This window comes from Suilimivivens aceti, assembly GCF_025567405.1.
Lineage (GTDB): Bacteria > Bacillota > Clostridia > Lachnospirales > Lachnospiraceae > Suilimivivens > Suilimivivens aceti.
The window spans coordinates 57,672-115,342 of the sequence record NZ_JAOQKJ010000002.1 but is presented as its reverse complement, the minus strand read 5'-3'; the positions used below and the strand labels follow the sequence as shown (position 1 = coordinate 115,342).

Here is a 57,671-nt window from a genome sequence, read left to right as displayed (position 1 = left end):
GTCGGCATTTTGCCATCATGCCCTTTTACTCCCGTTTTGCTGATCTGGATCTCCATGGATTTTGTATCTATCTGCATATATTTCGATATAACTTTTGCAATATCTGTTTTTATCATTTCCATCATTTCCGGTGAGCAGTTTACTCTGTCGGAGATCAGAAGAATCTTAAGCCTGTCTTTTGCAATTTCTCTGGATTTTTTCCGTGAAAAAAAATGTTTGAATCCCATATCAGCCACCTCCTAGTTCTTCCGAAATATTCCTGACACTCTGGTCCAGAAGGAAAAGCTTTTTTCAAATTCAAGAAAAGGCATTTCCTTTCCGGTTACCCTGTAGCATATGTTCTGATATGCTCTTCCTGCCAGTGTATTATTTCCAACCAGTGGTTCTCCCTGATTTGTGGCGATCACCACATTTTCATCATCTGGTACAATACCGATCAGTGGAACTGAAAGAATATCGATCACATCGGATGCACTCATCATTTCTCCGCGCTTTACCATATCCGGACGTAGTCTGTTGATCACCAGATCTATCTGTTTGAAGTCATTGGCCTCCAAAAGACCAATAATACGATCTGCATCGCGGATCGCAGATACCTCAGGTGTTGTTACCACAAGCGCCCTGTCAGCACCGGCAATGGCGTTCTTAAATCCCTGTTCAATCCCTGCCGGACAGTCCAGGATGATATAATCAAACTGCTCCCGGAGCTGATTGATCATACGGACCATCTGTTCCGGAGTTACTGCTGTTTTATCCTTTGTCTGGGCTGATGGCATCAGATAAAGACTTGGATGACGTTTGTCCTTGATCAATGCCTGCTTGATACGGCATTTATTTTCTACCACATCTACAAGGTTATAAACAATCCGGTTTTCCAGCCCCATGACTACATCCAGATTGCGCAGACCGATATCGGTATCGATCAGAACCACCCTTTTCCCCATTGCTGCAAGACCCGTTCCTACGTTTGCGGAAGTAGTGGTCTTTCCTACCCCGCCTTTCCCTGATGTGACGACAATTACTTCACTCATAGTTTATCCTCCTCAAACTGTTGTGAATCAATTTCGTCCCCTGAGGCATATCCTGTTTAAAGTGGCATGTCACTCAGTAATTCTTTGGTAAGGGAATCCATAACGATTTTTTTGTTTTTTACGTATGCGATTTTCGGCTGTACCTTTGGCTTAATGCCCCATTTTGATTTCTCTTTGGCATGATATTTGAAATCACCGATTTTTAATTTTTCCGGCGACATTTCAAGCGCTGCTACATAATGGCCATCACTGCCATTTCCTCCGGCATAGGCCTCTCCATATAGCCCGCCAAGAACGATAATATCCCGTGCGGATATAATGGCTGATCCGGGATAAACATCTCCTAGAATCACTATGCTGTATTCTGTTTCCAGTACTTCACCATTTTTTAATGTGCCTTTATAAAACTGGCCGGCACTGTTCCCATTTCCGTCTTCTGAAAAGTCTGTTTCAGAAATAGCTTTTATAAACATCCTGTCAGTATCTTCATCATCACTTACGAGACACAGGATATGAATATCAGAATTCTCTGATATGATATTTAAAAGGGTATTTTCTTCCTCTTCCGTCAGCTTCCGGCCCTTGATGGACAGAGCCATTTTTGCATCCTTGAAAAAATCTCTGGATTCCCGGAAACGTATTGCAGTTTCCTGCAGGATCTCTTCAAATGTGTCTGCTTCGGAAAGATGAAGCACAATACCATTTGGAAAACTTTTTATAATGACAGATTGTTTCAATGAATATAGCCGCCTTTCTGTTTTAGTCAGTCTGTGCTGTACTTGCTCCAAGCTCAGATGCTGTATCTGTGATCAGATCATCTTCATCTACCAGATCGAAATAATAACTGATCACATCCTTGGTCGTTCTTGCCGCATAATCAGAAGAATATCCATAAGCAATTCTGGTTGCTACTGCAATTTCAGGATTATCATATGGTGCATAACATACAAACAATGCATGGTTTGCCCTGTTTTTATTCTCTTCTGCGGTACCTGTCTTGCCCGCTACCTGAACCTTCAGATCAGAATAATAGGATTTTGCTTCCACTACCTGACGCATACCAGTATGAATGGCATTCCACTCACCACTGCTCAGTTCTACCTGATTACGCATCTGAGGCTCTTTTTCCATGAGAAGATTTCCACTTCTGTCAGTTACTTTATCGATCAGTGTCAGATCATAGCAGGTACCACTATTTGCTACTGTTGTAACATATCTTGCCAGACTGACCGTTGTATAGTTATTGGTACCCTGGCCAATGGCAGAACGGACAGCATCGGTATTTGATACCTGTGGTGCGTATTCTTCAATCTCTACACCGGAGGTTTCTGTAAGTCCATACATATCTGCATATTTCTGAAGCTTTTCAAGACCGGCTTCTGAAGAATAGACTCCATCCACCATACCAAGCCTGTATGCCATTTCATAAAAGAATACATTACAGGAATTTTTGATTGCTCCCGTCACATTCAACGCTCCATGGCTGCCTCTTCCGTAGATCCAGCAGCGGGGAGGTGGATCGATTTCATTAAACTGTCCATTACATACAAACGTCGTAGTTGTATTGATGATCCCTTCTTTGAAGCCGGCAGTTGCAGATACCATTTTAAAGGTGGAACCAGGTGCAGTTCTCTGCTGGGTTGCATAATTCAGCATCGGTGATGAAAGATCACTTCTCAACTGTGCAAAGTATTCTGCATCTACACCATTTGCCATCTTATTGTTGTCATATCCCGGGTAGGAAACCAGTGCAAGCACATCACCGGTATTGACATCCGTAATGACCATGGAGGCATTACAGGGATCCAGTGCAAGCTGAGCCGGTGTAATATCCAGGTTTTTGATCCGGTCCATCATAAAGGTATAGGAAGAAACAGCGCTGCTGATCAGTTTGTTCTGCTCTTCTTCTGAAATATCGATCAGGTTCTGCTCCAGCAGGATCATGCAGATCTGTCTGCCTGATATCACATCATCCTTGATCATATATTTGTAAATGCTCTTGGTAAAATCCAGGTTATTTTCCAGTTGTCCGAAAAGATAATCTACCAGTTTCCTATAAATTTCCTCCGTATCGGAATACTGGCTGTCAAGAGAAAGCTTCGTTACATCCACCCAGTTCTGTGCGATACAGTAATTCAGGTATTCATTCAGGCTGATCACCTCATCGGTTGTCCATGCAATATAAGTCTGATCTTCCGGATCCACCTTCTCCTTGTCGAGCACACCATTATTGTAAAGCATCCTGACAATATAGCTTTCGTAAACCTGATATTCCTTTTTCAAGTTTTCATAGGTTGTTTTCGTGTTAAAGAGTTCTTCCCTGAGAGTGGCAAATACATCTTCCTTTCTGGCAAGAAAGCTGTCATATACCGCCTTTTCATTTTCGGCTGCAGTTGTTTCTTCAAAATGAGAAAGATTAATAATATTGTTATTGATCAGTGCAAAATATACATCATAAATAGGAATCTTTATCTTACTGCTCGTAACATTTTCCGTATTGAATTCTTTAGTGTTGATAATATTGGAATACAGAATACCTGCAAGCTTCTCTTCCAGGATCTTGTAGCAGGCAATCTGCAGATCCTTATCAAGTGTCAGATAGATATCATTTCCGGCAGCCGGTTCCACATAGTTGCTTGTTTCAATTACTTTACCAACATTGTTGACAAATACCGTTTCACTTCCTTTTTTGCCCTGCAGCCAGGATTCCATGGATTTTTCAATGCCAAGCTTTCCAACCGTATCATTCAGGTCATAAGCATTGTTCTTAGTCTGAAGCTCCTTAAGTTCCTCCTGGTCTACTTTGCCGGTATAGCCGATGATCGGTGCAAAGTAAATGCTATCTACATATTTGCGTACAGTATCCTCTACAATGGAAACACCCTCCAGTTCATTACAGTTTTCCATGATCACTGCTACTGTTTCTTCGCTTACATCCGTTGCTACTGTGGTTGCAATATATTTCTGGTAGGAATTGGTATTCATATCATAGCGGATGGTCAGGATCTTCAGAACCTCCTCCTTGGTATAGCCATTACCGGGGATAAAGGTATCCTTAGTATCTTCAGAGGTATACTCTCCAATCCTGAAACGGCTCCAGCCGCACAGATATTCCACCACTTCTTCTGCTGTAGCAGTCCGTTCCTGCTCCTTCAGATCATCAATAGAAAGACAGCCATACACATCTGCCAGAAAACGCAGAAGCTGTGTATCCTCTACTGTAAATGCATATCTGCCATTATCATCCAGATCAATCTTAAAATCCCGTACAGTCGTGTCACCATTTTTTTCAAGCATCTGGATCAGCGTAGCAATCGTACTGTTCAGATTATAATTTTTCATCTTGCTGTTTTCATAGACATCTTCTATCGTCACAGAATGTGCCAGTTCATTGTACGCAAGAAGGTTCCCATTCCTGTCATAAATACAGCCACGGCTTCCGGAAATGGTTCTTTCCTTCATGATCTTTGTTTCAAAAGAATCAAGATATTCTTCTCCGTGTACTATCTGCAGATCAAAAATACGTTCAATGATAACCACCGCAATCAGAATCATTGCGATTGTCAGCACAAACGTACGGGATGTTATGGTATTGATCAAATTTTCCTTAAAATCCTCAAACAAATTTCCGCGCACTCCTTTGTTCTCTGCTTTCCAGCCTTTTATTGATCCAGAGGATCAGCGGATATAACAGCAGGGTTACCACGATGGTATAAACAGCCTCAGGCAGAATAATGTGAAGCAGGTAATATCCGAAATGAAATTTTCCTCTCATAAGGAAAAACAGAAGATAGCAAAGCAATCCATATGCCAGATCACTGCATAGGATCAGGGCAAGGGGAAGCTTGATATCCTCCGGATAAAAAATCCTGTTGAATTTGCCATTTAAATAACCAATATACATATAGATCAATGCATACAGTCCAATAAAGCTTCCAAAGAAAATATCTGCCAGAAGTCCGCAGAAAAAACCAAATAAAAGACCTGATTTTTCTCCACGCATAAATCCAAAGGAAGCAGTCAGGACAATCATAAGATTTGGCACAATCCCTCCAAAAGAGATTGCCGGAAAAACTGTGCTCTGCAGTACAAAGCAGAATATTGTCAGAAAAAATGAAACCAGAAATCTAAGCATGGATCAGTCTCCTTCCGCAACAGTCTGCTTTGTCTGTGTGATCACAAGAACCTCTTCCAGATGCTCAAAGTCCACTGCCGGTGTCAACACTCCTGATTTGGTCAGATTATTGGAATCCACATTAATGGCCGATATGTAACCGATCAGAATCCCTGGCAGATATTTGTCACTGACATTGGAGGTGACGATCTTATCCCCCTCTACCACTCTGTCAGCACTGTCAACCAGCTTTTCAAAGCTGATCAGACCATCTGCGTACAGCTCCAGGTCTCCTGTTACGATAAGATTATCGGATGTGGAAAGTACCATGCCGCTGACGTTGGAATTATCGGAAATGATCGCCATTACCTTTGCCCAGTCAGGTCCTGCATCTATGATCCTTCCGACCAGCCCACTTCCGGCTATGACATTCATATCCACGGACAGTCCATCATTCGTTCCTTTGTTGATGGTAAAAGAATGGAACCAGTTGCCAGAATCCTTGGCAATGATCCTTGCTCCGATCTTCTGATATTCATCATACTGGGAATCCAGCTCATAGAGCTGTCTTAAATTGGTCAGCTCGTACCGATCCTGCTGAAGGCTGATATTTTCCATGGTAAGCTCGTCCACTTTCTGCTTCAGCTCCTCATTTTCCTGAATCAGCGACCGGATCTCGACCAATTCTTCTGATCTTGTTGAAAGCCATGAGCCTGCCTTACTGATCCCGTCCTGCATGGGAACGATCAGAAAGCCTCCCACAGCACTTAACGGGGTACTCAGAAAACCGGTATAAAAAGTCAGAATGATCAGTGCGGTACATACAATTGTTAAAATAAAAAGGAGATATTTACTCGGTAATGTAAATTTTTCTCCTTTTCTCTTTACGACAGGACTCATTTACTCATTCCTTCAATAGCATAAGCTACGGACTTGTAATTATCTTCCTTGATGATTTTGGCAAGTCCAAGTGCAACACTGGTAACCGGATTCTCAGAGAGATTTACCTTTAGACCGGTTCCCTTGTGGATCAGTTCAGCCAGATGACTGACCTGGGAAGCCCCGCCAGTCAGATAAATACCATGACGGTAGATATCAGCAGCCAGTTCCGGAGGTGTTCTCTCCAGAATGACTTTTATACTGTCAATGATCGTATAAAACAGTTCCATCAGACATTCATCAATCATAGAGGTAGGAAGTTCTCTTTCTACAGGAAGTCCGGTTACAATATCACGGCCGTAAACAACTGCACCTCTTCCCTCTTTTTCAAGCTCTTTCAGCGAAATCTTGACATTTTCTGCTGTTTTTCCACCTATGATCAGGCTGAATTCCTTGCGCACCGCACTGCGGATCGCATCATCAAATTTAAGCCCGCCAATCTTGATCAGCTTGCTGAGCACAATCCCCCCAAGGGACAGAATGGAAATTTCTGTGGTATCATACCCTACGTTAACAGTCAGTACCCCCTGGGAATTCTTAACATCAATATCCATCCCAAGACCGTCAGCAACTGCCTTTTCCACAACAAGGATCTTCCTTGCCTTCACACCGGATTCCTTAATCAGATCATAAAAAGCCCTTTTCTCTACCTCTGTGATGTCAAAGGGGACTGCAATATAATAATCTGCAGGACGTACATTGCCTCTTGACAGGTCATTGATGAAATATTTGACAAGAAGCTCCATGTTCTTGATATCAGCGATTACACCATTGGACAACGGATAGGAAATATGAATGTTGGCCGGTGCTTTCTCGTACATTTCAAAGGCGGAATCTCCATAGGCAAACAGCGTGCTCTTGTTTTCGATGGCGATCATATTTTTTTCAACAAGGATTGTATCATCCGCCCTGTTATAAATTTTAATATTGCTTGTACCAAGATCGATACCAAAAATATTTGAAGACAAAATAAATACTCCTTTCTATAATAAGCCGCATTTCTTAAAGCTTGTATAAGCATTACTCCCTATAACGATATGATCTGTCAGCGGAATGCCAAGCAGTTCTCCGGCTTCTTTTATCTTTTCTGTAATACAGACATCCTGTCTGCTTGGTGTTGCATCCCCACTCGGATGATTATGAAGCAGCATAACAGACGATGCTTTATTTTGAAATGCCAGTACGAAAATTTCTCTTGCAGAAAGCAGGGAATAATTCACGGTTCCAATGGAAAGCACATCCTTTTCAAGCAGATTAAGTCTGGAATCCAGTGATAATAACAGTACCTTTTCTCTTTCCTCGTGCCGCAGCTCTTCCATAAAATAACGGGCTACTGTATCCGGTGAATCAAAGGAAAGTGTTGAGGCAGCCTGTTCTTTTGCCATGCGTTTCGACAGCTCTGCAAGGCTTTTCAGCTTCACTGCCTTGACTTCACCAATTCCCGGGATCTTCAGCAGTTCCCTTAAGGGTATATGGTGCAGTGCATTTAATCCCTTTTCCCTTCCCCTGGCAAGCGAAAGTACCTTTTCTGCCAGCTCTAGTGCAGAACAGTTTCTGGTGCCTGTCCGCAGGATAACGGCAAGCAGCTCTGCTTCTGTCAGTGCTTCAGCCCCGAAACGCATAAATTTCTCATAGGGCTGTTCCTGACTCATTGTTTCTGTGATAGCTTCCATATTTTCCTTTCTGCCCTTCTCTCATCACAGATACCTCCCGGCATCTGACTATGCAGAAAGTAATGTTTTACATATTTCAAAGGAAGCGGTAAATAATAATTCCAATAATAATCCCAAGAATACTGGCTACAGTGATCTTAATAGAAAGTCCAAATGTCAGGCACAGGATACCAAAATCCAGGACGACCGGACTGGAAAGCCCAAACGTCTGCCCATAGTTTAACCACTGTACCGGTAAAAGACTTCCTATAAAGCCACCTATTACAATTCCTGCCAGGATCAGCAGAAAGCAGGCCCAGTTATTCTTACGCATAAATCGTTACCCCCGGCTTCTCTTTTGCTTGTTCACAATGTCATTATTTTAGCATAGAAAAAAATCAATGTATACCGCTTTCGTGGAAATTTTATGATTTACAGATGTAATTTATTCCCCTGTTCCATCAAAATTCGAAGGGATCATTCCCTGTTCGACAAGACTCTGCAGGCTTTTCATGATACCGAATTTTCCATGCTGCCAGGTCAGTCCCCCCTGGAAGTAAACAGTATAGGGTGGTTTGATCGGGCCGTCTGCGGAAAGCTCAATAGAGGAACCGGAAACAAAGGCACCTGCAGCCATGATCACCGGGCTGTCATAGCCTGGCATATCCCACGGTTCCGGTGTTACATGCCCATCTACAGGTGCTGCCTGCTGGATTCCCCGGCAGAAAGCAATCACACCCTCCGGCTTCCCAAAGGTTATTGCCTGAATGATATCATACCGGGGCTCGGTACCATTCGGCACAACAGAAAATCCAAGCTTTTCATAAATGTTTGCAGCAAAAATGGCATTCTTCATGGCATTTGCCGTAACAGAGGGTGCCAGAAAGAGTCCCTGGTAAAAGGATGGAAGTGCCTGCAGGGAAGCTCCTACTTCTCTGCCAAGTCCAGGTGTTGTCAGACGGCAGGCTGCATTCTCGATACATTCTTTTTTGCCGGCAAGGTAGCCACCGATCGGAGCGAGACCGCCGCCCGGATTCTTGATCAGGGAACCGACTACCAGATCTGCTCCCACATCAGAAGGTTCTATGGTTTCCGTGAATTCTCCATAGCAGTTATCTACCATGCAGATAATATCAGAACGGATTTCTTTAATGAACCTGATCAGATCTCCGATTCTTTCGACTGACAGGGTAGGCCTTGTCTGATATCCCTTGGAGCGCTGGATTGTAACCAGCTTCGTACAAGGCTTTATGGCCTTTCTGATATTCTCATAATCAAAAGAACCATCAGGCAGCAGATCCACCTGGCTGTAGCTGATACCGTATTCCTTTAAGGATCCCCTTGAAGGACGGATTCCGATCACCTCTTCCAGAGTGTCATATGGTTTTCCAACAGGAGAAAGCAGTTCATCCCCTGGGCGGAGGTTACTTAAAAGTGCCAGTGCCAGTGCATGTGTTCCACAGGTAATCTGGGGTCGCACCAGTGCATCTTCTGTATGGAAAATATCTGCATATACCTTTTCCAGGGTATCCCTTCCAAGATCATTATATCCATAACCGGTCGTACCAAGAAGGCAGGCCTCACTCACCTTCTGGTTCTGCATGGCTGCAATGACCTTGATCTGATTATACTCTGATATCCGGTCAATCTCCTGAAAACGTCCAGAAAGAGCTTCCCAGATCTTTTCTCCATATTCGTATACTTTCCGGCTGATGCCAAGCTGTCTGTACATCATTTCTGCTGCACTCATTTTATAATTTCCTTCTTTCTTAAGTTTTCCAGTATGCAGGAAAGAACGGCATCCTCATCATAAGCAAACGCCTGCTTATCAATCCAGATCACATCCTTTTCCCTGCGGAACCAGGTAAGCTGCCGTTTGGCAAAATGTCTGGTTTCCTTCTTGATCTTTTCTACTGCTTCCAAAAGGCTGCATCTGCCATCCAGATATTCCAGTATTTCTTTATATCCAAGCCCCTGCATGGATACCATGGAGGCATTGCAGCCCCGTTCCTTCAGGGTTCTCACCTCGTCGACCAGCCCTTTAGAAAGCATCTGGTCAACCCTGCTCTCAATCCTTTCATAAAGCTTTTTTCTGTCATCCGTCAGGACAAAATAGCAGGAGTTATAGGCTGACGTCTTCTGCCGCTGTTCCTTATTATGGGTCGAAATAGGCTTACCGCTGTTCTCATAAAACTCCAGGGCACGTATCACCCTTTTCCTGTTATTTTCATGGATCTCTTCTGCGGACTTTGGATCTACCTTACGCAGCAGCTCGTGGAGATAATGGTTCCCCTTTTCTTCTCCGAGCTGCCAGAGTTTATCGCGGTAGGCAGTATCTGTTTCTTCTTCTGTAAAATCGATCTGATATAAAAGAGCCTGGATATAAAAGCCAGTTCCTCCGACCACAACAGGAATATGTCCTCGTTCATAAATCTGTTCCATGGCTTCCAGTGCAAGCTTTTCAAAAAGACAGACATTGAATTCTTCCTCCGGCTCCAGTATATCAATCAGATGATGGGGAATTCCACCCATTTCTTCCGGCTTTATTTTGGCAGAGCCTATATCCATCTGTCGGTAGACCTGCATAGAATCAGCGGAGATGATCTCTCCGCCGATTTCTGAAGCAAGTTTAATGGAAAGTGCTGTTTTACCAACAGCGGTCGGTCCGGTCAGAATGACCAATGGTTTCGTTTCTGTCACGTCACGATCCTCTTAAATTTCTTTTCAATTTCATATTTGCTCATGGTAATGATCGTTGGTCTGCCATGTGGACAATGATAAGGGTTTTCCAGCGTCAGCAGTTCATCGATCAGTGTTTCCATTTCTTTTCTGTCCATGGAATTATTTCCCTTTACTGCAGACTTGCAGGCCATGGATGCCAGCTTCTGAAGGATCACATCTGGTTCTCCCCTAGCAGGCACTTCAGAAAGCTCATCCAGAACCTGGAAGAACAGTTCCTTTTCATCACAGCCATAAAGGTCTGTCGGCACACTTCTGATGGCATAGGCACCAGTTCCGAATTCTTCGGCTTCAAAACCCATCTTTTCAAAGTATTCCCGGTATTGTCTGAACACAATTTCTTCTTTGCCGGAAAGATTTAAGATGACCGGAGGACTTAAAAGCTGGGAAGCTGCCTGCTTTTCCTTAAGCTGCTTTACCAGCCGTTCGTATTTTACTTTTTCGTGAGCCGCATGCTGGTCAATGATCAGGAGCTTATCCCGGTATTCCATCAGCCAGTAGGTATCAAAGATCTGTCCGAGGATCTTATATTCATCCCTAGCCTCTCTTGTCAGGATCTTTTCTTCGAACAGATTCATCTGTACTGGTTTTTCTACAAAAATATGGTCAGCAGCCTTGATTACATTGGATCGGATTTCACTATTGACTAAAGGAGTCCCGATTTTATGTGCAGCTGCACCTAGTACTGTACTGGTCAATTTGCGATCCGTCCAGTCAACCGGAGCACCTTGCCCTGTTTCTGGACCTGTAAGGTAAGTCTTTTTTTCCTCCTGCACCAGATTTTCAATCCGTCTGGTTTCGAAGGGCTCCGGTGTCTTTGCCTTCTGCGGTGCTTCTTCTTTTTCCTCTGTTAGAAGAACCTTTGGTATCATCTCCAGCTCGTGCAGTCTTTTCTTTATATTCTCCGAAAGAAAGGCAAACATTTCATTCCCGCGCTGGATCCTGATCTGCATTTTGGAGGGATGCACATTCACATCAATCTCCTTTGGATCTATGGAAATGTGCAGCACGGCAAAAGGAAACTTATGCTGCATCACATACTGTCTGTAGCCTTCTTCCAGTGCCTTGGACAACAGATCATCCCTTACAAATCTTCCATTCACAAAGAACAGCTCATAGGCTCTGCTGGAACGGTTGATCTCCGGCTTTCCAATGTAGCCGCTGATATGGCAGAGATCTCCTTCTTCTTCAAACGGGATCACACTATCTGCCATTTCCCTTCCATAGATCCGGTAGATCACTTCCTTCAGATCCCCATTTCCGGAAGTATGGAATCTGACAGCACCGCCATTTACAAATTTAAAGGAAATATCCGGTCTGGACATCGCAATGTGCTCCATCAGATCTGATACATAGCCGCCTTCTGTTTTGGGCTGCTTCATAAATTTCCGTCTCGCCGGTGTATTATAAAACAGATTATGCACAAGGAATGTTGTTCCTTTCGGAGCCCCGATCTCTTCCACGTCCTCTTCCATGCCGCCTGCAATGGCATACCGGATGCCGGTCAGTTCTTTCTCTGTTTTGGTGATTGCTTCTACCTGTGCCACTGCAGCGATACTGGAAAGTGCTTCGCCGCGGAAGCCAAGACTTTCTACGAAGCTTAAGTCATCTATGGTACTGATCTTGCTGGTAGCATGACGGAGAAACGCCCGTTTAATCTGCGATTTATCAATGCCGCAGCCATTATCCGTTACCCGGATCAGGGACAGTCCGCCGTCTTTGATCTCGACAGTAACTGCGTCTGCTCCGGCATCTATGGCATTCTCTACAAGCTCCTTTACCACACTGGCAGGCCGCTCAACAACTTCTCCTGCCGCAATCTGATCAATTGTGCTCTGACTTAAAAGATGAATTTCAGGCATACAGACCTCCCTTCTTTACAGCTGCCATCTGTTGTTCAGTTTATTCTGTAATTTATACAACGTATTCAGTGCATCCAGAGGCGTTAAGGTGGAAATATCAATTTCCTTCAGCTCCTTTATCACATCCTCATCCTTCACGGTATCAAACAGGGACATCTGGGACAGATCCACTTCATCATACTTGACGGGTTTATGTCTGCTCTCCTTCTGATCCACAGTGATGCTTTGCACTTTTTCCAGAATATCATTGTCAGAAAGCTGTCTTGCAATCTCTTTTGCCCTGTCAATGACCATATCCGGAACACCTGCCAGTTTGGCTACCTGGATACCGTAGCTTCTGTCAGCACCACCCTTTATGATCTTGCGCAGGAATACAATGTCATCTCCTTTTTCCTTAACAGCAATACAATAGTTGGTGACATTATTCATCTTGCCCTCCAGCTCTGTCAGCTCATGATAATGGGTAGCAAACAGTGTTTTGGCTCCAAGAAGCTTTTTATTGCTGATATGTTCGATCACTGCCCATGCAATGGATAGTCCGTCAAAGGTAGAAGTTCCCCTTCCAATCTCATCCAGTACAAGCAGGCTGTCTTTTGTTGCATTGCGAAGAATATTCGCAACCTCGTTCATCTCTACCATAAAGGTACTCTGCCCGCTTGCAAGATCGTCTGAAGCCCCGACTCTTGTAAATATCCTGTCCACGATACCGATATTAGCACTGTCAGCCGGTACAAAGCAGCCAATCTGCGCCATTAGGACGATCAGTGCTGTCTGACGCATATAGGTAGATTTACCGGCCATATTGGGACCGGTGATCACAGCTACACAATTCTTGTGATTGTCAAGGAAGGTATCATTGGCGATAAACATATCACCGTCTGTCATCTGTTCCACAACCGGATGTCGTCCTGCCCGGATCTGGATCACACCTTTTTCATTGATAGTGGGCCTGACATAATGATTCCGCTCAGCCACAAAGGAAAATGACGCATATACATCCAGCATGGCGATCGCCTTGGCTGTTTTCTGGATTCTCAGGATCTCTCCTGCTATGGTATCCCTGACACGGCAGAACAGATCGTATTCCATGGCCGTCAGTTTATCTTCTGCATTCAGGATAGTATCTTCCAGCTCTTTCAGCCTCTGATTGGTATAACGCTCGGCACTAGCCAGTGTCTGCTTCCTGATGTAATCTGCAGGCACCAGATTCTGATAGGAATTGGTCACTTCAAAATAATAGCCAAATACCTTGTTGTATTTGATCTTCAGATTTTTGATCCCTGTCCGGTTCCGGTCTTCTTCCTCAAGCTGCGCCAGCCAGTTTTTCCCCTCTGTTTTGGCATGACGCAGGGTATCTACATTTTCATCAAAGCCTTCTTTGATAATATCACCTTCCCTGATGGAAATGGGCGGCTCCTCAATGATCGCGCTGTCGATCAGATTACAGATATCCGTCAGCGGATCAATGTCTTGACCAATCTCCGGCAGAAGACCTGTTTCAAAATCATTCAGGATTGTCTTGATATGCGGCAGCATCTTCAGGGAATTGCCAAAGGCGATAAGATCCCTGGGGTTTGCTGTTTTAAAGCTAACCTTTCCAAGCAGACGCTCAAGATCATAGACTGGATTTAAATATTCACGGATCTCATCCCTGAGCATGGGCTTCTTTGAAAGTGCTTCTACTGTATCCAGTCTTTTCTCAATGGAAGCCTTATCGATCAGAGGCTGTTCCACGTACTGACGCATACATCTGGCTCCCATGGCTGTTTTTGTCTTATCAAGCACCCAGAGAAGAGAGCCTCTCTTCTGTTTTTCCCGTAAGGTCTCTGTAAGCTCCAGATTCCTTCTGGTAGCACTGTCAAGAAGCATATAACGGCTTGTCAGATACGGATATAAATGAGTAAAATGGGAAAGATCGTTCTTCTGTGTATCATAAAGATATTGCATCAGCGCCCCGGCTGCGATCAGCCCGGACGGAAAATCCTCGACCCCCATCCCCTTCAGCGTACTGACATGAAAATGCTTCATCATGCATTTCTTGCAGCGGTCTTCGTCATAATAATGGGAATCCAGTGTATTACAGATAATACCAAGTCTTCCTTTCAGATCATCAATATTGACCCCACTGACAAGAAACGCATCATTACAGATAATCTCACTTGGTACGTATTTATTGATCTCATCCAGAAGCTTCCGGTTGTCCTCCACCTCTGTCAGGTAATAATCACCCGTTGTCACATCAGCTACGGAAATTCCACTTTTGCCCTGAAAATAGGCTATACTCATGAGATAATTATTCTTACCTGCATCCATAGCCTGAATATCCATATTGGTACCGGGTGTAACGATCCTTACCACTTCACGCTTTACAATTCCTTTGGCAAGCTTCGGATCCTCTACCTGTTCACAGATTGCCACCTTGTAGCCCTTCTGGATCAGCTTGTTCAGATATCCTTCTACCGCATGGTAGGGAATCCCGCACATGGGTGCTCTCTCTTCCTGTCCGCAGCTTTTGCCGGTCAGGGTAATTTCCAGCTCTCTGGATGCTGTCAGGGCATCCTCATAAAACATTTCATAAAAGTCACCCAGTCTGTAAAAAAGGATGCAGTCCTGATAATCCTTTTTTGTTTCCAGGTACTGTTTCATCATAGGTGTTACTTCAGCCATTTGTTCACCATCCGATTTCTATACTCGTTCTCCCAGATAATAAAATCCGTGACATTCCTTCAGGCAGACTGGTACGATCTGTCCGATCAGATCTTTTTCTCCTTTGAAATGCACGATCATATTGTTTGACAGTCTTCCTGTCAGAAGCTCCGGATCCTGGTCATTCACATCCTCCACAAGAGCAGAATGTGTCTGTCCCTGCAGAAGTGCCGCCCGTTTCTTTGCAGTCTGCTGTACGGTTTCCAGTACTCTTGCAAAATTTTCCTTTACTTCCTCTTCCGGCACCTGTTCCATTGCTGCAGCAGGTGTTCCTGACCTCTTAGAATAAATAAAGGTAAACGCATTGTCATATTGTACTTTATTGATCACATCAATTGTTTCATCCACATCTGCCCTGGTTTCCCCCGGGAAACCCACGATAATATCTGTGGTGATCGCCATATCCGGTATCTCCCTCCGGATCTTTTCTACCAGTGCCAGATACTGTTCTTTGGTATACCGGCGGTTCATCTTCGTCAGGATCTCTGTAGAGCCTGACTGCAGAGGCAGATGCAGATGCCTGCAGATCTTTTTCGATTCCTTCATCACTTGAATCAGTTCATCTGAAAGATCCTTTGGATGGGAAGTCATGAATCTGATTCTCTCAATGCCGTCGATTTTTTCCACCTCCCGAAGAAGCTGCGCGAAGGTAATGGGCATATCCAGATTCTTTCCATAGGAATTGACATTCTGTCCAAGGAGCATGATCTCCTTCACCCCATCCCCGGAAAGCTTCTCAATTTCCCTGATGATATCCTTCGGGTTCCTGCTTCTTTCCCTGCCTCTTACATAAGGTACGATACAGTAGCTGCAGAAATTATTGCATCCAAACATGATATTAATTCCGGATTTGAAAGGATATTTTCTTTCTACCGGAAGATCTTCCACGATCTGGTCAGTATCCTTCCAGATATCCACGATCATGCCATCTGACTCAAACATGGCTGTCAGAAGCTCTGCAAATTTATAGATATTGTGGGTTCCAAAGATCAGATCCACAAAGCGGTAGCTTTTCCTGATCTTTTCAATCACTGCCGGTTCCTGCATCATGCAGCCGCACAGAGCGATCTTCATATGAGGATTTTTCTTTTTCAGTCCATTCAGATAACCAAGTCTTCCATAGACTCTCTGATTGGCATTGTCCCTGACGGTACAGGTATTGTAAATAACGAAATCAGCCTCTTCCCTCTCTACCAGTTCATAGCCCACCTTTTCCAGGATACCGGAAAGCTTCTCGGAATCTCTGGCATTCATCTGGCACCCGAAGGTAACTACACAGCAGGTCGGCTTTCTGCCAAGCTTTTCTGAAAGCTCCTGCACATAACCGGCTGCCTTTTCCATGAAGGCGATCTGTCTTTCTGTTTCCCTGGCACCATCTATCTTTTCTGTTATCTGTGTAATTGTTTTCTGTTCTGTCATGTCAGTCTCTCATTCTGTATTTATTATTTTTCAGACCTCTGGAAGCTGCCTTGTTATTTTCTTTCAAGGAACAGCTTCCTGGAAATAAAATTGTATACCATAACAATACCGGTTGCCACCACAGAACTGATGGATACCATCAGGCCATCTGTAATCATATCCTGCAGGAAAGCGCTGTGATCATAGATCACGTCAATGCAGAGATACATCACGATCTCATTGATCAGAAGCCCAAAAGCAGACAGGATCAGAAATATAGTGAATTCCTTCTTCTTGTCCATTTCCTTTTTATCAGTAAATACAAACTTGATACTGAGGATATAATTGACGATTGCTGAAACTACAAATCCAAGGAACTTGGATACCAGATAATGGATACCAAACCAGTTATAAAATCCACTGGTGATTCCAAAATCGATCAGGAAGCAAATAAATCCCACTACGCCAAATTTCAGGATCTGTTCTATCAGTTTTTTCATTGTTTTTCAAAATTTCCTTTCTTTTCATTTCCTGCTGGATGATCTGTGACATGCTTTAGCTGTTCACAACAAAATGCCATGTTAAAAGGCACACAGGCTATTATAACATGACATTTTATATTTGAGACATATTATTTTTGCATTTATTTGATGCTTTTTCTTATTTTCAGTTTGAAGAATTCTCACAGCCGCAGGATGACTGGCTCTGGAATGAGATAAAGTTCCTGGTTGTATCACTGCAGGAAGAAGATTCTCTCCGCTCCGCTTCACAGCCACAGGAAGATCTTCTGCCAGAAGAACAACTGCTACCATTACCGTTTCCGTTACTGTTGTTTCCACTTCCCTGACAAGGTCTGTTTCCGGTTTTAGATGGACACTGGTTATTCTGGAAGCAGCAAAGTAATAATAAAATAATAAGACAATCCATATTTTTCCGCTCCTTTATTTTATACTGTATCCTATGCAGTAAAGGAGCAAAGAGTGAGCCATCAGCGTTTCTTATGAAAAATTTCTTTGCGGATATAGGAAAAAGTTTCCTTTTCTCCCTTCTGTGCCAGCATGATGAGCAGCTTTTCAAGAAGGGCTTTGGTTTCAGGGTGCATCATTGCATTTGCCTTTCCCTTACTGAAATAGGCAAGGGGATCTCCGTCCGTATAACTGCTTCCGTGATAGGTCTTGCAGGCTGCGATCCGGTCCATAAGCATTTCCACAACATATTTATCAGGCATTCTGGCTGGTGTCATACCTCCCTTGATATCAGAAGCACTGTAATCGATCCAATATTCATAATGATGCTTGTTTCGTCCCTTATGGTGCAGCCATGCACTGGAATAGCCGACAGCTTCTCTCTCTGCATTATTGGGACTTCTGTCACCCTGATAATATCTGGCTCCCACCAGAAATTCTGCCGGACTGTATTTGGACATATCATGAAGAAGCCCCTGCCCGTAAAGGCCGACTTTAAAGCATCCCTGCATGACCAGTATCTTATGATGGGTTATGGTTTTAAAGTGGGAAAAGGCTTTCATACATTCTCCTTCTGACTGACATACACAGCAATGCTTCTTCCGGGTATCACAATCTTATTTTCCGCTTTTTCCCCAGAAGAATCTTCTTTTTCTGCAGCCTCATTTTTTCCCACAGAGTCATCAGAAACCGGTCTCATAATTTCTTCAGACCAGAGAACCGGGACAAATTTTTCACCCTTTGGCAGCTTTGGAAGTGCCAGCTCATGCTCTATCCAGTGCATATTATACGCAATATAGATAGATGGTTCATCCTGTTTTTCAGCATAATTTCCACAAAGCATAATACCGATCATACGGCTGATATAGGACAGATCCGGTCTCCAGGCTTCTGTCCCGTGGTAAGAAATATCCGGGTAGCCGCAACCAAGCGTATCAAGTATTTTTAATTCCTTCTGGCTGTGCAGAATGGAGTGTTCCTTTCGGAAACGTATCAGTGCCTTCGTAAAGCCAAGGATCTCATCCTGAAGCTTTCCGGTCTTCCACTTTATATAGCCGGTATCATTGTCCTGACAGTAAGCATTGTTATTTCCATATCTGGTATTGCCAAATTCATCTCCACTGAACAGATATGGTACCCCCTGGGAAAGAAATAAAAAGGCAAGCGCATTTTTTATCTGCTTCTTTCGAAGCTCCAGAACCGATTTCTTACGACACTCTCCTTCAAAGCCGCAGTTCCAGGAATAGTTATGGTCAGTACCATCACGGTTGTATTCTCCATTTGCTTCATTGTGCTTCCGGTCATAGGAAACCATGTCATACAGGGAAAATCCGTCATAATCTGCCAGATAATTAACAACAGCACAGTCTCTTGGATTATTCCGCTGGTCAAAGATCACCTGTCCGACCAGATTCTCATCCCCCTTCAGGAATCTGCGCATATCATTCCTGTAATTACCGTTATCAGCTGCAAGATTTCGGTAATAAGGTATCTTATCACCATAGATCTCTTCTAACGGGAAATAACTGCTTCTGATCTTGGTTTCCTGCAGAACTGGTTCTTTGGCAATGATCAGATACGGGATCTGAAAACCACTGAGGCGCACACCATCAATATGATACTCAATGACCCAGTATTTCAGGATATCCAGAATCACAGACTGATTCATTTCTGGTGGAAAATAAAACTGCATCATAACCTCTATGCCATTTGCATGCAGCTCCTTTACCATATTTTTGAAGGAAACCTCAGGATCCCCACCGGCACTGTAAGAAGCCTTAGGCGCAAAATAAAATCCCTCCTGATATCCCCAGCAGTTCAATCTTACCTTCTCCTTAAAGGCTTCCGGAAGATTTTTTACTTCCCTTGCGATTTCTTCTTTAACCGGTTTATCACTGACAGCTCCGGAAGCCGGGTAGATACACTCATCATATTCATAGCAGGGCATCAGTTCTACTGCCGTAATACCAAGTCCGTTCAGATAGGAGGCTTTTTCTGCAACGCCTTCATAGGTTCCCCTGTTTTTCACATGGGAACTCTTATGCATGGTAAACGCCCTGACGTTCAGGCCATAGATCACGCTGTTGCTGTACGGGATCAGGAGTGGTTCATCCTCACCCCAGTCAAATTCCTTATAAGTAAGAGAACCCCGAGTTTTTCTTTTGGCAGTCAGGCCATGTCCGAATTTCGACAATCCGTTGACCTTTCTGGCAAATGCATCTGTATATACAGTATTTTTATGATAATAATTGTACTCCAGATAAGGGAATTCTCCGGAAACAGCTTCTACCATAATACCACAAAGAGATCCTCTTTTTCCTTCTTTCTGAAAGGGGATCTTTTTCTGTTCTCCATTTTCTGCATATAAAATCAGGCCGCTGTTCCCATCATCCAAAACTTCCTCTGCAAAAGAGAATCCATTCTTAATGGGATATACGCCCTGCTTTGTCGGTTTAAAATATGTGATTTTCAAATTTTTATTCATGGATTTATTATAGCATGAAGTCGTAAAAGGGGCAATAAAGCCTTTTAAAAGAAAACAGTTGTATCTCATCCTGTTATTCTGTACAATAGAGGCGGTAACCAATAACATACAGAAGCTGAAGCTTCAGAATGGAAGGAAAAATGGGCAGACAAGAAAATTACGAAACACCGGAAGAAAACGATGAGGAAATGACCGTCACCCTGGATCTTGATGATGGCACCAGTGTTACCTGTGCGATCGTTACGATCCTGACAGTAAATAATCGGGACTATATCGTCCTGCTTCCTCTGGAAGAGGATGGGGAAAACCATGATGGAGAAGTCTGGTTTTACCGTTACAGCGAAGATGAAAATGATCCCAATGCTGAGCCTGTTCTTGACTATATCGACAGTGATGAGGAATATGATCAGGTTGCAGAGGCCTTTGATGAATATCTGGATAATGCAGAATTTGATGAGATCATGGACGATTCCACGGAAGACTGATATCACACAGGAAGCGGGTCAGTTTCCGGTTCCGTTCTCCTGTATAATACAGAAACAGTTGTTCTCTGGCTCTTGTTATGGCAACATACAGGAGCCTTCTTTCTTCTTCAAGCTCTTTTTCTTCCTTTACCTTCCTGTCAGGAATAACTCCTTCATTCAGATCCGGTAAAAACACACTTTGAAATTCAAGCCCTTTGGCTGCATGCATGGTAAGCACGGTTATGCCTTCTTCTGTCTGCTCTTCTTCACATGGCGTTTTCTTTCTCATCTTATCAAAGAAATCATCCACACTCTCGCCTCTTTCAGCCAGCCGGCATCCTTCCTGTAATTCATCCAGTATTTTCATGGTTCCTGCTTTATCCCCGGGATATTTTGAAAGAAGATAGTTTTCATAGCCAAGCTGCTTCCGAAAGCAGCGGACTGCCTGTGAAAAAGACAGTTTTTCAGCAAGCAGAAGTCCGGTAAAAAGGGTTTCTATCCTTGCACACATTTCTTTGTTCTGTCTGTAATAAGAGAGTATCTCTTTCCTGGAAACACGCTCTGAAAGAAGTGCCTTGCTGGAAAGATATCTGTCTGGTTTATTCATGAACCGCAGAAAATCACTTCGTTTTTCTCCCTCCTTACAGAACTTGAGAAAGGAACGGATATCCTCTGCCACTTCTCCTTCAAAAACATTTTGAGCTTTTTTCCCTTTTCTTTTCACCGGTATTTTATGTTTCGTAAGTAATTCTTCATATAAAATTGCTTCCCGGTTTGTTCTGAGGATCACAGCACTCTCAAAAAGCTCCTTTTTGTCAAGACTCCTGATATCATCAAGAAGCTTTTCTTCCTCCAGCATTCTTGTTTCACAGCAGTATCCTTTTATTTTGCCACCGGCCTTGCCGGCATGTATCTCCTTCCGGATCCGATCTTTATTTTTCTTTACAACTTCTGTTGCAAAATGGACGATCCTTTCACCACTCCGATAGTTATCTGTCAGAAATAATACCTTTTCTTCCGGATAATCCTGTGAAAACCGTTTCATGATCCCTGGAACGGAACCCCGGAATCCATAAATGGACTGGTCATCATCTCCCACCACAAAGATATTTTTCTCTTTACCGGCAAGAAGTTTTATCAGTTCATACTGTGTCAGGTTAACATCCTGAAATTCATCCACCAGAAGATAGCGGATGCGATGCTGCCATTTTTCTCTGTAAGCTGCATTCTCCTGTAGTAAAACAAGACTTTGCAGGATCAGGTCATCGAAATCGCAAAGCCCCCGCTCATTCATGAAGGCAGTGTAATCATTTAAGAGAAGCTGCAGGCTTCCCTGCGGAATTCCGAAGTCCTTCCCGGAAAAAGAAATGCCATTCTTTATACGGCTGATCTCAGACAGAAGCTCTGCTGCAAATCCGGCTGAACACATACGTTCAAAACCTCTGTTTTTCAGAAGCTCTTCCATGATTCTGATTCGTTTATTTTCACTTGTAAGGGAAGCCTGATAGCCCCTCCGCTCTTTCAGAATAGAATAGCAAATACCGTGGATCGTACCAAAGTGTGCCACATTTCCCAATCCCTTAGTAAGGCACTGGCTTCTTTCATCTGCAAGGAATCTGCTTTGCATTTCCCCGGCCGCTGCTTTTGTATAAGTAATTGTGAGTATACTGTCAGGACTGATCTGACGGTTGAATATAAGATAAAAGATTCTCTGAATGATCGTAAAGGTTTTGCCGGAGCCTGGACCTGCAACGACTCTTGCAGGTCCTTCTCCGTGCATAATTGCTTCCAGCTGAATTTTACTTGGCTGCTGCATTTTGAAGTAATTCAATTCCTTTTTTGATTCGGTTAATAGATTCCTCTTTACCGAGGATCTCCATGATCTCTGTTGCACCCGCAGGTGTCATCTGCTTACCGGATACCGCTGTTCTTACCGGCCAGAGTACATAACCGTTCTTGTACTCATGTTCTGCTGCAAAGGTTGTCAGAAGCTGGTACAGGGCATCATTGGAATAGTCCTCCTGCTGTTCGAATACTGGACATAATTCCTGAAGTACAGCAAGCGATGTTTCCTTATTGGTCTTCATTTTCTTATGTGTATACATTTCCGGATCATATTCCGGCAGTGTCTCAAAGAAGTCTATCAGATCACAGATATCCGGGAAAACTTCAATTCTTGTTTTCACCATGGCTGCGATCTTGTGAAGATCCAGATCCTTTTTAATGACACTCTTTAAATAAGGCTCTGCCATGGTATAGAAAGCCTCGTCAGCCATGGCCTTGATATATTCCCCATTCATCCATTTCAGCTTCATATAGTCAAAAACAGAAGGAGACTTATTGATTCTATGATAATCAAATTCTTTGATCAGTTCATCCAGAGAAAAGATCTCACGATTATCTTCCGGACTCCAGCCAAGCAGTGCAATGTAGTTCACAACTGCCTCAGGAAGAAATCCCTGCTCAAGCAGATCCTCAAAGGAAGAATGTCCGCTTCTCTTGGACAGCTTCTTGTGATTTTCATCCGTGATCAGCGGCAGATGGATATAAACCGGAGATTTCCAGCCAAATGCATCATAGAGCCGCTGATATTTCGGTGAGGATGACAAATATTCATTTCCACGTACCACATGGGTGATATTCATGGTATGATCATCCACTACATTGGCAAAATTGTAAGTCGGGTAGCCGTCTGACTTGATCAGTATCATATCATCCAGCTCTGCATTTTCTACAGTAATGTCTCCATATAATTCATCATGGAATGTAGTGGTTCCTTCCATGGGGATATTCTGTCTGATTACGAAGGGCTTGCCCTCTGCCAGATTCTTCTCTACTTCCTCCTTGCCAAGATGCAGGCAGTGCTTGTCATAGATCATGATCTCTTTGCCTTCTACTACCTCTGTCTTCAGCGTGGAAAGACGTTCCTTATCACAGAAGCAATAATATGCCTCTCCCTTTTCAATGAGTTCCTTGGCATATTTCATGTAGATGCCAGTTTTCATACGTTCACTCTGTACATAGGGACCGTAACCGCCATCCTTATCTGGTCCTTCGTCATGGGTAATACCGGCTTTGGCAAGCGTATCATAAATGATATCTACAGCACCCTCTACAAAACGCTCCTGATCGGTATCTTCGATCCTGAGCATAAAATCTCCACCAGCATGCTTGGCAATTAAAAACTCATACAGGGCGGAACGCAGATTTCCTACGTGCATCCTTCCTGTCGGACTTGGTGCAAATCTTGTTCTGATCTTTGTCATGATTTTCTGTTCTCTCCTGTCCCTATTTATTCTGTTATATCCCTGTCAGGGATCTTCTTATCTGCTGCAGCTTTGAAGCCTGCCACTTCCTTCATGGCCTGTGGAATGGCTATATTCGTGCCGGCTCCGGCAACACATCCGCCAGGACATGCCATACCTTCGATCAGGCAGCCGTTTTTCTTACCGGCCTTCGCAAGCATCAGGATCTTCTTGCATTCCGCCAGACTTTCTGCATGCTCAATATGCACATCGATATCCGGATAATATTCCCTGATACATTCTTCGATCGCACTGGCTACACCGCCTGCCACTCCATATCCTCTTCCGGCTCCGGTTGCATCGTTTAAAGGCTCTCCTGGCTGAATATTATCAAGCATCAGTCCTTTTGCCTCAAACATTCCCTGAAGCTCTTCAAAGGTAATAACGAAATCCACATCGGAACGTACTGTTCTTCTGGATGCCTCCAGCTTTTTGGAGGCACATGGACCGATAAACACCACACTGGCATCAGGATGTTCCTTTTTAATTTCTCTTGCAGTGGCTACCATAGGCGTCAGAGCATTGGATATATTGTCAATCGTTTCCGGGAAGAACTTCTTAGCCAGCATTGCCCAGGATGGACAACAGGACGTCAGAAGAAAGGGTACTTTTCCAGTTGCTACTTCCTTCGCATAATGCTCTGCCTCTGCCATGGCACCATAATCAGCTCCGATTGCTGTTTCGTATACGTCATAGAAGCCAAGCTCCTTTAAAGCCTCTTTGATCATATCCGGTGTCACCTTGCTTCCAAACTGTCCAACAAAGGAAGGTGCCACCTGTGCAATGATCTTTCTGCCTGACTGGATCGCACGGATCAGCTGGAAGATCTGGGACTTGTCTGCAATCGCACCAAAGGGACAGCTTACCATACACTGGCCACAGGATACACAGATGTCAGTATCAATATATGCTCTGCCCTTTTTATCACTTTTAATAGCATTCACACCACAGTTGGCAAGACATGGCCTTACCTGATGGGAAATGGCATCATAGGGACATACAGACTTACATTTACCACATTTGACGCATTTTTCCTGATCAATGATGGATTTGCCATTTTTCATGGAAATGGCTCCTCTTGGACATACCTCACGGCAGGGATGCGCAACACAGCCCATACATTTATCTGTCACTTCATATCGGTTCTCCGGACAGGCATTGCAGGCTGATGGTATTACCTGCATCAGGGGCGGCTCATAATACTTTTCATCAATATTACTTTCCTCAAGTCCCTGTGTCACATGCACCGGCTGATCCTCCGGACGCAGGGAAAGCCCCATTGCCAGACGGATGCTCTCTCTGACAATGGCCCTTTCCCTGTAAATATTCCCTGACTCGGATTCGTCATAATCTACTATTTTATAGGGAAGTGCTTCCACATCATCCTTCAGATTCCTGGATTCATAGGCAAGTGAAGCTACTTCCTTGAAGATTCGTCTTCTGTTTTTACGAACCTGTGTGTCAATTCCCCGCATACTCATACTAATGGTCTACATCCTTTCTGCATCATCATTTTATTTTTGCACAAACCTGCGAGGAAATCAAGCACTATTCTGTTTCAGATCCTGTTTCTGTCTCCGTTTCTGAATCAGCTTCAGATGTTGCAAAATCATCCATTGTCTTCTCCAGGGCATAACGTACAGAGTTTTCTATTGTATAAACAGTATCTTCGTCATTAACCCTGACATAGAAAAACCCGCCGGCATTACTGTTCTGGTCTCCAATGGTGATCACATACAGATCATCATCCCACTGCAGGGATATAGTATTCTCCGAATCTGTCAGACCATACTGGTCAAAATCTGTCACATCCGGAATCACAAGATCTGCCGGTATTTCACAGGCATCTGTAAGAAAGCTTTCTACCTTGTCACTATCTATGGAAATACTGTCATCATCTTCTGAAGTCCATACGTCCCCCTCTTTTTTCAGATTGACACTGGTTTCTCCCTGCGTGATCCCGATCTCTGTTACTTTGGATGAATCAATCTCCAGTACCTTTGCTGTTACCGGCTCTTCTTCCGTCTGATGGTTTTCTTTATAGTATCCATATCCCAGATAACCGGCCATCAATATCAGAAATAACACAATAAGGAGAATCAGATTTCTCTTTTTCTTTTTATTCATTTCCTCGTACTCCTTTATTTCTTTCTCCGTCTAAACCATACGATAAAACCACCCACAATGAAGAGAACCGGAAGTAATACTACGGTAACAAGGGCAATGATCATGATCGTGCCCTGCGGTACTGTCAGATAGTCTGCTTCCATACTCTTGACCGGAATAGAAACACTGGTCTCATGAGAGGCGAAGGTTCCAAGCGATGCTGTGAAAAGCTTTACATTGGTTCCTGATACGATCATATTGGCATCATTTGTGAACATATTACTGCTTGTATAAATGATGGCTGTTGAGGTTTCCTCTCCTGCACTCTTTTCGCACTTAACACCAATTTGGAACGGTCCGTCCTCATCACTGTCCTGTTTCTCATAGCTGTCCACACCGGAAATATCATTTCTTAAATAGCTGTTGTCAGAAGAGCTGAGCAGCTCTGCTATTGTCACATCCTCCTTCTCTTCTGTTGTGATTCCCTGCGCATAAGGTGCAAATACATAGCTTCCATTATTATAAATGCCCGATGTAATATCATCATAGCTGATCTCAGGCAGGATATAAAAAGGATCCTGATAATAATGCCCTCTGTCAGTTTCGATGATGAGTCCTTCCTTCACGTTTACTCCATAATAATCCAGGAGTCTGTCAATATTTTCATGGGCTTCTCCTGTATAACAGGAAACAAAGAAAATATCACCGCCCTTTTCCATATAAGAAAGCATCTTTTCTGTATCATCCGCCGAAAAATCTGATGTCGGTGCATTGATCACCACGCAGGAGGCATCCTCTGGTACTTCATCATAATCCATCAGATTAATGGTTTCATAATCCAGATTTTCCTTTTCAATCGCATTGCTGAAGGTACTGTCAAAGGAAGACTCCCCATGACCTTCCAGCAGGTAAATCTTCGGCATTTCATTACTGGTCACATAGGCAAGGGCACTGGTAAGCTGTCCTTCTCCGTCATAACCGGTCACGCTCTGTGTATAATTGGTATAGTCATAGCTATATTCATAAATATCACTGTAATCAATGACACGGCTTCTCTTTCCACTCTCCACGATCAGGCTGTTTGAAGAAACACTGCCATCCGTATACTGCAGATAAAACTTTGGATTTACCGCAGGATCCACATAAGAAACCTTAATATGGGAATTGAGTCCTTCATACTTTTTCAGAGTCTCATCCAGTGTGGTATCTGCATTGTCCTCATTTGCCAGTACATAAATCTGGATATCATCTGTAATACCATCTGCAATCTCCTTTGTTTCCGTTGTCAGGGAATACAGCTGATCTGACGTCACATCAAATACAGTATATTTCTCAGGAAGCTGTGCCACAAGCAGATTCAGTACCACGATAACAGCAAGGGAAAGCACAACCACAGAGCTGCTGTAGGTTCCAAGACTCAGTGTTTTTCTGGATAACTGGTACCTTCTCTTCTGAATGGACTGTACCGTAAGGATCAGTGCCAGTACGATCACAGAAAGATAATACAGCACACTGGTCAAATGGAAGGAGCCATTCAACAGATTGCTGAATCTTTCTGACATATCAAAGACTGACAGAAATCTCGTGAACAGATTTCCCGTGGAAGAGATCATGCTGCAAAGACCGTTTACGATATAACCAAAAAACAGCACACCAAAAGAAACCACTGCTGCGATCACCTGGCTTTCTGTCAGGGACGAGATAAATACGCATACGGCAATGCTGGTAAGTCCATACAGCAAAAAGCCGAATACGGCCAGATAGGATTTTCCGATATCCACGGTGCCAAAGAAGCTCATCACAACAGGATACAGGGAAACAAGCCCTACTGGTATAGCAAAGATCGTAGCAAGAGCCAAAAACTTGCCAAGCACAATTCCCGTAACACTGACAGGTGAGGTTAATATAAGCTGATCCGTTTTCTGGTGCCGCTCTTCTGCCAGGATCTTCATGCAAAGAACCGGTATGGCAATCAGAAATAAAAAGGTTACGGAGGAAAGAGCATATCCGATATAAGGATAGCCCATGAACAGATCATATACTGCAAAGTAAATGCCAAGCAGCAATAAAAATGCCCCTATAAATAAAGGTCCAAGGAACGAATGAAAATAGGACTGTAACTCCTTTTTATAGATTGCCTTCATCTTCATTTCCTCCTTTATTTTCACTCATATGTTCTGCTGTATCCGGATCAGATATGCTGCTTTGATCCTCTGTCAGTTCCAGGAAAATATCCTCCAGTGATTTTTCTACCCGGTTCATGGAAAGGATCGGCATTTTATTTTCTGCCAGCGCATAAAAAAGATCTTCTCTGATATCCTCACCCGCTTCTGTCCTGATCACTGCTTTCACTGCACCCTTCTCCGGTGCATTTTCTATGGAAAACTCTGCAATTCCGGCAATAAACGGCAAAATTTTCCGTAACGCCTCTTCGCTTCCGAGAATATGTACCTCCAGTGCTGCATTTCCTTTCATCAGACCGGTGAGTCCTTCCGGTGTATCGCAGGCGGCAAGTTTTCCCTTTGACAGGATCATGATCTCATCACAGACTGCCTGCACTTCTGAAAGAATATGGGAGCTTAAGATCACCGTATGCTTTTCTGAAAGACTCCTGATCAGCTCCCTGATCTCAATGATCTGTTTGGGGTCAAGACCAACCGTAGGCTCATCCAGGATAATCACTTCCGGATAACCCAGGATTGCCTGTGCAAGACCAACTCGCTGCTTATAGCCCTTGGACAGGTTTTTGATCAGCCTTTCACTGACATCAGTTGTCATGGTCATTTCCATAATATCCGCAAGCTGCTTTTCCACTTCCTTCTTTGGAATCTTCTTCAGGGCTGCTGCGAAGCGCAGGTACTCAAGTACCGTCATATCCTGATAAAGCGGAGGAATTTCCGGAAGATAACCAATGCACCGCTTTGCCTCCTCTGCATTTTTCTGGATATCAAAGCCATTTATCCTGACAGTTCCCTCTGTAGGGGCAATATACCCCGTCATCATATTCATCGTGGTACTTTTTCCGGCACCGTTCGGTCCAAGAAAACCATAGATTTTTCCAGGCTCCACCTGAAATGTCAGGTGATCGACAGCAAGGTGATTTCCGTATCGTTTGACAAGATTCTCAACTTCTATCAAAATAAGCTCCTCCTTTTTAACCCTTTGGGAAATTCGTATTTACCGGGTTGTTTTTATTCTCTACCACTGTAAAGCATAATTGTGTTCGAAAATGGGAAAATTTGTGAACATTGTGTGTTCCCTCTTTCGGTCTCTCTGAAAATACAGTATATGAAGCAGCTCGCGCAAAAATGATTGCAGGATCATTCTTTCAATGATATAATCAAGCCGTTTGTTTTTTATTATGAGGGAGAGAAAAATTATGAAAGAATTAAAACCTATGTTATTTACCTGTCTGAAGGGCTACACAAAGGAACAGCTTCTGAAGGATGTAGTCGCAGGTGTCATTGTAGCGATCATTGCCCTGCCCCTTTCCATCGCCCTGGCACTGGCTTCCGGTGTTGGTCCTGAGGAAGGTCTGTATACCGCAATTGTTGCCGGATTTCTGATTTCCTTTCTTGGCGGCAGCCGGGTACAGATCGCAGGACCTACCGCTGCCTTTGCTACTATCGTTGCTGGAATTGTTGCCAGGAACGGTATGGATGGTCTTATGCTTGCCACACTTCTTGCCGGTGTTTTCCTGATCCTTATGGGTCTGTTCCACTTTGGAAACCTGATCAGATTTATCCCCTATACGATCACCACCGGTTTTACTGCCGGTATCGCCGTAACCATTGTCATTGGTCAGTTGAAAGACTTTTTTGGCCTGACCTATGCCGAAGGAGTAAAACCGATCGAAACCATGGAAAAATTAAAAGCTGTTGTCAGCAGCTTTTCTACCATAAATCTTTATTCGGTTCTTGTGGGAGTCATCTGTCTTGCCATTTTGATCCTGTGGCCAAGGGTCTGCGCAAAGATTCCCGGATCCCTGATCGCTGTCCTTGCAGGGATCCTTCTTATAAAAGGTCTGCACCTGCCTGTCAATACCATTGGAGATCTTTATACTGTAAGTAACAGGCTGCCATATCTCCACGTTCCGTCATTCAGTCTTTCCATGGCACAGACTGTATTGCCGGATGCATTTACCATTGCCATACTGGCGGCGATCGAGTCTTTGCTTTCCTGTGTGGTTGCTGACGGCATGACAAACTCAAGGCACCGCTCCAATACTGAGCTGGTTGCCCAGGGAGTTGGGAATATAGGCTCAGCACTCTTTGGAGGTATTCCGGCAACAGGTGCTATCGCAAGAACAGCAGCCAATATCAAAAGCGGTGGCAAGACACCGGTAGCCGGTATGGTACATTCCATTACTCTGCTTCTGATCCTTGTTGTCCTGATGCCCTATGCAGCCCTGATCCCCATGCCGGCCATTGCCGCTATCCTGTTTCAGGTTTCCTATAACATGTGCCAGTGGAGACCCTTTTTCCATCTTGTGAAGACAGCGCCAAAGAGCGATATTTCCGTTCTCGTCCTGACCTTTGTCCTGACCATCGTCTTTGACCTTGTCGTTGCTATTGAAATTGGACTTTTACTTACCTGTCTGCTGTTTATGAAGCGCATGAGTGATGAAACGGATGTCAGAAGCTGGAAATATGCAGAGGATGAATGGGATGACACTGCAAAACTGATCCATCTTCCCCTCTCTGTCAGAGTCTACGAGATCAATGGTCCTCTTTTCTTCGGCGCTGCTGGAAGAATTGCAGAGATCAGTGTCAAAGATTTTACGAAATGTCTGATCATACGGATGAGAAGTGTCCCTGCGATCGACGCCACTGCCATGAACGCACTGGAAGAATTATATAACCGCTGTTCCCGCCAGGGAATCATTATGATCTTCTCCCATGTTAATGAGCAGCCAATGCATACCATGGAAAAAGCGGGATTCCTTGACAAGGTTGGCAGGGAACACTTCTGCACTCATATTGATGATGCGATTGCCATGGCTACAGAGATTTCAGGAAACGTTCCATCCTGTTAAGTCCATCTTCAATTTTCTCCATGGAAGTACCATAGGAAATTCTGACATACCCGGAAGCATTTTTGCTGAAATTGCTTCCGGGTATAACTGCCACATGTTCTTTTTCCAGTAATCTTTCTGCAAACTCTTCTGCAGATAACCCTGTTTTCTTTATATTGGCAAAAACGTAAAATGCTCCTTTTGGCATGATACAGCTGATCTTATCCATTTCATTAATCCTGCTTACCAGAAAATCCCGTCTTTTTTTGTATTCCTTTTTCATAGCCATCATAGCCTCCATTCCTTTATCAAATGCAACAAGAGCCGCATACTGGGATGGGGTTGCAACTGCTGAATATACATTTTCCACGCATTTTGTCATAAGCTCGATCAGATGAACGGGACCTGTGGCAAAGCCGACCCTGAACCCTGTCATGGCAAAGCTTTTTGATACACTGTCGATGATCAGAGTACGTTCCTTCATGCCTGGCAGCGTTGCGATACTGAAGATTTCATCACTGTCAAAATTCAAATGTCTGTAAACCTCATCCGAAAAAACAAACAGATCCTTCTCCTTCGCGAACTCTGCAATTTTCTGTAGTGATTCCCGGTCGATCAGTCCTCCTGTCGGATTACATGGAGAATTCAGAAGAAGAATACGGCTTTTTTCTGTCACAGCCGCTCTCAGATCTTCTACGGAAAGGATAAAATCATTTTCCTCCTTTACCTCTATTTCCCTGACAGTCCCTCTGCACATAGCAACCATCGGACCATAATTTGAGAAGTAGGGAGCCGGTATGAGAACCTCATCTCCAGGATTGAGCAGGCAGAAGAACGCAAGGTACAGAGCTGCCATGCCACCGCTTGTTACCATAGTTTCCGGCATACTGTAATCACTGCCTATCATTTCATTCAGATATCTGATATATCTTTCCCGCAGAGGATCAATTCCGGCTCCCGGCGCATATTTGGTATAGGAGGATAAATGCTCTGCCGTCTCTTTTAAAATACATTCATCTGTAATAAAGTCCGGCTCTCCTACCCCGAAGGAAACCACATCCTCCATATGGGCTGCTTTCACCATCATGGCCCTGATTTGGGATGCTACGATACTTTCTGCCAATTTTCCATATTCCATATGCTTTTTCCTCCTCAAAATAAAATGTGTACTTGTATTGGAGAACAGTATAGTATAAATTAATATATAAGAAAATTTAAATGTTTTTATATTATATATAATTTTTTGCTATATAGGAGGACTTATGGAAATCCGTGAACTGAAAACATTTGTTACAGCCGCTGAATACATGAATTTTTCGAAAGCAGCTGAAAAGCTCGGATATACCCAGGCATCAGTCACATTGCAGATACAGCATCTCGAGAAAGAGCTTTCAGTCTGTCTCTTTGACCGGATTGGGAAAAAGGTGTATCTGACTGACAAAGGCACACTTCTGTTGGAGCATGCCCAGATCCTTATACGGAATATAGAATCCCTTACAGCAAAGCTGCAGGATAACACAGCAAGCATGGAAACGATCCGTATCGGTATTTCAGAATCTCTTCTTTCCTGTGATTTTTCTGATCTGATACATACCTTTGAATCCCATTACAGTAATATATCTCTTATCCTTAAAACTGGTGTAAGGGATCATCTATCCGAACTCATGATGCGGAATGAGCTGGATTTTTCATTTATTATTGACCAGAATGTTGGCGATCCGGACTGGAATGGCACTGTCCTTGGCAGTGACCAGGCCTACTTTACTGCTGCTCCATCACATCCGCTTTTTCAGAACCGGAATCTTGCGATAACAGACCTGCTTTCCGAAAAAATTATCCTTACAGAACAAGACTTCGGATACAGTCAGGCTCTTCTTCAGCTGCTTTCCAGGGAAGGCATTTTCTTAAAGGCAAGTCTGGAAACAGGAAATACGGATTTTATCCGTGCCATGCTTCTGAAGGAAAACTGTATTTCCTATCTTCCCAGATATGTGATCGAAAAAGAACTTTCTTCAAGACAGCTTGCCATTCTTCCGCTTCCCCAATATAGCGTCACTGTCTACAGACAGATCATCTATCGGAAAAATAAATACCTGACTCCTGCAATGTCATCTCTGATCCGCCTGATCAGGGAACAGTATGGAACATCAAAATAGCCCTTTCATACAATATATTAAATAGACAGAAAAATATGAGAGGATTTTATGCAGGATTACAGCTTCAACGAATATTTTGAACGATTTCCTATTGCTATGGCATATGTTCCATGGCAGCATCTTACAAGCATTTATGAGGATCTTGAAGAAGGCTATTGTAATGGCACCATCTTTCCTGAGCTGACAAAACCATTTACAGGAAGGAGATGTGTGAATCCATGAATAACCGTAGTAAAATGACAGATCAGCAACAGCTTTATCACGACATAGGTGTGATTGATTTTGTTGTTGTGGAAATGACAGAATATCTGGATACCCACCCGACTGACCGTGAAGCCATGGAGTATCTGAATCATTACGTCAGAATGAAAAACCAGGCCATGCAGGAATATGCCATGAAATACACACCCTTGCGCATTTCTGATGCACAGTTCTGTAAAAAAGGTGAATGGGAATGGGCGACAACCCCATGGCCCTGGGAAGGAGGCTGCTGACTATGTGGAACTATGAAAAACGATTACAATTTCCGGTAAACATCAAAACCCCAAATGCCATGCTTGCACAGGCAATCCTCAGCCAATATGGTGGACCAGACGGTGAGCTTGGCGCTTCTATGCGTTATCTTTCACAGCGTTACTCCATGCCTTATAATGAAGTGGCAGGGGTACTGACTGATATTGGAACAGAAGAGCTGGCACATCTTGAAATGGTTTCTACCATCGTCCATCAGCTTACAAGAAACCTTTCCATGGAAGAAATTGAGAAATCCGGCTTCGCCAATTATTATGTGGATCACACTGTCGGTATCTGGCCTATGGCAGCAGGCGGCATTCCCTTTAACAGTTGTGAATTCCAGTCAAAGGGCGATGCCATTACGGATCTTTTTGAAGATATGGCAGCCGAGCAGAAAGCCCGCTCCACCTATGACAATATCCTCCGCCTTGTCAGGGATGATCCGGATGTCTATGAACCCATAAAGTTCCTTCGCGCCAGGGAAGTCGTACATTTCCAGCGTTTTGGCGAAGCTCTCCGTATTGTCCAGGATAAGCTGGACTCCAAAAACTTCTATGCCTTTAACCCGGAATTTGATAAATGTAAATCCTGATATTCGCATATGACACAGAAGCATTTCTGATGCCATAAAATAATGCAGGGGAAGCCTGTTTCAGCGGCTTCCCCTTGTATTAACTTTTTACGGTATTCATCTGTTTTGGGTCGTTTGTAAAACTGTTATAAGTGCATCCTGTAATACTTTGGACACATTAAGACCTTCCCTATCTGCTGCTCGATTTAACCAGTTCGGAAGTGTTACATTTCTCCGGACTGTTCTCCTATCAACCTTCTTTCTATACTCAGCAAGATCAACATCTACATAAGTTACACAGGTTTCCCCTTCACCAGAAAAGATTCCTTCGTCTTTATTAATCTTCTCAATAGCCGAGGGTTCTTTAATGTCAATTCCTTCATCTTCTCTTGTAATAATTTCCAGACCGATTGCATCCCTGGCCATTTCTATAGCATCTGCAATTCCATAGCCTTCTGTCTGAATATTCAGATCCGGAACCTCAACTAAAATTGTATTTTTCGTGTCCTTCGTTTTGGTCAACAACACCGGATATGCTTCTTTCATCTCTGCTCCTTTCTACAGTCCCCATTTCCGCAATATTGCCATTGCTAATTTCTCATGTATTTCCTTATGTCTTGGAATTTGCTCCGTATCCCCATTTCTGATATATACATCATGATTTCCACCATGACGTAAAAAACGAAAGCCAGCCCCTTCAAGCTTCTTTATTAAGTCCCTTCGTTTCAAGTGTAACTCCTTTCTCTTATTATACACATTGAGTGTGTATAATACAATTGCATAACACTGCAATTTTTATAAATAAATACAAAATCAACCATGTTGGATTTTACTGACTGCATGAATATTTCCAGCCAAACAGATTTTTAAGATTCTATCAGATCACTGTTTTGAATATCTTCAAAGACACTTTTATTATAAAACAGGGATCAAAAATGTCAATCTGATCATTTTTGATCCCAGGCTTTTCCTACAACTCCATTACTTCCAGGTCATCTGGCACGAACAGGTTCCCATTGTAATAGCTTTTCCCCTCTTCCAGATACTTTTCTTTCCGGCAGGCTATATTTTTATCCTCGGTATGATACAGGACGAGATTTTTCACCTGCAGCTTTTCTGCCAGTTCACAGGCATCCTTTACCGTAGAATGATGCTTCTCATAAGGTTTGAAGATATCCGCCTGTCCATACAGACAAAAAGCCTCATGGAGAAGCCATTTGCTTCCCCTCGCATATTTCTCTTCACATTCCTTATAAGGTTCATCCCCGCAGCAGGTCAGCTTTTCTCCGTTTCCAAGATCCATGCAGAACCCAAACTGCTTCGCCTTGGTGGACTGGATATCGAAAAAGGTAACCTTTCTTCCAAGGATTTCCTTTTCTTCTCCATCTGCTACCGGTATGAGATGCATCTTTTCATCCAGATACTGCACTTCTTTTTTGGCAAAAAGCATCTCTGACATACTGCGGATCAGCCGGATCACTTCCTCATGCCCGTAGATCACAGCTTCCCCCTCATAATTTCCCCTGCTCATATTCTGACAGATCATCCTTACCATCCAGAGGATCCCAAGCAGATGATCCACATGCTTATGGGTTACAAAAATCGTCCGCATATCCTGCCAGTTCAGATGTGCGGCTTTAAGCTGATGTAAAAGACCATTTCCACCACCACCGTCAACCAGAAAATATCTGTCATTTTCCTGCAGTACAAAACAGGTATTATAGCACTGTGTCACTGTTGCATTGCCAGTTCCAAGCATAATCATTTTCATAATCGTTTCTCCTCATTTGCATCATTATAATATGATTATAGCAAAGAGAGCTTTTAGTTAGAACAGCAGATTTTCTCACTTATTTATCCGCCTTCCGTCTTTATTCTCTGGCTCCTGGGAGTCTATAACGGATAAATCTTCTGGCAAGACGTTTCAGATTTAATGGAAGCAGCGGATAAATATAGCTTTTCCCGGAAATTGTTTTATTAGATACCAGCGCAATGACCATAACGAGCAGTGCAGCTATATACCCCCATATATCGAAAAGCGCTGTCAGGATCAGAGCCAGGATCCTCATAAACTTGATCGCATATCCGAGTTCGTAGCTTGCCTGTGTATAATTGGCGATCGCCACGAAAGCCATATACAGCATAACCTCTGAATTAAACCAGCCGCTATTCACCGAAAACTCCCCAAGCACCAGTGCCGCCATGACACTTAATGGTGTACTCAGCATATTAGGGGTATTGACCGCCGCAAGCCGCAGACCGTCAATGGCTAGCTCCAGGAGCAGGAACTGCCAGATAAGCGGAATATTGACCGTATCTTTGACTTCAATAAAGGTAAAACCTGCAGGAATCCATTCCAGATGCTGTGTCAGCAGAAGAAAGGTTGGTGTCAGAAGATATGTCAGAATGGCGATCAGAAACCTGGTCAGACGTAAGTACGTTCCAGTGATGGGAGGAAAATAATAATCATCTGCTTCCTCGATCACATCAAAGACAGAGGTCGGTGTGATCATGGCTGAAGGGGAATTATCAACAAGTATGACCACATCCCCCTCCAGGATCTGTGCCGATGCTGTATCCGGCCGTTCTGTAAACTTAAACTTTGGAAAAGGATTATACCATTTTTTCTGATACAGACACTCTGCCAGGCTCTCCTGATTCATAGTCAGGGCATCCACCTTGATATTCTGGATCCTCTTCCTGATCTGCTCCAGGAATTTCTGGTCTACTCTGTTTTCCATATAACAGAGCACAATATCTGTCTGGGAGCTGTTGCCAGCATGGAACATTTCCATTCTGAGATTGGTACTGCGGATCCTCCTGCGTATCAGCGCTGTATTAAATACGATAGTTTCCACGAATCCATCCTTGGATCCACGGAGTGCTTTATCCTTCTCCGGCTCTGACACACTTCTTGCAGGATAGGTTCTGGAGTCGATCAGAATACACTGATCATATCCATCAATAAAAAGAGCAAATACCCCGGACATGATAAAATAAATGATCTGACTGAAATCAGATTGCAGATCCACTTCAACATACGGGACACATTTTTTTGACATTTCATGGGCATTTTCCGGAAGTTCTTCCGGTTTGATATCCATAAAGCGCTGCAGCATTTTCTGCATCAGCTCGTCCTTACAGAAACCATCCACAAAGTACATACAGGCTTCCCTTCCCCCGATCTGGATCACACGGTACACCAGATCGAAGTTTTTATCAATATCAAGCTTCCGGTTCAGAAAATCCATATTTTCCTTCAGCGAAGCTGTCATGGCATCCTTTTGCTGTCTCAGATTATCAATTCCATTAACATCCATAATAAAAAGACTCCTTTTACGCACATACTGATTACCTCACCATTATGTGGCAAAAGAAGTCCTTTTATACTCATTTTTTCATTTTTTATTGCTTTCCTGTTGTGCCAAAGCCGCCTCTGTCCACACCGGTAAGCGCTTTTACCTCTTCAAACTGGATCTTTGGCTGATTTTCCATAATACGGAACTGGCAGATCCTGTCATTCACTTCAATATGTGTATCTCTCATAGCATAAACCGGCATTTTCCATTCATCATTGTCCCCACAATAAGAACTGTCAATCACACCCTGATGATTAGTCTGGATAATCCCGAAATTCTTAAAAGTTGAGCTTCTTGGCACAATATGCGCCTCATAACCCTTTGGCAGCTCCATGGCAACACCAAGAGGGATCAGTTTAAATTCTCCCTTTTTCAAATCCACCGACTCCGCTGCCCGAAGATCGATCCAGTCAGATTTGCCGTCAATGTAGGTCAGTTTTTCAATTTTGTCTGTAAAATATTTGATTTTAATGGTTTCCATAGCTGTAATCTCCACAATGCAGAACCGGGATCACTGGATCTGTCTGTTTTAAACTTTTTTGTACATCGATCACTCTTTGGTTACTGCTTCCTTTCCAGAGAAGCTTCACATCCTTTTTATCTGCCATAAATTCTCCGTCTACCAGGACATCAATATATTGCATCATGGCATAATGAAGCACATTTTCCCATAGATCTCCTGTATAGAGCCATATCGTCTTATCCGGATATTTCTCCCGTATCTCGGCCATGAGGTTCCTTACCTCAAGCCGGTTTGCTGAATGCAGCGGATCTCCTCCAGAAAAGGTAATCCCGGAAATATAGGGCTTATCAAGCTGGTCAAAGATCTCCTGCTTTGCTGCCTCATCAAACGGGATTCCACCGTTTGGATCCCAGGTGATCGGATTCTGGCAGTCCTTGCAGCAATGGGAACAGCCCGCTACCCACAATACAACCCGCAGACCGTCACCATTCAGCATATCGTCTTTCGTAATATTGTGATATCTCATTCCCTACATGCTCTTCCTTTCTGAAATTTCTGCCATTTTTGCCTCATTCAGTCTGGTATCCCCATGTACTCTGGAATAGGAAAGATAACCATTCATTCTCTCTATTTTTGTCAGATTCTTGCTGCCGCATTTAGGACATACATCCATTTCAAGCTCCTGATGCCCGCAATCATCACAGTATGCCAGTGAAAGATTTACTCCTTCATAAAATCCCATTTCCATTGCCCTGCGGATCAGGGTTTTGATCGCTTCTATATTGTAATCAATTGGATACTTCACATACTGGATCTTACCGCCATTGGATAATTCCCAAAAACGGTATTCCAGATCCTGCTTCTGGATCGGTGTAATATCTTCAGTCACATGGCAGTGAAAGCTGTTAGAAACATATTCCCTGTCAGAAACGCCTTCGATAATGCCATACTTGGCACGGAACTGCTTCACCTGAAGACCGCAGAGACTCTCTGCCGGTGTTCCGTAGATGGCATAGAGATTGCCATCCTCTTCTTTAAATTCATTGATCCTTTCATTAATATACTCCAGCACCTCCAGTGCAAATGCCCCGTCCTCTACCAGAGATTTCCCATTATAAAGCTCCTGCAGTTCATTAAACGCAGTAATGCCAAAGCTTGCTGTCGCTGTTTTCAGGATCGGCTTAATCTTGTCTGTCAGCTTCAGATGTCCGCCAAGGAATCCACCTTCACAGTAAGCAAGCGGATTAGTGGACGCCCTCATTTCTCCAAGGTAAGCATAGGTTCTGATATGAAGCTGTCTGATCAGGTTCAGGTAATAATCAAGAACCTCGTAAAAGTCCCTTCCTTCCTGCCTTGATTTGGCAAGGATCATCGGAAGATGCAGGGACACGGCACCGATATTGAATCTTCCCACAAATACAGGCACATCATTTTCATCTGCCGGATGCATACCGCCTCTCTCATACCAGGGAGACAGAAAAGCACGACAGCCCATGGGAGAAATAACCTTTCCGTACTGCTTATACATACTGGCAATATAACCTTTTCCAGTAAGGGAAAGCCAGTCAGGATACATGGTTTTGGCAGAACATTTCACCCCAGCCTCAAACACATCCTCAAGCTCCTTTCCGGGACCATGAAGATTTTCATCATAAAGGAATACAATTTTCGGGAAAAGCACCGGTTTTTTACAATCCTTTTTCCCCTGTCCCTTTCTGCGGACATTCAACAGGGAGATTGTAGCAAGCTTTGCAAATCTGCCTGTACCGATTCCTGCAGTTACTGTAATAAATGGATAATCTCCACGGCTGCTGGCTACTGTATTAAACTTATACTCCCAGCCCTGGAAGCCCTGCTCGAACTCTCTTTTTACATCTGCATAAGCCTCTGCTTCTGCACTTTCTTCATCAATTCCCAGTCTTTTATACTTTTCAAGGCTCTTATGATAGGTCTTCTCTGCATACGGCTCCAGGATCTTATCTACTTCCGGAACTGTGAAACCGCCATATTGCTGGCTGGCTGCACTTAAGACGATATCACCGATCACGTCAAAGGCAACATCCAGTGTCTTTGGCTCATTATACCAGATATTTCCCATTTCAAAGCCGCCTGTCAGTACGCTTGCCACATCAAAAAGACAGCAGTTCATGGTATCTCTTCTTGCAGACATATCATGGACATAGATATAGCCATCCCTGCAGGCCTGGATCTCTTCTGTGGTCATAAAGAACTTCTGATACAGCTCTTTGTTAAACTGATTGAAGATCAGACTTCTCTTGGTTGAAACCAGTGCACTGTCGGTATTGGCATTTTCTTTATCACCGACATACATAATGGACTGACTCTTTTTATAGACATCATCCATCATCCTTACAAAATCCTGCTTATAGTTACGGTAATCCCGGTAGCTCTTTGCTACAATAGGCTTCACATCCTCCAGGGCACTCTCTACGATATTATGCATGATCGGAATGGGGATCCTGTCCTCTTCCAGTTCATCTACTTTATCGATCACATACTGGCAGATATGCTTTTTTTCTTCTTCCGTGAATTTGGTCAGGGCGCGGTAAGCACTCTTTCCAACCGCATCAATAACCTTCTGTACATGGAACGCTTCCAGGCTGCCATCCTTTTTGATGACCTTAACATCTCTCTTTGGTCTGTATGCTTCATCCAGTGCAGAAGCCTCCAGTTTTTCCTCTGTTTCAATACTCATCTGTTGCTTTCATCCCCTTTTATCTGTTATTTTCTGATCATACCGCTGTTTTCAATCGCTTTTACCGCTTCCTTTATCCTTTCAACAGGCATGGTCAATGCAAAGCGTACATGTCCCTTTCCCCGTTTTCCGAAGCTGCTTCCCGGTGTACATAAGACACCTGCCCTTTCAAGCAGCTCCATAACAAAGCTGACATCATCCGTATAGCCTTCTGGAATGGCTGCCCAGGCAAACATACTGCCCTCACTGTCCTCGATATACCAGCCTATCGAACGAAGCCCGCTGCAGAGAGCATCTCTTCTCTTCTGATACTCAGCACACTGTGCCTTTACTTCTTCATCACTGCCGGTAAGGGCTGCTACCGCACCGTACTGCACCGGAAGAAATGCACCATAATCGATCTGTGACCTGAGCTTCTTAAATGTCTGTACCAGGAATTCATTTCCCACAATGAATCCCATTCTTGCGCCTGTATAATTAAAGCTCTTTGACAGAGAGTAAAATTCTACACAGATATCCTTTGCCCCTTCATGAGAAAGGATAGACTTGCCAACGTGTCCATCATATACAATATCAGAATAAGCATTATCATGAACGATAATGATATTATTCTCCTTTGCCCAGGGAATCAGCTCATCATAAAAGCTGTCCGGTGCGATCCTGCAGATCGGGTTTAACGGATAGGAAACGATCATCATCTTTGTCTTCTTTAATAATTCAGGATCCATTCCTTTCAGATCTGGCAGATAATCATTCTCTTTCAGCAGAGGATAGGTTCTTACATCTGCCATGGCAAGGGATGGTCCTATGGAAAAGATCGGATATCCCGGATCCGGAACCAGCACAACATCTCCCGGATTACAGTATGCCAGCGCAATATGGGCAATTCCTTCCTGAGATCCGTAAACGGCTGTAAATTCAGCTTCCTTCAGTTCTACCTGATATCTTGTCCGGTAACGCTCTATCAGTGCCTGCTTCAGTTCCGGGATCTCTTTCAGGGAATATTTGTAGTTTTCCGGCTTTCTGGCTGCTTCTTCTACAGCTTTCATAATGCGTTCTGACGGTGGAAAATCCGGTGTACCAACGGAAAGGTTATATACCTTTTTCCCTGTCTTTTCTACTTCCGCCTTCTTTTCATCCAGAAGCTGGAAGATTCCTTCCTCATATTCCTTCATTCTGTCTGCTACCTGTAAATTAAGCATATCTCTCCTCTTTTCCTGTGCACATTTCTGCCAGGGAACTATCCTTTGCAGCTTTTTTACGCACGTATAGTATAGAAAAAGTGTTCATTGGCTGAACACTTTTAAGGGGTTTGTACACTATCCTGTACATCCTTTTCTTTTTCGTTTTTACTTTTGCGGAGCTTAATGCCGATGAAAATTGCCACTCCTACGATTGCTGCTATCAGAAGCAGTAATAAAAAATAAGACATAAAGGAATTAAAAAATAAAATCAGATTATTCATGTCTACCGCCTTTCTCAACTGCTTTTTATTTTAGCATGACCAGACTCCTTTTTCAAGAAAATCAGAAGCCATCTTTTCAGCTGTTTCTGTTATTTTTTTGTCATATCCCATTCCTGCCAGCAGTCTGATCGCATTTCTTGATCTGACACGTCCCTCCTTTAGCTGATATGGGAAGATCACTTCTCCATTTTCTACCACTTCTACGAAATGATAATTATGATATTCCTTCTGCAAAAGCACAGTCAGCTCTACATCATGTGTTGCGGCAAAGCAAAATACACCCTCTTCCTTCAGATATTTCAGGATCTGGGCAGCTGCTGCTATCCTCTCCACAGTATTTGTCCCTCTCAAAATCTCATCTGTAAATGCAATAACGGGTGTTCCCTTTACTTCTGCTGCATCTATTATTCTCTTCAGCGCCCTGATCTCCGCAACATAAGTGCTTTCCCCGTTCAGAAGATCATCACTGATAGAAATTGAGGTATACAGTCTGTAACAGGGAGCTGCAAATGCTTTGGCCATGCAGGTATGAACTGTCTGTGCCAGCAGGACATTGATTGCAGCCGTTCTTAAAAAAGTAGACTTTCCTGAAGCATTGGAGCCTGTGATCAGTACGCAGTCAGTGGTATTCATGTCATTTACTACCGGCTTCTTCAGCAGCGGATGATAAAGTCCCTCTGCCATGATCCCCTTCTCCTGGTATTCCGGAATACAATTTCCGCTGTTGCCTGCCCGAAATGCCACGATCGCTATGAATGCTTCTATCTTTCCCGTAATACGGATCAGCTCTGCAGCTTCTTCCTTGTACATAAGAATCTGTTTTTTTCTGTGATAAAAAAACAGCAGATCCATATGCAGCAGCATATTTATATAATCAAGCAAAACAGAAAAGGGATCAGATGAACTTCTGATATTTCCTTCAGGCAGAAGAAAGGCTCCTCTTTTCAGCCTCTGCAGCTTATTTACAATGTTTGTAAGTTTATTTATATCTCCCTGCCACGGTCCTGTAAGCTGTGGAAATTTTTCTGCCTGCTTCACAAATAAAATCAGATACGAAAAGCAGCTGATGTAAGGCGTGATCGCTGCTTTCCTTTTAAAATACGACAAAATATTATAGATGCAGACTGCCACCATCATGCAGATTCCAACCGGAAAATTCCACAGGATCATAATCACAGAAAAAAACACAAGCCACACTGCCAGATACTCGGATACAGCCTTCTGCTCCGGTGCTTTCTCAAGCTGCTCCAGCTGTTCATACAGAGAACGGGAGCATTTCTTTACTGACAGCCTGTGAAATAACATCTGGCATGCTGCCCTTTCCCTTGGATGTTCCTGAAAATAACGGATCTGCAATTCCCTCTGTGCAAGAAGCTCAGGATCTGTCAATGGTGTTCTCAGAATTTCATAAAGAGACTCTTCTCCGGCCTGTGTTTCCACAAAAGCAAGCCGGTCATAGACCTCATCCATCTGAAGATCTTTCCAGGTAATATCGTCTATATAAAACTCCCTGTTCCTTCGTTTATAGCCATCTGCGATTTTCTGCTTTCTGGCAGCACTGACCTTTTCCGGGGGCTGTTCACCAAAATGATATAAAATGCGATCCCTATATTCTTTTTCTTCTCTGCGGCTCTGCAGATATGTTCTGGTGATCAGGAGCAGAAAAAACAAAACAATTACTGCCAGAAACATAAGATAACCCATATTTTTTACCTTGCATTATTCAAAGATAAACATTTTTACACAATCTTCCAGACTGACAGCAATTTCATGCAGATTATTGGCATTTGCAGCAATATTGCTGATAACAGCATTGACTTCCTCTGCAGATGCTGATGTTTCCTCTGTACTTGCAGCGTTTTCCTCTGCAATGGCCGTCAGATTCTGGACAATATCCACAACCTTGATCCTTGCTTCATCAAGTCCGGCTGTCCGTTTCGCAATCTCACGGATTCCTTCTACAGAACGGTCTATTCCGTCCTTAACCTTATTAAACGCATCCTGTGTATTTGTTACATTGACATCCTGCTTATCAATAACTTCCTTTACGTTCTTCATCGTGTCTACAGACTTTTCTGATTCCTCGATCAGCGTATTAATGATCGCTTCGATCTGTCTTGCAGACTCATTGGACTGCTCTGCCAGCTTCTGGATCTGGGCTGCTACTACAGCAAAGCCCCGTCCCTGTTCACCGGCTCTTGCAGCTTCAATAGATGCGTTTAAGGAAAGCAGATTAGTTTCTTCTGCGATATCCGTAATGATCTCTGTCGCCTCTTTGATCTTCTGTGCAGACTCATTGGTTACATTTGTCTGTTTATAGATCACTTCCATAGCATCCTTTGTCTGCTGATTGATCTGTCCAAGCTCTTTCAGAATGGTAACTGCAGAATTTCCGGCATCACGCATGGCTCTTGCATTGGTACGGAGATTTTCAACCTCTGTATTGGCTTCTTCGATCATGTTCCCCATTAAAACCACATTTTCAGATGCTGACTGCGTTTCCTGCGCCTGGGAGGTTGCGCCCTTGGCAATTTCTGTGATCGCATTTTCTACCTGTTCCACTGCTGTAACTGTTTCACTTGTCCCTGTGCTGAGTGCTTCAGAAGATTCATATAATTCCTGGCTTTTTCCCTTGATCTGCTTTGCAATATCAATCAGTTCCAGACGCAGAGTATTGACTGCATGTCCCATTATGCCTGTTTCATCTTTCTGCTTCAGCATATGCTTCTGATCATCATTTTCCCTGAAATCCATATCTGAGATTTTATTTATCACTCTGGTAATCACGCCAATCGGTCTGAACATCAGTGAAGTTATGAAAAAGGTAAATACACTGCAGACGAGGATCAGTACAAGTGCTCCTATCAGACTGTAATTTGTAGTTTCATTCAGACTTGCAAATACCTCATCTCCATCGGCTGTAATGATCAGGACAAACGCTGCTTCATTTCCTATATAATAAGCTGCATATTTCTGTTTTCCCTTAAACTCATACTCAATTACGGAAGGCTCTGGTTTCTTTCCCTCTCCGATCTCTGTAAGAAGCTGCTTTGCCGCTACATTCTCTACCGGAAGGCCGATCTTGTCTGCTGTCGGATGATACAGCATGGTGCCGTCTGTCCCTGAAAAAATATAAGCGTAGCTTGATGGCATCCCACTGATCGAAATGCCTTTAAGATCGTCCTGCAGCGCTTCTGCGGAAAGAACTGTATCAGCTCCTTCACTTGCCAGCTCCCTGTCCAGATTTTCGCCTTCGACAACAGTAATATCCTTCATATAATTTTCAATAACCGTCTCAAGATTATTCTTTGATTTTGGAACGATCATCAGCAGGCAAAGACCTATGGCAAATATGATGGCAATAAATACCAGTAAGAAGATTTTCATTTTTAATGAATGCATCGTATTTGCTTTTTTCCCCTGTGTTTTGTTTATTTCCTGATTATTCATGGCTTTTCCCTCCTTATATCACAACACATTTTTTGAAATTTTCTGTTTCTTGTCCTTTATGATCTCTTCTGCTCTCTCATAGATGGCAGCCGGACCCTCCGCTGTCTGAAACACTCCATTTTCATAGAGGATCTTTCCGCCGATCATAGTTAATTTTACATTTATCTTGCTTCCACTGTAAACTATATTCTTGGAAATATTGTTAAATGGCCTCATATTAGGCTGATCCAGATCGATCAGTATCATATCTGCCAGTTTCCCTCTGGCAAGCACATCTGCATCCGGAAGTCCCATGGCATGAGCCCCGTTCACTGTCGCCATTTTCAGAACCTCCATCGCATCAACGGCTGCTGCATCCTCCTCCTTCAGCTTGGCAAGCCCTGTTACCAGGAACATCTCCCTGAACATATCAAGACAGTTATTGCTTGCCGGTCCATCTGTTCCGAGTGCTACAGGTATTCCTTCCTTCAGATACCTGCTGATCGGCGCTGTTCCACTGGCCAGCTTGGTATTGGAACCCGGATTGGATATCGCATACAGCTTTCGTTTTTTTAATACTTCAATATCTTCTTCTGACATGTGTACCAGATGGTAACCGCCTCCGCCGTAATCAAACATGCCAATGGAATCCAGAAATGCAGCCGGTGTCATCCCATACCGATCCCTGCATCCCTCTACCTCAGCCTTCGTTTCACATAAATGGGTATACACCGGCGCCTGATATTTATGGGAAAGCTCTGCGATCTTCAGCAGCAGCTCCTTTGAACAGGTATATTCAGCATGAAATCCAAGCTTAAAGGACTGCAGCGGACTTTTATTATTCAGTCTTACATACCAGTCCTCCAGTGCCTCCACTGACTGGCTGAAATTGTTAACGCCGCCAACCTGTACGCCTCTCATTCCCATGGAATCAAAGGCTTCAAATATTGTATCCGGTGTCAGATACATATCAAAAACCGCTGTAATACCACTTGTCAGGTATTCCAGTACGGCAAGCTTCGTCAGCTCACCAATCTCATCTCCGGTCAAAAGTGCTTCCACCGGAAAGATCTGCTGATTCAGCCACTGGTCAAGCGGCAGGTCATCTGCAAAGGATCTCAGCAGGGTCATTCCTGAATGCGTATGTGCATCCTTGAATCCCGGCATCAGCAGATTACCATTACAGTCAATTTCGCGATCCCAGATAATCACAGGTATCTTAAGCTCCTGAAAGATATCATCGTTGCTTCTGCCCTCTCCCACATACAGGATACGATCACCACTCACCCATACCTCTCCGGAAAAGATTTTCCTTCCTTCTTCCATGGTGAGGATCCTGGCGTTAAAAAAACGAATGTTCATTCCGTGCCTCCCTCCAATTCTTTAGCTGACAGATTCTCCGGTCCAAAGCTGTTTGGCAAAAGCTCCTCCAGGCTGAAAATCTGAAAATCTGTTATATTCCTTGCTACGATCACCTTAAATGCAGCATCCTTTGCAAATTCACGCATGACCTGTCTGCAGACACCACACGGGAATGCATATCCGCTCAGCATATCTGTTTCCTTTTCGTTTCCTCCTGCAATGGCAATCGCCTTCAGGGAATGTTCCCCTTCACTTACTGCCTTAAAGATGGCACAACGTTCTGCACAGATGGTTGGTCCATAAGCTGCATTTTCAATGTTGCATCCTGTATATATCTGTCCACGTTCTGTCAGAAGTGCTGCTCCTACCTGAAAGTGGGAATAAGGTGTGTACGCATTTTTTCTGGCTGCAAGTGCCTTCCCTATCAATTCCTCTACAGGAAGCCTGTCCTGATCCGGGTCTTCACACTGTACTTTTTCCATTTTCATCCCATCCTTAAAACAGCATCAATGATTCCGTGATCAGCTTTTTGAACAGGGGTGCTGCAATATCTGCAGCTTCCTGAACTTCTTCATGCGTCAGAGGCTGGTCTGTCATACCGGCTGCAAGATTGGAGATACAGGAAATCCCACATACCTTCATTCCCATATGATTTCCTGCGATTGCTTCTACCGCTGTACTCATGCCAACTGCATCTGCCCCAAGTGCCCTCAGCATCCGGATCTCTGCAGGTGACTCAAAGGAAGGTCCGGTAAGCTGTGCGTAAACCCCTTCCTTCAGTGCTATATTATGTATACCTGCAGCTTCTCTGATCTTCTGCTGCAGCTTTTTATTGTAAATCGTACTCATATCTGGAAATCTGAGTCCCAGCTCATCAATATTAGGACCTACAAGCGGATTAGGAGCAAAACAGGAAATATGATCTTTAATCAGCATAAAATCCCCTGCTCCAAAAGCAGGATTAATTCCACCGGATGCATTGGTAAGAAACAAAATTTCAGCGCCCATCATCTTCATCAATCTGGTTGGAAGTACCACATCTGAAATCGGATATCCTTCATAATAATGGATTCTTCCCTTCATGCATACAACAGGAACCTGTCCTACATAACCGAAAATAAACTTTCCCTCATGTCCGGGTACTGTAGAAACAGGAAAATCTTTAATTTCACAATATCTGATTTCACCTTTGACATCAATAGCATCTGCATAATTGCCAAGACCTGATCCAAGAACAAGTGCAACTCTTGGAATAAAAGGAATCCTTGCCCGTACACTTTCGTAACAGTCAAGGAGTTTCTGGTATGTCTGATTCATAAAGGAACCCTCCATTCATTTTCTAATTACTTATTAATTCTATCACAAAACGGCATTTGCTTCAACCAACGAAGCACCCTTTTGACAGGTCTTTACAGCTTCTTAACACTAGCAAAAAAGTACTGTCTTCTGCCTGATTTGCCGAAAAAATGTTGAATGATATTTGCAAAAACAGGGACTGCTGTTCCGGGCAGTCCCTGTTCTTCTCAGATAATAATGCACACCATGCCTCCGTTGGAATCGTTCACGATCTTCTGCATGGTCTCCTGCAGCTTCACCTGACTTTCTTCACCGATCATCGTCAGCTTCCCGGTAATACCGTCATTTACAAGCTGTTCTACTGTTTTTCCGAAAATGTTGGTTTCCCAGATGCCTTCCTTTCCGGTTTCGGACTCGGAAATATACCGTATCAGATCCTTTGCCTGTTCCTCACTTCCTACGATCGGAGAGATCTCTGTTTCAATGTTGGCACGGATCATATGGATGCTCGGGCTCTCTGCCCGGATCTTTACACCAAACTTGTTGCCATGCCGGATCAGCTCCGGTTTATCTAACAGGATTTCTTCTCTCTGTGGCATAACAACGCCATATCCTTTTTGTCTCACTGACATCACCGCACTCAGAACCCTGGAATACTCTTTTTTCATAGCCGCCATTTCTTTCAGTGTTGATAAAAGCTGGTATTCATTGTGAATGTCTTCTCCTACCAGACTGCTCAGCATCTCAAAATAGCAAGCATCATCCACATCAATATAGATTCTTACGCAGCCGTCTGCCATTCCTACCTGATCCATCTTACATTTTCTGACAAAATCTCCTTTAATGGAAACCGGCCTCTGCAGTACATCCCGGATGCAGGTGTATTCCTTCATGACCTCTCTGACCTTTTCTACAAGCTGTACCTTAAGGGGGTGATCCCTCTCCAGCATTTCCACCCACTTCGGCATATAAAATTCCATAACTGTAAGTGGAAATTCACAGAGCAGCTTTTCAAGAATCTGCCGAATATCTTCTTTTTTTAACTGTTCACAATTTACAGGCAGCACAGATACCTGATACTTTTCAGAAAGAACTTCTGCCAGCTTCCCTGTTTCTTCGCTATAAGGCTTTGTGGTATTCAAAAGTACGATAAAGGGTTTGTTCAGCTTCTTCAGTTCCCGTACCGTACGCTCCTCTGCCGGTTCATACTGCTGTCTTCCGATCTCAGTAAAGCTGCCGTCACAGGTCACCACGATCCCAACACTGGAATGATCTGCGATTACCTTTCTTGTACCCGTTTCAGCCGCCTGCGTAAAGGGGATCTCTTCCTCACTCCATGGTGTCTTCACCATCCTCTCTTCCCCGTTTTCCATATGGCCTGCAGCACCTTCTACCATATATCCCACACAGTCGATCAAACGTACCCTGGCCTGTGCCCCTTCCCCAAGGGAAATACTTGCTGCCTCCTTTGGGATAAATTTGGGTTCCGTTGTCGTGATCGTCTTGCCTCCAGCGCTCTGTGGCAATTCATCATTTGCACGTTCCCGTTCAAATTCATCCTCTATATGAGGCAGGACAAGCAGATCCATGAACCTCTTGATAAAGGTTGATTTTCCTGTCCGCACAGGTCCCACCACACCTATGTAAATCTCCCCGTTGCATCTCGTCTGTATGTCCCTGTATAAATCATAATCCCTTTGATTATCCATATAATAAACCCCTTCCATATTTATTTAAATGTATGAAAGGGGTGTTTGTTTTATGAACAGAATATTCAGCTTTATTCTTTGTGCTTAAGGTTCATCAAATAAATCTGTCTGCTGTCAAGATTGGTATCATTTAAGAACTCAGAAAACGCTTCCTTCCCTGAATGTCCTCAGGAATCTGAAATATTCCTCATCGCACTTATCAAAGGTGCCATCCTCTTTAAACTTCTGAAAGTATTCCCAGTATATGGAAGAAAGGCTCTCCTGGTAAGGCAGCCAGTCCTCTGCCATCTCATCTGCCCCGTAATGCTGGATACAGTGGCCATCCGGTCTGCTTTCCAGATACCTGCCGCCCTTTGGTCTGTCCTCTTCTGATAATATGCAGCCGGCAGCAGTCAGTGCAGCACAGATCCCTATGGCATCCTCTCCGACAAAGGTATAGGCATGATGCCGTATTCTCATATAGTAGATCTCTTTTCCCTCCAGATGAAACCGGTCAATGGCATACAGATTCCCGTCCTCCTGTAAAAAAGAAAGAATCTTCTCCCTCTTATTTCCTGTAAGTCCTCTTTTTTTTATTGCTCTTTCCAAGTCGGAGGGTGCAAGGCTGCAGCCCTTTTCCCGGCAGCAGCGCCCCTTACAGTGACTGCACTCCTCTCCCGGTCTGTAACCGTCTGTATTTTGCATTATACCCATAATTCATTTCCCCCGGCTGAAGCTCAGAACAGATACAGTTCATTTCCGTGTTCTGCCAGCCATTTCTTCCTAACTTTATAATCCGGACAGAAGGCTTCGACCATCTGCCAGAAACTCTGCGAGTGATCCATATACCGCAGGTGGCACAGCTCATGGATCACCACATACTCTGCCACAGCTGCAGGTGCCAGCATGAGGCGGAAAGAAAAATTCAGGTTGGAAAGACCACTGCAGCTTCCCCACCTGCTTCTCTGATCCTTGATGTGGATCTCAGAAAAGCTCACCTGCATCATTCCGGCATAAAACACGGCCCTTTCCCTGATCCACTGCGCAGCCATCTTCCGGTACCATTTTTCTATGGCCATTCTCCTGATCTCATAGTCTGCTTCATAGGGAACAAATAAAAGAAGTCTGTCTCCTGCCTTCTTTACCCGGCATCTGCTGCTTTCCTCCCGGAAAACTGACAATGTCAGATGCTCGTCAAGGAAAGGAAGCTGATCTCCGTTCACAAGCTGCAGCCGCACTGCTTCTTTTTTCTTTTCCTGCATGGCAAGCCGTTTTGCTGTCGCAAGGATCCATTCCGCCTTGCTCTGCACAAATCTTTCTACCTCCCTGTCGCTGACAAACCAGGGCGCTTTCACAACAAGATTGCCACCCCTGTCAAAAGAGATGGCAATCGTTTTTCGTTTGCTTTTGATTAACTGATACTGCATACTGTCCTTATTTCACAATAATCCTGCGGAAGTTCTTCTTTCCACGTTTTACAACAAGTCCTTCTCCTGCAAAAGCATCCTTTGCATAAGCTGCCTTTACATCAGTCACCTTGTCCTCACCTACTGTTACGCCGCCCTGCTCGATAGCACGTCTGCCTTCAGATCTTGTATTTACCAGTCCTGCCTTGCACAGTACAGAGATCAGATCAATGCTTCCATCTGCCATATCCTCATCTGTCAGCTCACAGGTGGGCATCTGTGCTGCCACACCAGTACTAAACAGTGCTCTTGCACTTTCCTGTGCTTTCTTTGCTTCTTCCTCACCATGCACAAGGTTTGTCAGCTCATAAGCCAGGATCTCCTTGGCCTGATTGAGCTGGCTGCCTTCCCAGTGATCCATCTCATCAATCTGCTCAAGAGGCAGGAAGGTAAGCATACGCAGACACTTAAGTACATCTGCATCTGCCACATTTCTCCAGTACTGATAGAATTCAAATGGAGAAGTCTTCTCTGGATCAAGCCATACAGCCCCCTTCTGTGTCTTACCCATCTTCTTGCCCTCAGAATTCAGAAGCAGGGTAATGGTCATGGCATAGGCATCCTTACCAAGCTTTCTTCTGATCAGTTCAGTTCCGCCAAGCATATTGCTCCACTGGTCATCACCGCCAAACTGCATATTGCAGCCGTATTTCTGGAACAGTTCATAGAAATCATAGCTCTGCATCAGCATATAGTTAAACTCAAGGAAAGAAAGACCCTTTTCCATTCTCTGCTTGTAGCACTCCGCTCTCAACATATTGTTAACTGAGAAGTGAGGTCCTACCTCTCTTAGAAATTCAATATAATTCAGATCCATCAGCCATTCTGCATTATTGACCATCAGGGCCTTGCCCTCTGAGAAATCAATAAAACGGCTCATCTGCTTCTTGAAGCAGTCACAGTTATGCTGGATCGTCTCTGGTGTCATCATAGTACGCATATCACTTCTTCCGGAAGGATCTCCGATCATACCGGTACCACCGCCGATCAGCGCGATTGGCTTATTCCCTGCCATCTGCAGTCTCTTCATCAGGCAGAGTGCCATGAAATGTCCAACATGAAGAGAATCTGCGGTAGGATCAAACCCGATATAAAAGGTGGCCTTTCCATTGTTGATCAGCTCCTTGATCTCCTCTTCATCTGTAAGCTGTGCAAGAAGTCCTCTTGCTTTTAATTCATCAAAAATCGTCATCGTTTTATCTGCTCCCTTTTATTTTTCTAATTGTACTGTAACAGGGTCTGTATCATCTCCACGTTGGGAAATCTTAACTTCCCTGCAATCCTTATCAACTTCTATGATCCGTTCACTGACAGCCGCCTTCCCTGCCGGGAAGTATCGTCCATCCTGCCATCTGTCAAAGGCTGATGTATGCTCCATCTCCTGAATATAGGCGTTACTGTTATCTGGCTTCTTATATGTGAAATATAGTGAGCTGTCCCAGTATCCATAATTACTGTTATTTTGCAGCATCAGCTTTACTTTATAATAGTCCCTGTCATCGCGCACATTTTTCAGCGTCCCACTGTCTATACGCTCTGCTGTAGCAGAAACCAGCTCCGGCTTCACAGCAGACTCAAGCTCGTAGGATGCATATTTCAGTTCTCCCGATGCATAAAGAAGAAGTGCGATCAGGCAGACAAAGCCACAGACTGCAACAACCAGTACAGTGATCCCGTTTTTCAATACCTTACTCATAATGATACCCTCCCTCTTTTGCAAGTCTGCCTGGGATTTCCTCATCATAAGGAAGAACACCCATGTTCCATGACATAACCGTTTCTATTTTGTCTATCGTATCATGCTGCAGATCATATTTTTCCATATACAGTGTAATTTCCTGTACATCTGCCGGAATCAGGAAGAAAAAATAACCGGTAATATCAGCTCCATTACCACATCCGTAATCTGAAAGAAAGCTGCTGCTGTCAAATCCATATCCAGCCACATAGGGATAATAAACATCCCTTCCAAGCGACTGTTTATATTCCACTGTTCCGTTCTCTTCGTAACCGATATAACAGTTTTTCATGACATAGGCATTTTGGACATAAGCACTGCTCTCCACATCTACCCTAATGGCAATCAGGGAATAGTCTTCCGGAAAGCCTGCATAAATATCATGATTTACGATTGTATAACAGTTATTCTCCAGTGTTACCGTATTGTTATCATAATAATCAAATACCGGCGAAGTAAGATTTTCTTCTGTGTAGGATACCACACGTGCTTCCTTTTTCTGTACGTTTTTTGTAAGAGATGCTGCCGCTGCAACCGCCAGAATGACAAATACCATAATACATATACTGATCAGACAGATAATAGTATGTACATGTACTCTTTTCTTCTGTTGCTCCGGTACTTCTCCGGTATAAATATTGTCCGATTTCTGTTCACGGTAAACATTGTCTGCTGCCTTGTCCCAGTAAGTACTGTCTGTGTTTTCCTCATGAAACACACTGCCCTTTACCTCATCCTCATGGACATGGCTTTGGTAATACGGGTTTTCATTCCAGGAAGGCTCATTTGTTTCAGGCTTTGGCTCGTCCTTTTTTAACCAGTCATCACCGACCGGCTTATTCCAGAAATCATCATTGGATGATGAACTCCAAAAATCATTTTTCTGTTCGTCACTCACCTGCAGGTTCCTCCCTCTGTTATCACTATCCTACCAGGATATTTCTGCACTGTTCTGATACAGATTCCTGAGATCAATATTTTCTACCTTCTTGTCACGGAGCATCAGCTCCTTTACTGCATCGGCTGCACTTGCTCCTTCAAAGAGTACCTTGTTTACCTGTTCAATGATCGGCATGCTTACCTGATACTTTTTAGAAAGTGCATAACCGGCCTTAGCGGAATATACCCCTTCCACGACCATCTTGACCTCTGCCATGGCTTCTTCCATAGTTGCACCCTTACCGATCAGGATACCGGCTCTTCTGTTTCTGGAATGCATGGAAGCACAGGTTACGATCAGATCTCCTATTCCTGTCAGCCCGTAAAAGGTTTCAATCCTTCCGCCCATTACGATACCAAGCCTTGCAATCTCAGCAATACCCCGGGTGATCAGTGCAGCCTTGGTATTATCACCATAGCCAAGTCCGTCTGCAATACCGGCAGCCAGAGCCACAACATTTTTAAGTGCTGCACCAAGCTCTATGCCAAGCACATCTGAGCTGGTATAAACACGGAAAACCTCACTCATAAACAGATTCTGCAGATACTCTGCTGTCGCCTTATCCTTGGATCCTGCCACGATCGTTGTCGGCAGTCCTCTTCCTACCTCTTCCGCATGGGAAGGTCCTGAAAGCACTGCCACATTTGCCTGTGGAATCTCTTCTTCTATGATCTCGGAAAGCGTCATCAGTGTGGTCTCCTCGATTCCCTTGGCCACGTTCACAATGATCTGTCCATCCTTTACATAAGGCTTCATTTTTGCAGAAGTACTTCTGGTGAAGGGCGATGGTACTGCAAGCACAAGCACATCCTTCCCCTTTATTGCTTCCTCCAGATTGGTTGTAAAAATCATATCCTCCGGCAGCTTCACTCCTGGAAGCTTATCCTTCTGCTCCCGTTCCTCCTTCAGCATCTGAATCTCATTTTCCAGTGCTGACCAGACAGTTACCTGATTTCCGTTTTTATACAAAAGCAGGGATAGCGCTGTTCCCCAGCTTCCTGCCCCTATGATTCCTACTTCAGCCATATCTCCGGTTCCTACCCTTTCTATGTAATAAACTATTTGATCGCTTCTTTATTCTTCTTCGTCAGATAAGTCTTTCTTTCCTCTCCCTTAAGAAGACGCTTAATATTCTCTCTATGCTTATAATAAGCCATGATCGTAAGAAACGCTGTGATGATATACATTTCATTCAGTATCCCCTGCGATGTATGGAACAGTCCCATCTGTCCGCTTACTACCATCTGGATCATAATACCTGCATAGACCAGCAGTGATCCAAGGGAAACATAATGCGTCAGCAAAAATGCACCAAAAAACAGAACCACACCTACAGGAATAAAGGTCGGATGGAAGGAAAGTACCAGGCCTGCCGTTGCTGCGATTCCCTTACCTCCTTTAAAATGAAGATAAAAAGGGAAATTATGTCCAAGGATCGCTCCAGTTGCCGCATACAGCTTAAGCAGATACAGCTCCTCCGGATGTGCCTTGCCAAACAGGGCACCACACAGTACAACCGCCAGAATGGTTTTTATTATGTCACCAAACAGAACAAGCAGCCCTGCCTTTGTACCAAATACACGTAAGGTATTGGTGGTTCCTGCATTTCCGCTTCCATAGTTTCTGATGTCGATCCCATGCAGCTTTCCATATATAAAGGCTGTCTGGAACAGACCAAATACATAGCCGATCAAAATACAATACAGACGTTCCACTTTACTTGTTTTCCTTTCTTTCTCTTATAATGAATTTCAAAGGTGTCCCCTGGAAATCAAAGGCCTCCCTGATCTTATTTTCAATATATCTGGTATAAGAAAAATGCATCAGGTTCTTATCATTCACAAAAATAACAAAGGTAGGCGGCTTCACAGACGCCTGTGTAATATAGAAAAGCTTGAGTCTTCTTCCCTTGTCTGAAGGAGGCTGCTGCATGGCAACGGCTTCTGCCATGATCTCATTCAGTACACCGGTCGCAACTCTCATGGCATGATTCTCTGCGACCGTATCGATCAGGTCATACAGCTTCACCAGACGCTGCCCGCTCTTGGCAGAAATAAAGGTGATCTTGGCATAAGGCATAAAGGACAGTACCTCACGTATCCTGCTTTCATATTCTCTTACCGTCTTTTCTGTCTTCTCAATAGCATCCCACTTATTCACAGCAATGATCGTCGCCTTGCCTCTGTCGTGGGCAATTCCTGCGATCTTGGCATCCTGTTCAGTTACACCTTCGACTGCATCAATTACAAGTACAACAATATCTGCACGTTCTACGGCGCTGACTGTACGCAGGATCATGAAATGCTCCAGCTCTTCCTTGATCTTGTTTTTCCGGCGCAGCCCCGCTGTATCAATAAACACATAATCCTTACCATTGTGAGTGACCGGTGTATCTACCGCATCTCTTGTCGTACCGGCAATGTCAGATACGATCAGCCTGTTCTCCCCAAGCAGTCTGTTGATCAGGGAAGATTTTCCTACATTTGGCTTTCCAACAATGGCCACACGTATCCTGTCATCCTCTTCCTCTTCTGTACTGTCCTCATCAAAATACTTGATAACCTCGTCCAGCATATCACCAATTCCCATCTGATTGGCTGCCGATATAGGAATCGGCTCCCCGATCCCAAGGTTATAGAATTCATAGACATCTGCCATATACTTTTCAAAGTTATCTACCTTATTTACCACAAGCACCACCGGCTTGCGGGAACGTCGCAGCATATCTGCCACCTTGGCATCTGAATCCACAAGTCCCTGCTTCACGTCAACCATAAACAGAATCACATCTGCTGTGTTGATAGCAATCTCAGCCTGCTCCCTCATCTGGGACAGGATCACATCACTGCTGTCCGGTTCGATACCACCGGTATCGATCAGGGTAAAGGAACGGTCAAGCCAGCTGACATCGGCATAGATCCTGTCTCTTGTGATTCCCGGTGTATCTTTTACGATTGATATTCTCTGCCCTGCCAGCATATTGAACAGGGTCGATTTACCCACATTAGGTCTGCCTACTACTGCCACAACAGGCTTTCCCTTTCTTTTACTCATGTAGTACCTCCATTATTTTATGCTCTGTCAAGCACTGCATTTACAAAATCACGTCCGCTTGATTTTATAATATCTACCTTCACTTGTAAAGCCTTTTCCATCTCTGTAACAGTTACGTCATCCAGGAACACCTCTTCGCCGCTCCTTAAGACATTCTGTGGCAGATACAGGGCTTCTCCCAGTTCCTTGCCGGTAAGCTGGGCGATCAGATCCTGTCCTGTCAGAAGTCCGGATACTGTGATCATCTCTCCGAAGAAATCATTTCTGATCTCATAGACATGGATCATAAGTCCGGGAACCATCTCCATCATACGTGCTGCCATATCACGGATAAAGGGATATGCCAGTCTGGCTGTTGCCATAGATATTTCCCTTGATGAAAAATCCAGGGTACCTGCACTGATCTTCTCCTGCAGTTCCTTCACTGCTTCTTCAAACTCATTAAGCAGAAGCCTCATCATGCCTACACCATTTTCAAGCTGCAGATAGCCGTCATAATTTTCTTCCTGTGGCAGTTCTTCTCCTGCCAGAATATACCATTCATCACTGGCATGGATAAAATGATTTCCATATTTCTGATAGCTCTCATTCTGGTAATGATGGATCGTAGAAAGTACCTCTCTGGCATCCTCCCTTGTGAACGGTTCCAGTGGAAACAGTCCGTCTCTGTATTTT

At 43.8% G+C, this 57,671-nt stretch carries 54 protein-coding genes (2 of these 54 cut by a window edge); 6 read left to right on the top strand and 48 right to left on the bottom strand.

Translation table 11 applies throughout. The features are described 5' to 3' along the window. From minE to OCV77_RS02190, 17 genes are all read right to left on the bottom strand, one after another. Window positions 1–227 carry the 5' portion of a cell division topological specificity factor MinE gene (gene minE / locus OCV77_RS02270; RefSeq protein ID WP_118797013.1) on the bottom strand. 43 nt of this gene lie to the left of the window's left edge, so the window shows 227 of its 270 coding nt (coding positions 1–227); the start codon lies at window positions 225–227; its stop codon lies beyond the left edge, outside the window. A 12-nt stretch (window positions 228–239) separates the two neighbouring features. Further along, window positions 240–1,031 carry a septum site-determining protein MinD gene (gene minD, locus OCV77_RS02265; protein ID WP_118797014.1) on the bottom strand — a complete coding sequence of 264 codons (792 nt, stop codon included), beginning with the start codon at window positions 1,029–1,031 and terminating at the stop codon, window positions 240–242. 56 nt (window positions 1,032–1,087) lie between these two features. Continuing rightward, entirely contained in the window at window positions 1,088–1,768 is a 681-nt protein-coding gene (locus OCV77_RS02260; protein WP_118797015.1) for a septum site-determining protein MinC, read from the bottom strand. Between the two features lie 22 nt (window positions 1,769–1,790). After that, window positions 1,791–4,655: a penicillin-binding transpeptidase domain-containing protein gene (locus tag OCV77_RS02255; protein ID WP_262572988.1), complete on the bottom strand. Its 2,865-nt coding sequence runs from the start codon at window positions 4,653–4,655 to the stop codon at window positions 1,791–1,793. Further along, complete coding sequence (gene mreD, locus OCV77_RS02250) at window positions 4,648–5,166, bottom strand: rod shape-determining protein MreD (protein ID WP_118797017.1); 519 nt, start codon at window positions 5,164–5,166, stop codon at window positions 4,648–4,650. Before mreD ends, OCV77_RS02255 begins: the two co-directional genes overlap by 8 nt. A gap of 3 nt (window positions 5,167–5,169) precedes the next feature. Further along, complete coding sequence (gene mreC / locus OCV77_RS02245; RefSeq protein WP_118797018.1) at window positions 5,170–6,045, bottom strand: rod shape-determining protein MreC; 876 nt, start codon at window positions 6,043–6,045, stop codon at window positions 5,170–5,172. After that, entirely contained in the window at window positions 6,042–7,052 is a 1,011-nt protein-coding gene (mreB, locus tag OCV77_RS02240; protein WP_118797019.1) for a rod shape-determining protein, read from the bottom strand. Before mreB ends, mreC begins: the two co-directional genes overlap by 4 nt. 15 nt (window positions 7,053–7,067) lie before the next feature. Further along, window positions 7,068–7,757: a RadC family protein gene (gene radC / locus OCV77_RS02235; RefSeq protein WP_262572984.1), complete on the bottom strand. Its 690-nt coding sequence runs from the start codon at window positions 7,755–7,757 to the stop codon at window positions 7,068–7,070. 76 nt (window positions 7,758–7,833) lie between these two features. Continuing rightward, on the bottom strand, window positions 7,834–8,070 hold the full coding sequence (locus OCV77_RS02230) for a DUF4321 domain-containing protein (protein WP_118797021.1): 237 nt from the start codon (window positions 8,068–8,070) through the stop codon (window positions 7,834–7,836). Window positions 8,071–8,181: 111 nt separating this feature from the next. After that, complete coding sequence (locus OCV77_RS02225) at window positions 8,182–9,486, bottom strand: methionine gamma-lyase family protein (protein WP_262572982.1); 1,305 nt, start codon at window positions 9,484–9,486, stop codon at window positions 8,182–8,184. Beyond that, on the bottom strand, window positions 9,483–10,436 hold the full coding sequence (gene miaA, locus OCV77_RS02220; protein ID WP_262572980.1) for a tRNA (adenosine(37)-N6)-dimethylallyltransferase MiaA: 954 nt from the start codon (window positions 10,434–10,436) through the stop codon (window positions 9,483–9,485). Before miaA ends, OCV77_RS02225 begins: the two co-directional genes overlap by 4 nt. Beyond that, entirely contained in the window at window positions 10,433–12,337 is a 1,905-nt protein-coding gene (mutL, locus tag OCV77_RS02215; RefSeq protein WP_262572978.1) for a DNA mismatch repair endonuclease MutL, read from the bottom strand. Before mutL ends, miaA begins: the two co-directional genes overlap by 4 nt. A 15-nt stretch (window positions 12,338–12,352) precedes the next feature. Further along, window positions 12,353–15,004, bottom strand: a complete 2,652-nt coding sequence (gene mutS / locus OCV77_RS02210; RefSeq protein WP_262572977.1) for a DNA mismatch repair protein MutS — start codon at window positions 15,002–15,004, stop codon at window positions 12,353–12,355. An 18-nt stretch (window positions 15,005–15,022) separates the two neighbouring features. Then, the gene (miaB, locus tag OCV77_RS02205; protein WP_262572975.1) at window positions 15,023–16,462 is read right to left on the bottom strand and encodes a tRNA (N6-isopentenyl adenosine(37)-C2)-methylthiotransferase MiaB; all 1,440 of its coding nucleotides are present in this window, start codon (window positions 16,460–16,462) and stop codon (window positions 15,023–15,025) included. A 53-nt stretch (window positions 16,463–16,515) separates the two neighbouring features. Then, window positions 16,516–16,941 (bottom strand): GtrA family protein, encoded by a 426-nt coding sequence (locus OCV77_RS02200; RefSeq protein WP_262572973.1) that lies wholly within the window; start codon window positions 16,939–16,941, stop codon window positions 16,516–16,518. Window positions 16,942–17,429: 488 nt separating this feature from the next. Next, window positions 17,430–17,969, bottom strand: coding sequence for a DUF5662 family protein (locus OCV77_RS02195; RefSeq protein ID WP_262572971.1), 540 nt, complete (start codon window positions 17,967–17,969; stop codon window positions 17,430–17,432). Next, window positions 17,966–19,879, bottom strand: coding sequence for a hypothetical protein (locus OCV77_RS02190; protein WP_262572969.1), 1,914 nt, complete (start codon window positions 19,877–19,879; stop codon window positions 17,966–17,968). Before OCV77_RS02190 ends, OCV77_RS02195 begins: the two co-directional genes overlap by 4 nt. Window positions 19,880–20,031: 152 nt before the next feature. Here OCV77_RS02190 and OCV77_RS02185 point away from each other — a divergent pair, with 152 nt between their 5' ends. Continuing rightward, complete coding sequence (locus tag OCV77_RS02185; protein ID WP_118797031.1) at window positions 20,032–20,376, top strand: DUF1292 domain-containing protein; 345 nt, start codon at window positions 20,032–20,034, stop codon at window positions 20,374–20,376. Here the strand turns inward: OCV77_RS02185 and OCV77_RS02180 are convergent. The 6 genes from OCV77_RS02180 to OCV77_RS02155 all read right to left on the bottom strand — a co-directional run bounded on the left by OCV77_RS02180 (window position 20,351) and on the right by OCV77_RS02155 (window position 28,904). Continuing rightward, complete coding sequence (locus OCV77_RS02180) at window positions 20,351–22,171, bottom strand: ATP-dependent helicase (RefSeq protein ID WP_262572967.1); 1,821 nt, start codon at window positions 22,169–22,171, stop codon at window positions 20,351–20,353. The genes OCV77_RS02185 and OCV77_RS02180 overlap by 26 nt on opposite strands. Next, the gene (gene gltX / locus OCV77_RS02175) at window positions 22,155–23,621 is read right to left on the bottom strand and encodes a glutamate--tRNA ligase (protein WP_262572965.1); all 1,467 of its coding nucleotides are present in this window, start codon (window positions 23,619–23,621) and stop codon (window positions 22,155–22,157) included. The genes OCV77_RS02180 and gltX overlap by 17 nt, the downstream gene beginning before the upstream one ends. Before the next feature lie 26 nt (window positions 23,622–23,647). Next, entirely contained in the window at window positions 23,648–25,135 is a 1,488-nt protein-coding gene (locus OCV77_RS02170) for a 4Fe-4S dicluster domain-containing protein (RefSeq protein ID WP_262573357.1), read from the bottom strand. 73 nt (window positions 25,136–25,208) lie between these two features. Further along, window positions 25,209–25,787: a DUF4340 domain-containing protein gene (locus OCV77_RS02165; protein WP_262572963.1), complete on the bottom strand. Its 579-nt coding sequence runs from the start codon at window positions 25,785–25,787 to the stop codon at window positions 25,209–25,211. A gap of 14 nt (window positions 25,788–25,801) precedes the next feature. Further along, complete coding sequence (locus tag OCV77_RS02160; RefSeq protein WP_262572961.1) at window positions 25,802–27,910, bottom strand: Gldg family protein; 2,109 nt, start codon at window positions 27,908–27,910, stop codon at window positions 25,802–25,804. Beyond that, window positions 27,894–28,904, bottom strand: a complete 1,011-nt coding sequence (locus tag OCV77_RS02155; protein WP_262572959.1) for an ABC transporter ATP-binding protein — start codon at window positions 28,902–28,904, stop codon at window positions 27,894–27,896. Before OCV77_RS02155 ends, OCV77_RS02160 begins: the two co-directional genes overlap by 17 nt. A gap of 241 nt (window positions 28,905–29,145) precedes the next feature. On the opposite strand from OCV77_RS02155, the gene OCV77_RS02150 reads away from it, so the two are divergent. After that, entirely contained in the window at window positions 29,146–30,801 is a 1,656-nt protein-coding gene (locus tag OCV77_RS02150; protein WP_262572957.1) for a SulP family inorganic anion transporter, read from the top strand. On the opposite strand, the gene OCV77_RS02145 is transcribed toward OCV77_RS02150, so the two are convergent. Then, on the bottom strand, window positions 30,767–31,918 hold the full coding sequence (locus OCV77_RS02145; RefSeq protein WP_262572955.1) for a pyridoxal phosphate-dependent aminotransferase: 1,152 nt from the start codon (window positions 31,916–31,918) through the stop codon (window positions 30,767–30,769). The two genes, OCV77_RS02150 and OCV77_RS02145, sit on opposite strands and share 35 nt — an antisense overlap. Window positions 31,919–32,042: 124 nt before the next feature. Between OCV77_RS02145 and OCV77_RS02140 the strand changes: the two genes are divergently transcribed. Genes OCV77_RS02140 through OCV77_RS02125 form a run of 4 tightly spaced genes read left to right on the top strand, consistent with a single transcriptional unit; the run spans window position 32,043 to window position 34,041 of the window. Next, the gene (locus tag OCV77_RS02140; RefSeq protein WP_262572953.1) at window positions 32,043–32,936 is read left to right on the top strand and encodes a LysR family transcriptional regulator; all 894 of its coding nucleotides are present in this window, start codon (window positions 32,043–32,045) and stop codon (window positions 32,934–32,936) included. 48 nt (window positions 32,937–32,984) lie between these two features. Further along, the gene (locus tag OCV77_RS02135; protein ID WP_118797040.1) at window positions 32,985–33,158 is read left to right on the top strand and encodes a spore coat associated protein CotJA; all 174 of its coding nucleotides are present in this window, start codon (window positions 32,985–32,987) and stop codon (window positions 33,156–33,158) included. Next, window positions 33,155–33,430 (top strand): spore coat protein CotJB, encoded by a 276-nt coding sequence (locus OCV77_RS02130; protein ID WP_118797041.1) that lies wholly within the window; start codon window positions 33,155–33,157, stop codon window positions 33,428–33,430. The genes OCV77_RS02135 and OCV77_RS02130 overlap by 4 nt, the downstream gene beginning before the upstream one ends. Before the next feature lie 2 nt (window positions 33,431–33,432). Continuing rightward, window positions 33,433–34,041 (top strand): manganese catalase family protein, encoded by a 609-nt coding sequence (locus OCV77_RS02125; protein ID WP_262572950.1) that lies wholly within the window; start codon window positions 33,433–33,435, stop codon window positions 34,039–34,041. 96 nt (window positions 34,042–34,137) lie between these two features. Here the strand turns inward: OCV77_RS02125 and OCV77_RS02120 are convergent, their stop codons facing one another. From OCV77_RS02120 to OCV77_RS02005, 24 genes are all read right to left on the bottom strand, one after another. Further along, window positions 34,138–34,566: a type II toxin-antitoxin system HicB family antitoxin gene (locus OCV77_RS02120; protein ID WP_262572948.1), complete on the bottom strand. Its 429-nt coding sequence runs from the start codon at window positions 34,564–34,566 to the stop codon at window positions 34,138–34,140. 12 nt (window positions 34,567–34,578) lie between these two features. Next, window positions 34,579–34,776: a type II toxin-antitoxin system HicA family toxin gene (locus OCV77_RS16590; protein ID WP_334307692.1), complete on the bottom strand. Its 198-nt coding sequence runs from the start codon at window positions 34,774–34,776 to the stop codon at window positions 34,579–34,581. A gap of 214 nt (window positions 34,777–34,990) precedes the next feature. Next, window positions 34,991–35,791: an MBL fold metallo-hydrolase gene (locus OCV77_RS02110; protein WP_262572942.1), complete on the bottom strand. Its 801-nt coding sequence runs from the start codon at window positions 35,789–35,791 to the stop codon at window positions 34,991–34,993. Between the two features lie 100 nt (window positions 35,792–35,891). Beyond that, complete coding sequence (locus tag OCV77_RS02105) at window positions 35,892–37,340, bottom strand: spore germination protein (RefSeq protein ID WP_262572939.1); 1,449 nt, start codon at window positions 37,338–37,340, stop codon at window positions 35,892–35,894. 85 nt (window positions 37,341–37,425) lie between these two features. Continuing rightward, window positions 37,426–37,860 carry a dUTP diphosphatase gene (locus OCV77_RS02100; RefSeq protein WP_118797044.1) on the bottom strand — a complete coding sequence of 145 codons (435 nt, stop codon included), beginning with the start codon at window positions 37,858–37,860 and terminating at the stop codon, window positions 37,426–37,428. Further along, entirely contained in the window at window positions 37,847–38,368 is a 522-nt protein-coding gene (nrdG, locus tag OCV77_RS02095; protein ID WP_262572936.1) for an anaerobic ribonucleoside-triphosphate reductase activating protein, read from the bottom strand. The genes OCV77_RS02100 and nrdG overlap by 14 nt, the downstream gene beginning before the upstream one ends. Before the next feature lie 3 nt (window positions 38,369–38,371). Continuing rightward, window positions 38,372–40,558, bottom strand: coding sequence for an anaerobic ribonucleoside-triphosphate reductase (gene nrdD, locus OCV77_RS02090; protein WP_262572933.1), 2,187 nt, complete (start codon window positions 40,556–40,558; stop codon window positions 38,372–38,374). 26 nt (window positions 40,559–40,584) lie between these two features. Next, complete coding sequence (locus tag OCV77_RS02085; protein WP_262572931.1) at window positions 40,585–41,760, bottom strand: aminotransferase class I/II-fold pyridoxal phosphate-dependent enzyme; 1,176 nt, start codon at window positions 41,758–41,760, stop codon at window positions 40,585–40,587. Window positions 41,761–41,861: 101 nt separating this feature from the next. Beyond that, complete coding sequence (locus OCV77_RS02080) at window positions 41,862–42,023, bottom strand: hypothetical protein (protein ID WP_262572927.1); 162 nt, start codon at window positions 42,021–42,023, stop codon at window positions 41,862–41,864. A 30-nt stretch (window positions 42,024–42,053) separates the two neighbouring features. Further along, window positions 42,054–43,727, bottom strand: a complete 1,674-nt coding sequence (locus OCV77_RS02075) for a MutS-related protein (protein ID WP_262572925.1) — start codon at window positions 43,725–43,727, stop codon at window positions 42,054–42,056. A gap of 15 nt (window positions 43,728–43,742) precedes the next feature. Further along, window positions 43,743–45,473 carry a methyl-accepting chemotaxis protein gene (locus OCV77_RS02070; protein WP_262572922.1) on the bottom strand — a complete coding sequence of 577 codons (1,731 nt, stop codon included), beginning with the start codon at window positions 45,471–45,473 and terminating at the stop codon, window positions 43,743–43,745. An 18-nt stretch (window positions 45,474–45,491) separates the two neighbouring features. Continuing rightward, on the bottom strand, window positions 45,492–46,814 hold the full coding sequence (locus tag OCV77_RS02065; protein ID WP_262572919.1) for an amidohydrolase family protein: 1,323 nt from the start codon (window positions 46,812–46,814) through the stop codon (window positions 45,492–45,494). Further along, a complete protein-coding gene (gene cdd, locus OCV77_RS02060; RefSeq protein WP_118797051.1) occupies window positions 46,811–47,296 on the bottom strand; it encodes a cytidine deaminase in 486 nt (161 codons plus the stop codon). The genes OCV77_RS02065 and cdd overlap by 4 nt, the downstream gene beginning before the upstream one ends. Before the next feature lie 13 nt (window positions 47,297–47,309). Further along, window positions 47,310–48,131, bottom strand: a complete 822-nt coding sequence (locus OCV77_RS02055) for a purine-nucleoside phosphorylase (RefSeq protein WP_262572916.1) — start codon at window positions 48,129–48,131, stop codon at window positions 47,310–47,312. A gap of 206 nt (window positions 48,132–48,337) precedes the next feature. Continuing rightward, window positions 48,338–49,819 carry a stage IV sporulation protein A gene (gene spoIVA / locus OCV77_RS02050; protein WP_262572913.1) on the bottom strand — a complete coding sequence of 494 codons (1,482 nt, stop codon included), beginning with the start codon at window positions 49,817–49,819 and terminating at the stop codon, window positions 48,338–48,340. A gap of 138 nt (window positions 49,820–49,957) precedes the next feature. After that, the gene (locus OCV77_RS02045; RefSeq protein ID WP_262572909.1) at window positions 49,958–50,512 is read right to left on the bottom strand and encodes a hypothetical protein; all 555 of its coding nucleotides are present in this window, start codon (window positions 50,510–50,512) and stop codon (window positions 49,958–49,960) included. A 23-nt stretch (window positions 50,513–50,535) separates the two neighbouring features. Further along, the gene (locus OCV77_RS02040) at window positions 50,536–51,225 is read right to left on the bottom strand and encodes a M48 family metallopeptidase (protein ID WP_262572907.1); all 690 of its coding nucleotides are present in this window, start codon (window positions 51,223–51,225) and stop codon (window positions 50,536–50,538) included. Between the two features lie 7 nt (window positions 51,226–51,232). Continuing rightward, window positions 51,233–52,456, bottom strand: a complete 1,224-nt coding sequence (tyrS, locus tag OCV77_RS02035; RefSeq protein ID WP_262572904.1) for a tyrosine--tRNA ligase — start codon at window positions 52,454–52,456, stop codon at window positions 51,233–51,235. An 18-nt stretch (window positions 52,457–52,474) separates the two neighbouring features. Beyond that, window positions 52,475–52,960, bottom strand: coding sequence for a hypothetical protein (locus OCV77_RS02030; protein WP_118797060.1), 486 nt, complete (start codon window positions 52,958–52,960; stop codon window positions 52,475–52,477). Continuing rightward, window positions 52,953–53,900: a hypothetical protein gene (locus OCV77_RS02025; protein ID WP_262572900.1), complete on the bottom strand. Its 948-nt coding sequence runs from the start codon at window positions 53,898–53,900 to the stop codon at window positions 52,953–52,955. Before OCV77_RS02025 ends, OCV77_RS02030 begins: the two co-directional genes overlap by 8 nt. Window positions 53,901–53,930: 30 nt before the next feature. Then, window positions 53,931–54,968 (bottom strand): NAD(P)H-dependent glycerol-3-phosphate dehydrogenase, encoded by a 1,038-nt coding sequence (locus OCV77_RS02020; RefSeq protein WP_118797062.1) that lies wholly within the window; start codon window positions 54,966–54,968, stop codon window positions 53,931–53,933. Between the two features lie 32 nt (window positions 54,969–55,000). After that, entirely contained in the window at window positions 55,001–55,657 is a 657-nt protein-coding gene (plsY, locus tag OCV77_RS02015; protein WP_118797063.1) for a glycerol-3-phosphate 1-O-acyltransferase PlsY, read from the bottom strand. 1 nt (window position 55,658) lies between these two features. Beyond that, entirely contained in the window at window positions 55,659–56,996 is a 1,338-nt protein-coding gene (gene der, locus OCV77_RS02010; RefSeq protein ID WP_118797064.1) for a ribosome biogenesis GTPase Der, read from the bottom strand. A 17-nt stretch (window positions 56,997–57,013) separates the two neighbouring features. After that, window positions 57,014–57,671, bottom strand: partial view of a DUF512 domain-containing protein gene (locus tag OCV77_RS02005; protein ID WP_262572894.1) — the final stretch only. Its footprint extends 683 nt past the window's final position; 658 of the gene's 1,341 nt are visible here — the last part of the coding sequence; the start codon falls outside the window, past its right edge — the gene reads right to left on this strand; its stop codon occupies window positions 57,014–57,016.

What these genes read in the sequence shown, in the direction of transcription:
- minD (WP_118797014.1), bottom strand. Translation starts at nt 1,031, where the DNA reads ATGAGTGAAGTAATTGTCGTCACATCAGGGAAAGGCGGGGTAGGAAAG.
- mreD (WP_118797017.1), bottom strand. Translation starts at nt 5,166, where the DNA reads ATGCTTAGATTTCTGGTTTCATTTTTTCTGACAATATTCTGCTTTGTA.
- mreC (WP_118797018.1), bottom strand. Translation starts at nt 6,045, where the DNA reads ATGAGTCCTGTCGTAAAGAGAAAAGGAGAAAAATTTACATTACCGAGT.
- radC (WP_262572984.1), bottom strand. Translation starts at nt 7,757, where the DNA reads ATGGAAGCTATCACAGAAACAATGAGTCAGGAACAGCCCTATGAGAAA.
- OCV77_RS02230 (WP_118797021.1), bottom strand. Translation starts at nt 8,070, where the DNA reads ATGCGTAAGAATAACTGGGCCTGCTTTCTGCTGATCCTGGCAGGAATT.
- OCV77_RS02225 (WP_262572982.1), bottom strand. Translation starts at nt 9,486, where the DNA reads ATGAGTGCAGCAGAAATGATGTACAGACAGCTTGGCATCAGCCGGAAA.
- mutL (WP_262572978.1), bottom strand. Translation starts at nt 12,337, where the DNA reads ATGCCTGAAATTCATCTTTTAAGTCAGAGCACAATTGATCAGATTGCG.
- mutS (WP_262572977.1), bottom strand. Translation starts at nt 15,004, where the DNA reads ATGGCTGAAGTAACACCTATGATGAAACAGTACCTGGAAACAAAAAAG.
- miaB (WP_262572975.1), bottom strand. Translation starts at nt 16,462, where the DNA reads ATGACAGAACAGAAAACAATTACACAGATAACAGAAAAGATAGATGGT.
- OCV77_RS02200 (WP_262572973.1), bottom strand. Translation starts at nt 16,941, where the DNA reads ATGAAAAAACTGATAGAACAGATCCTGAAATTTGGCGTAGTGGGATTT.
- OCV77_RS02195 (WP_262572971.1), bottom strand. Translation starts at nt 17,969, where the DNA reads ATGAAAGCCTTTTCCCACTTTAAAACCATAACCCATCATAAGATACTG.
- OCV77_RS02185 (WP_118797031.1), top strand. Translation starts at nt 20,032, where the DNA reads ATGGGCAGACAAGAAAATTACGAAACACCGGAAGAAAACGATGAGGAA.
- OCV77_RS02180 (WP_262572967.1), bottom strand. Translation starts at nt 22,171, where the DNA reads ATGCAGCAGCCAAGTAAAATTCAGCTGGAAGCAATTATGCACGGAGAA.
- gltX (WP_262572965.1), bottom strand. Translation starts at nt 23,621, where the DNA reads ATGACAAAGATCAGAACAAGATTTGCACCAAGTCCGACAGGAAGGATG.
- OCV77_RS02170 (WP_262573357.1), bottom strand. Translation starts at nt 25,135, where the DNA reads ATGCGGGGAATTGACACACAGGTTCGTAAAAACAGAAGACGAATCTTC.
- OCV77_RS02165 (WP_262572963.1), bottom strand. Translation starts at nt 25,787, where the DNA reads ATGAATAAAAAGAAAAAGAGAAATCTGATTCTCCTTATTGTGTTATTT.
- OCV77_RS02160 (WP_262572961.1), bottom strand. Translation starts at nt 27,910, where the DNA reads ATGAAGGCAATCTATAAAAAGGAGTTACAGTCCTATTTTCATTCGTTC.
- OCV77_RS02150 (WP_262572957.1), top strand. Translation starts at nt 29,146, where the DNA reads ATGAAAGAATTAAAACCTATGTTATTTACCTGTCTGAAGGGCTACACA.
- OCV77_RS02145 (WP_262572955.1), bottom strand. Translation starts at nt 31,918, where the DNA reads ATGGAATATGGAAAATTGGCAGAAAGTATCGTAGCATCCCAAATCAGG.
- OCV77_RS02140 (WP_262572953.1), top strand. Translation starts at nt 32,043, where the DNA reads ATGGAAATCCGTGAACTGAAAACATTTGTTACAGCCGCTGAATACATG.
- OCV77_RS02135 (WP_118797040.1), top strand. Translation starts at nt 32,985, where the DNA reads ATGCAGGATTACAGCTTCAACGAATATTTTGAACGATTTCCTATTGCT.
- OCV77_RS02130 (WP_118797041.1), top strand. Translation starts at nt 33,155, where the DNA reads ATGAATAACCGTAGTAAAATGACAGATCAGCAACAGCTTTATCACGAC.
- OCV77_RS02125 (WP_262572950.1), top strand. Translation starts at nt 33,433, where the DNA reads ATGTGGAACTATGAAAAACGATTACAATTTCCGGTAAACATCAAAACC.
- OCV77_RS02120 (WP_262572948.1), bottom strand. Translation starts at nt 34,566, where the DNA reads ATGAAAGAAGCATATCCGGTGTTGTTGACCAAAACGAAGGACACGAAA.
- OCV77_RS02110 (WP_262572942.1), bottom strand. Translation starts at nt 35,791, where the DNA reads ATGAAAATGATTATGCTTGGAACTGGCAATGCAACAGTGACACAGTGC.
- OCV77_RS02105 (WP_262572939.1), bottom strand. Translation starts at nt 37,340, where the DNA reads ATGGATGTTAATGGAATTGATAATCTGAGACAGCAAAAGGATGCCATG.
- OCV77_RS02100 (WP_118797044.1), bottom strand. Translation starts at nt 37,860, where the DNA reads ATGGAAACCATTAAAATCAAATATTTTACAGACAAAATTGAAAAACTG.
- nrdG (WP_262572936.1), bottom strand. Translation starts at nt 38,368, where the DNA reads ATGAGATATCACAATATTACGAAAGACGATATGCTGAATGGTGACGGT.
- nrdD (WP_262572933.1), bottom strand. Translation starts at nt 40,558, where the DNA reads ATGAGTATTGAAACAGAGGAAAAACTGGAGGCTTCTGCACTGGATGAA.
- OCV77_RS02085 (WP_262572931.1), bottom strand. Translation starts at nt 41,760, where the DNA reads ATGCTTAATTTACAGGTAGCAGACAGAATGAAGGAATATGAGGAAGGA.
- OCV77_RS02080 (WP_262572927.1), bottom strand. Translation starts at nt 42,023, where the DNA reads ATGAATAATCTGATTTTATTTTTTAATTCCTTTATGTCTTATTTTTTA.
- OCV77_RS02075 (WP_262572925.1), bottom strand. Translation starts at nt 43,727, where the DNA reads ATGGGTTATCTTATGTTTCTGGCAGTAATTGTTTTGTTTTTTCTGCTC.
- OCV77_RS02070 (WP_262572922.1), bottom strand. Translation starts at nt 45,473, where the DNA reads ATGAATAATCAGGAAATAAACAAAACACAGGGGAAAAAAGCAAATACG.
- OCV77_RS02065 (WP_262572919.1), bottom strand. Translation starts at nt 46,814, where the DNA reads ATGAACATTCGTTTTTTTAACGCCAGGATCCTCACCATGGAAGAAGGA.
- cdd (WP_118797051.1), bottom strand. Translation starts at nt 47,296, where the DNA reads ATGGAAAAAGTACAGTGTGAAGACCCGGATCAGGACAGGCTTCCTGTA.
- OCV77_RS02055 (WP_262572916.1), bottom strand. Translation starts at nt 48,131, where the DNA reads ATGAATCAGACATACCAGAAACTCCTTGACTGTTACGAAAGTGTACGG.
- spoIVA (WP_262572913.1), bottom strand. Translation starts at nt 49,819, where the DNA reads ATGGATAATCAAAGGGATTATGATTTATACAGGGACATACAGACGAGA.
- OCV77_RS02045 (WP_262572909.1), bottom strand. Translation starts at nt 50,512, where the DNA reads ATGGGTATAATGCAAAATACAGACGGTTACAGACCGGGAGAGGAGTGC.
- OCV77_RS02040 (WP_262572907.1), bottom strand. Translation starts at nt 51,225, where the DNA reads ATGCAGTATCAGTTAATCAAAAGCAAACGAAAAACGATTGCCATCTCT.
- tyrS (WP_262572904.1), bottom strand. Translation starts at nt 52,456, where the DNA reads ATGACGATTTTTGATGAATTAAAAGCAAGAGGACTTCTTGCACAGCTT.
- OCV77_RS02030 (WP_118797060.1), bottom strand. Translation starts at nt 52,960, where the DNA reads ATGAGTAAGGTATTGAAAAACGGGATCACTGTACTGGTTGTTGCAGTC.
- OCV77_RS02020 (WP_118797062.1), bottom strand. Translation starts at nt 54,968, where the DNA reads ATGGCTGAAGTAGGAATCATAGGGGCAGGAAGCTGGGGAACAGCGCTA.
- der (WP_118797064.1), bottom strand. Translation starts at nt 56,996, where the DNA reads ATGAGTAAAAGAAAGGGAAAGCCTGTTGTGGCAGTAGTAGGCAGACCT.